The 55,673-nt window shown below is 72.6% G+C and carries 53 protein-coding genes and 4 pseudogenes (2 of these 57 running past the window's edge); 28 read left to right on the top strand and 29 right to left on the bottom strand.

The annotated features are described in order from the left end of the window. On the top strand, positions 1-1,638 hold the 3' portion of the coding sequence (locus SXIM_RS02805) for an ABC transporter permease (protein ID WP_030727689.1). Its footprint begins 72 nt before the window's first position; the window shows 1,638 of its 1,710 coding nt (coding positions 73-1,710); its start codon lies beyond the left edge, outside the window; its stop codon occupies positions 1,636-1,638. Beyond that, complete coding sequence (locus tag SXIM_RS02800) at positions 1,635-2,750, top strand: ABC transporter substrate-binding protein (protein WP_030727686.1); 1,116 nt, start codon at positions 1,635-1,637, stop codon at positions 2,748-2,750. The genes SXIM_RS02805 and SXIM_RS02800 overlap by 4 nt, the downstream gene beginning before the upstream one ends. Before the next feature lie 50 nt (positions 2,751-2,800). Here SXIM_RS02800 and SXIM_RS02795 read toward each other — a convergent pair whose 3' ends face one another. The 5 genes from SXIM_RS02795 to SXIM_RS02775 form a co-directional block, all read right to left on the bottom strand. Further along, a complete protein-coding gene (locus SXIM_RS02795) occupies positions 2,801-3,667 on the bottom strand; it encodes a hypothetical protein (protein ID WP_078635162.1) in 867 nt (288 codons plus the stop codon). Next, positions 3,667-4,935, bottom strand: a complete 1,269-nt coding sequence (locus SXIM_RS02790; RefSeq protein WP_046722852.1) for a glycosyltransferase family 4 protein — start codon at positions 4,933-4,935, stop codon at positions 3,667-3,669. The genes SXIM_RS02795 and SXIM_RS02790 overlap by 1 nt, the downstream gene beginning before the upstream one ends. Before the next feature lie 82 nt (positions 4,936-5,017). Next, positions 5,018-5,374, bottom strand: a complete 357-nt coding sequence (locus SXIM_RS27230; protein ID WP_078846816.1) for a hypothetical protein — start codon at positions 5,372-5,374, stop codon at positions 5,018-5,020. Then, on the bottom strand, positions 5,368-5,988 hold the full coding sequence (locus SXIM_RS02780; protein WP_043176925.1) for a hypothetical protein: 621 nt from the start codon (positions 5,986-5,988) through the stop codon (positions 5,368-5,370). The genes SXIM_RS27230 and SXIM_RS02780 overlap by 7 nt, the downstream gene beginning before the upstream one ends. Further along, positions 5,979-6,539, bottom strand: a complete 561-nt coding sequence (locus SXIM_RS02775; protein WP_030727671.1) for an RNA polymerase sigma factor — start codon at positions 6,537-6,539, stop codon at positions 5,979-5,981. Before SXIM_RS02775 ends, SXIM_RS02780 begins: the two co-directional genes overlap by 10 nt. Before the next feature lie 108 nt (positions 6,540-6,647). Here SXIM_RS02775 and SXIM_RS02770 point away from each other — a divergent pair, with 108 nt between their 5' ends. Together SXIM_RS02770 and SXIM_RS02765 are read left to right on the top strand one after the other, a co-directional pair. Then, positions 6,648-7,154 (top strand): Asp23/Gls24 family envelope stress response protein, encoded by a 507-nt coding sequence (locus SXIM_RS02770; RefSeq protein WP_046722851.1) that lies wholly within the window; start codon positions 6,648-6,650, stop codon positions 7,152-7,154. A 235-nt stretch (positions 7,155-7,389) separates the two neighbouring features. After that, the gene (locus tag SXIM_RS02765) at positions 7,390-8,574 is read left to right on the top strand and encodes a YihY/virulence factor BrkB family protein (RefSeq protein ID WP_078846815.1); all 1,185 of its coding nucleotides are present in this window, start codon (positions 7,390-7,392) and stop codon (positions 8,572-8,574) included. Positions 8,575-8,606: 32 nt separating this feature from the next. Here SXIM_RS02765 and SXIM_RS02760 read toward each other — a convergent pair whose 3' ends face one another. Beyond that, a complete protein-coding gene (locus SXIM_RS02760) occupies positions 8,607-9,623 on the bottom strand; it encodes an alpha/beta hydrolase (RefSeq protein ID WP_046722849.1) in 1,017 nt (338 codons plus the stop codon). Positions 9,624-10,012: 389 nt separating this feature from the next. Between SXIM_RS02760 and SXIM_RS02755 the strand changes: the two genes are divergently transcribed. The 3 genes and pseudogenes from SXIM_RS02755 to SXIM_RS02745 all read left to right on the top strand — a co-directional run. Next, positions 10,013-10,621: a sporulation delaying protein family toxin gene (locus SXIM_RS02755; protein ID WP_030727655.1), complete on the top strand. Its 609-nt coding sequence runs from the start codon at positions 10,013-10,015 to the stop codon at positions 10,619-10,621. Positions 10,622-10,718: 97 nt separating this feature from the next. Next, entirely contained in the window at positions 10,719-11,324 is a 606-nt protein-coding gene (locus SXIM_RS02750) for an SdpA family antimicrobial peptide system protein (protein WP_053116069.1), read from the top strand. Continuing rightward, a pseudogene (locus SXIM_RS02745) lies at positions 11,318-12,136 on the top strand (sporulation-delaying protein SdpB family protein); the annotation flags it as partial. The gene SXIM_RS02750 and the pseudogene SXIM_RS02745, both read left to right, overlap by 7 nt. 32 nt (positions 12,137-12,168) lie before the next feature. On the opposite strand, the gene SXIM_RS02740 reads toward SXIM_RS02745, so the two are convergent. Together SXIM_RS02740 and SXIM_RS02735 are read right to left on the bottom strand one after the other, a co-directional pair. Further along, complete coding sequence (locus SXIM_RS02740) at positions 12,169-12,570, bottom strand: GntR family transcriptional regulator (protein WP_030727647.1); 402 nt, start codon at positions 12,568-12,570, stop codon at positions 12,169-12,171. A gap of 2 nt (positions 12,571-12,572) precedes the next feature. Continuing rightward, on the bottom strand, positions 12,573-13,553 hold the full coding sequence (locus tag SXIM_RS02735; RefSeq protein ID WP_052385051.1) for a hypothetical protein: 981 nt from the start codon (positions 13,551-13,553) through the stop codon (positions 12,573-12,575). Between the two features lie 188 nt (positions 13,554-13,741). On the opposite strand from SXIM_RS02735, the gene SXIM_RS02730 reads away from it, so the two are divergent. After that, the gene (locus SXIM_RS02730) at positions 13,742-14,002 is read left to right on the top strand and encodes a response regulator transcription factor (RefSeq protein ID WP_030727640.1); all 261 of its coding nucleotides are present in this window, start codon (positions 13,742-13,744) and stop codon (positions 14,000-14,002) included. Positions 14,003-14,021: 19 nt separating this feature from the next. On the opposite strand, the gene SXIM_RS02725 is transcribed toward SXIM_RS02730, so the two are convergent. From SXIM_RS02725 to SXIM_RS02700, 6 genes and pseudogenes are all read right to left on the bottom strand, one after another. Beyond that, entirely contained in the window at positions 14,022-15,536 is a 1,515-nt protein-coding gene (locus SXIM_RS02725; protein ID WP_046722848.1) for an MFS transporter, read from the bottom strand. Positions 15,537-15,590: 54 nt separating this feature from the next. Further along, positions 15,591-16,220 carry an MBL fold metallo-hydrolase gene (locus SXIM_RS02720; protein ID WP_046722846.1) on the bottom strand — a complete coding sequence of 210 codons (630 nt, stop codon included), beginning with the start codon at positions 16,218-16,220 and terminating at the stop codon, positions 15,591-15,593. Beyond that, the gene (locus SXIM_RS02715; protein WP_046722845.1) at positions 16,220-17,305 is read right to left on the bottom strand and encodes an S-(hydroxymethyl)mycothiol dehydrogenase; all 1,086 of its coding nucleotides are present in this window, start codon (positions 17,303-17,305) and stop codon (positions 16,220-16,222) included. Before SXIM_RS02715 ends, SXIM_RS02720 begins: the two co-directional genes overlap by 1 nt. Before the next feature lie 256 nt (positions 17,306-17,561). Next, on the bottom strand, positions 17,562-18,560 hold the full coding sequence (locus SXIM_RS02710) for an asparaginase (protein ID WP_046722844.1): 999 nt from the start codon (positions 18,558-18,560) through the stop codon (positions 17,562-17,564). Beyond that, positions 18,557-20,032 carry an amino acid permease gene (locus SXIM_RS02705; protein WP_046722843.1) on the bottom strand — a complete coding sequence of 492 codons (1,476 nt, stop codon included), beginning with the start codon at positions 20,030-20,032 and terminating at the stop codon, positions 18,557-18,559. The genes SXIM_RS02710 and SXIM_RS02705 overlap by 4 nt, the downstream gene beginning before the upstream one ends. 25 nt (positions 20,033-20,057) lie before the next feature. Beyond that, positions 20,058-20,750 (bottom strand): annotated as a pseudogene (locus SXIM_RS02700) (FadR/GntR family transcriptional regulator); the annotation flags it as partial. A gap of 203 nt (positions 20,751-20,953) precedes the next feature. Here SXIM_RS02700 and SXIM_RS02695 point away from each other — a divergent pair. Both SXIM_RS02695 and SXIM_RS02690 read left to right on the top strand, forming a co-directional pair. Further along, positions 20,954-22,792, top strand: coding sequence for a hypothetical protein (locus SXIM_RS02695; RefSeq protein WP_148236059.1), 1,839 nt, complete (start codon positions 20,954-20,956; stop codon positions 22,790-22,792). A gap of 96 nt (positions 22,793-22,888) precedes the next feature. Then, on the top strand, positions 22,889-23,371 hold the full coding sequence (locus tag SXIM_RS02690; protein WP_030727616.1) for a VOC family protein: 483 nt from the start codon (positions 22,889-22,891) through the stop codon (positions 23,369-23,371). Between the two features lie 54 nt (positions 23,372-23,425). Here SXIM_RS02690 and SXIM_RS02685 read toward each other — a convergent pair. Next, a pseudogene (locus SXIM_RS02685) lies at positions 23,426-24,469 on the bottom strand (glycoside hydrolase family 43 protein); the annotation flags it as partial. 260 nt (positions 24,470-24,729) lie between these two features. On the opposite strand from SXIM_RS02685, the gene SXIM_RS02680 reads away from it, so the two are divergent. The 4 genes from SXIM_RS02680 to SXIM_RS02665 all read left to right on the top strand — a co-directional run bounded on the left by SXIM_RS02680 (position 24,730) and on the right by SXIM_RS02665 (position 29,359). Beyond that, positions 24,730-26,163, top strand: coding sequence for a PepSY-associated TM helix domain-containing protein (locus SXIM_RS02680; RefSeq protein ID WP_046722835.1), 1,434 nt, complete (start codon positions 24,730-24,732; stop codon positions 26,161-26,163). Between the two features lie 476 nt (positions 26,164-26,639). Continuing rightward, positions 26,640-27,218 (top strand): alpha/beta hydrolase fold domain-containing protein, encoded by a 579-nt coding sequence (locus SXIM_RS02675; RefSeq protein WP_281289026.1) that lies wholly within the window; start codon positions 26,640-26,642, stop codon positions 27,216-27,218. A 141-nt stretch (positions 27,219-27,359) separates the two neighbouring features. Continuing rightward, positions 27,360-28,034, top strand: a complete 675-nt coding sequence (locus SXIM_RS02670) for a TetR/AcrR family transcriptional regulator (protein WP_030727604.1) — start codon at positions 27,360-27,362, stop codon at positions 28,032-28,034. A gap of 77 nt (positions 28,035-28,111) precedes the next feature. After that, positions 28,112-29,359 carry a cytochrome P450 gene (locus SXIM_RS02665; RefSeq protein ID WP_046722833.1) on the top strand — a complete coding sequence of 416 codons (1,248 nt, stop codon included), beginning with the start codon at positions 28,112-28,114 and terminating at the stop codon, positions 29,357-29,359. 29 nt (positions 29,360-29,388) lie between these two features. On the opposite strand, the gene SXIM_RS02660 is transcribed toward SXIM_RS02665, so the two are convergent. Beyond that, positions 29,389-29,937 (bottom strand): TetR/AcrR family transcriptional regulator, encoded by a 549-nt coding sequence (locus SXIM_RS02660; protein WP_030727599.1) that lies wholly within the window; start codon positions 29,935-29,937, stop codon positions 29,389-29,391. Positions 29,938-29,954: 17 nt separating this feature from the next. After that, positions 29,955-30,536 carry a sugar O-acetyltransferase gene (locus SXIM_RS02655; protein ID WP_030727596.1) on the bottom strand — a complete coding sequence of 194 codons (582 nt, stop codon included), beginning with the start codon at positions 30,534-30,536 and terminating at the stop codon, positions 29,955-29,957. A gap of 107 nt (positions 30,537-30,643) precedes the next feature. Here SXIM_RS02655 and SXIM_RS02650 point away from each other — a divergent pair, with 107 nt between their 5' ends. Next, positions 30,644-31,306 (top strand): TetR/AcrR family transcriptional regulator, encoded by a 663-nt coding sequence (locus SXIM_RS02650; RefSeq protein ID WP_078846814.1) that lies wholly within the window; start codon positions 30,644-30,646, stop codon positions 31,304-31,306. On the opposite strand, the gene SXIM_RS02645 is transcribed toward SXIM_RS02650, so the two are convergent. Both SXIM_RS02645 and SXIM_RS02640 read right to left on the bottom strand, forming a co-directional pair. After that, on the bottom strand, positions 31,218-32,585 hold the full coding sequence (locus tag SXIM_RS02645) for an MATE family efflux transporter (protein ID WP_046722831.1): 1,368 nt from the start codon (positions 32,583-32,585) through the stop codon (positions 31,218-31,220). The genes SXIM_RS02650 and SXIM_RS02645 overlap by 89 nt on opposite strands. Further along, positions 32,582-33,568: a phosphotransferase family protein gene (locus SXIM_RS02640; RefSeq protein ID WP_046722829.1), complete on the bottom strand. Its 987-nt coding sequence runs from the start codon at positions 33,566-33,568 to the stop codon at positions 32,582-32,584. The genes SXIM_RS02645 and SXIM_RS02640 overlap by 4 nt, the downstream gene beginning before the upstream one ends. Positions 33,569-33,764: 196 nt before the next feature. Here SXIM_RS02640 and SXIM_RS02635 point away from each other — a divergent pair, with 196 nt between their 5' ends. Beyond that, positions 33,765-35,069, top strand: coding sequence for an enolase C-terminal domain-like protein (locus tag SXIM_RS02635; protein WP_107073891.1), 1,305 nt, complete (start codon positions 33,765-33,767; stop codon positions 35,067-35,069). Between the two features lie 31 nt (positions 35,070-35,100). Here SXIM_RS02635 and SXIM_RS02630 read toward each other — a convergent pair whose 3' ends face one another. The 4 genes from SXIM_RS02630 to SXIM_RS02615 are packed head-to-tail and all read right to left on the bottom strand — an operon-like array spanning position 35,101 to position 38,693. Next, positions 35,101-36,144 (bottom strand): pyridoxal-phosphate dependent enzyme, encoded by a 1,044-nt coding sequence (locus SXIM_RS02630; protein WP_046722827.1) that lies wholly within the window; start codon positions 36,142-36,144, stop codon positions 35,101-35,103. Next, complete coding sequence (locus SXIM_RS02625) at positions 36,065-37,105, bottom strand: GHMP family kinase ATP-binding protein (RefSeq protein ID WP_078847061.1); 1,041 nt, start codon at positions 37,103-37,105, stop codon at positions 36,065-36,067. Before SXIM_RS02625 ends, SXIM_RS02630 begins: the two co-directional genes overlap by 80 nt. Beyond that, a complete protein-coding gene (locus tag SXIM_RS02620) occupies positions 37,102-37,941 on the bottom strand; it encodes a Rossmann-like domain-containing protein (protein ID WP_046722826.1) in 840 nt (279 codons plus the stop codon). Before SXIM_RS02620 ends, SXIM_RS02625 begins: the two co-directional genes overlap by 4 nt. Continuing rightward, positions 37,938-38,693, bottom strand: a complete 756-nt coding sequence (locus tag SXIM_RS02615) for a class I SAM-dependent methyltransferase (protein WP_043176923.1) — start codon at positions 38,691-38,693, stop codon at positions 37,938-37,940. Before SXIM_RS02615 ends, SXIM_RS02620 begins: the two co-directional genes overlap by 4 nt. Positions 38,694-38,940: 247 nt before the next feature. Between SXIM_RS02615 and SXIM_RS02610 the strand changes: the two genes are divergently transcribed. From SXIM_RS02610 to SXIM_RS02595, 4 genes are all read left to right on the top strand, one after another. Further along, positions 38,941-40,215, top strand: a complete 1,275-nt coding sequence (locus SXIM_RS02610) for an MFS transporter (protein WP_046722823.1) — start codon at positions 38,941-38,943, stop codon at positions 40,213-40,215. Between the two features lie 103 nt (positions 40,216-40,318). Further along, entirely contained in the window at positions 40,319-41,422 is a 1,104-nt protein-coding gene (locus SXIM_RS02605; protein WP_234306761.1) for a FecCD family ABC transporter permease, read from the top strand. Beyond that, positions 41,422-42,195: an ABC transporter ATP-binding protein gene (locus tag SXIM_RS02600; protein ID WP_030727567.1), complete on the top strand. Its 774-nt coding sequence runs from the start codon at positions 41,422-41,424 to the stop codon at positions 42,193-42,195. Before SXIM_RS02605 ends, SXIM_RS02600 begins: the two co-directional genes overlap by 1 nt. After that, entirely contained in the window at positions 42,192-43,193 is a 1,002-nt protein-coding gene (locus SXIM_RS02595) for an ABC transporter substrate-binding protein (RefSeq protein WP_046722820.1), read from the top strand. Before SXIM_RS02600 ends, SXIM_RS02595 begins: the two co-directional genes overlap by 4 nt. A gap of 121 nt (positions 43,194-43,314) precedes the next feature. Here SXIM_RS02595 and SXIM_RS02590 read toward each other — a convergent pair whose 3' ends face one another. From SXIM_RS02590 to SXIM_RS02575, 4 genes are all read right to left on the bottom strand, one after another. After that, complete coding sequence (locus SXIM_RS02590; RefSeq protein WP_030727561.1) at positions 43,315-44,013, bottom strand: GntR family transcriptional regulator; 699 nt, start codon at positions 44,011-44,013, stop codon at positions 43,315-43,317. 50 nt (positions 44,014-44,063) lie between these two features. Then, positions 44,064-44,567, bottom strand: a complete 504-nt coding sequence (locus tag SXIM_RS02585; protein ID WP_030727558.1) for a flavin reductase family protein — start codon at positions 44,565-44,567, stop codon at positions 44,064-44,066. Between the two features lie 86 nt (positions 44,568-44,653). Next, positions 44,654-45,079 carry an ester cyclase gene (locus tag SXIM_RS02580; RefSeq protein WP_030727555.1) on the bottom strand — a complete coding sequence of 142 codons (426 nt, stop codon included), beginning with the start codon at positions 45,077-45,079 and terminating at the stop codon, positions 44,654-44,656. After that, a complete protein-coding gene (locus SXIM_RS02575) occupies positions 45,066-46,661 on the bottom strand; it encodes a BCCT family transporter (protein WP_046722819.1) in 1,596 nt (531 codons plus the stop codon). The genes SXIM_RS02580 and SXIM_RS02575 overlap by 14 nt, the downstream gene beginning before the upstream one ends. Before the next feature lie 270 nt (positions 46,662-46,931). Here SXIM_RS02575 and SXIM_RS02570 point away from each other — a divergent pair, with 270 nt between their 5' ends. The 8 genes from SXIM_RS02570 (at position 46,932) to SXIM_RS02535 (ending at position 54,330) form a co-directional block, all read left to right on the top strand. Next, the gene (locus SXIM_RS02570) at positions 46,932-47,561 is read left to right on the top strand and encodes an amino acid synthesis family protein (protein ID WP_046722818.1); all 630 of its coding nucleotides are present in this window, start codon (positions 46,932-46,934) and stop codon (positions 47,559-47,561) included. Next, positions 47,558-48,109, top strand: coding sequence for an amino acid synthesis family protein (locus tag SXIM_RS02565; RefSeq protein WP_046722817.1), 552 nt, complete (start codon positions 47,558-47,560; stop codon positions 48,107-48,109). Before SXIM_RS02570 ends, SXIM_RS02565 begins: the two co-directional genes overlap by 4 nt. Positions 48,110-48,116: 7 nt before the next feature. Further along, complete coding sequence (locus SXIM_RS02560; protein WP_030727543.1) at positions 48,117-48,848, top strand: alpha/beta fold hydrolase; 732 nt, start codon at positions 48,117-48,119, stop codon at positions 48,846-48,848. Continuing rightward, a complete protein-coding gene (locus SXIM_RS02555; protein ID WP_030727540.1) occupies positions 48,841-50,328 on the top strand; it encodes an aldehyde dehydrogenase in 1,488 nt (495 codons plus the stop codon). Before SXIM_RS02560 ends, SXIM_RS02555 begins: the two co-directional genes overlap by 8 nt. 2 nt (positions 50,329-50,330) lie before the next feature. Next, entirely contained in the window at positions 50,331-50,561 is a 231-nt protein-coding gene (locus SXIM_RS02550) for a tautomerase family protein (protein WP_030727537.1), read from the top strand. Next, a complete protein-coding gene (locus tag SXIM_RS02545) occupies positions 50,561-51,604 on the top strand; it encodes an LLM class flavin-dependent oxidoreductase (RefSeq protein ID WP_046722816.1) in 1,044 nt (347 codons plus the stop codon). The genes SXIM_RS02550 and SXIM_RS02545 overlap by 1 nt, the downstream gene beginning before the upstream one ends. 304 nt (positions 51,605-51,908) lie before the next feature. Next, a complete protein-coding gene (gene xynC, locus SXIM_RS02540) occupies positions 51,909-53,222 on the top strand; it encodes a glucuronoarabinoxylan endo-1,4-beta-xylanase XynC (RefSeq protein WP_046722815.1) in 1,314 nt (437 codons plus the stop codon). 358 nt (positions 53,223-53,580) lie between these two features. Next, positions 53,581-54,330 (top strand): hypothetical protein, encoded by a 750-nt coding sequence (locus SXIM_RS02535; protein WP_246156826.1) that lies wholly within the window; start codon positions 53,581-53,583, stop codon positions 54,328-54,330. 58 nt (positions 54,331-54,388) lie between these two features. Here SXIM_RS02535 and SXIM_RS02530 read toward each other — a convergent pair. Next, a pseudogene (locus SXIM_RS02530) lies at positions 54,389-54,968 on the bottom strand (helix-turn-helix domain-containing protein); the annotation flags it as partial. Between the two features lie 56 nt (positions 54,969-55,024). Continuing rightward, positions 55,025-55,673, bottom strand: partial view of a 2Fe-2S iron-sulfur cluster-binding protein gene (locus SXIM_RS02525; protein ID WP_046722814.1) — the end only. It continues 1,535 nt past the right edge of the window; only the last 649 of its 2,184 coding nucleotides appear in the window; its start codon lies beyond the right edge, outside the window — the gene reads right to left on this strand; the stop codon is at positions 55,025-55,027.

The following is a 55,673-nucleotide window of genomic DNA, read 5'->3' as shown; positions in this document are numbered from 1 at the left end:
GTCATCGTCCCCATGCTGTTCATCGCGCTCGCCGCGTTCAGCTCCGAGATACCCAGGCCCGGCTCCATCGGCCTCAGCGGCCTGTCCTTCGACAACTTCGCGATCTTCGGCTCCAGCCAGGCACTCGGCGCCGTCGGCAACTCCCTGCTGATCGCCGGTTCCGCCTCCGTGCTGGCCCTCGCCATCGGCTGCGGCCTGGCCTTCCTCGCCGCCCGCACCGACGCCCCGGGCCGCCGCTTCATCTACTTCGCCGGCATCGCCCCGATGTTCCTGCCCTCCCTGGTGGGGGCGCTGGCCTGGTCCCTGCTCGGCAGCCCCGCCACCGGATTCCTGAACCTGCTGCTGCACGGCGCCGGACTCGACATCACCCTCAACATCTACAGCACGCCCGGCCTGGTGATGGTCCTGGCGCTGTACTACGCCCCGTACGCCTTCCTCCTGGTGCACGGCGCGCTCTCCCTCATGAACCCCGACCTGGAGGAAGCCGCCTTCGTGCACGGCGGCACCCGCCGCCGCACCCTGCGACGGGTCACCTTCCCCCTCGCCCTCCCCGCGATCCTGGGCTCCGGCATCCTCATCTTCGCCCTCACCATGGAGAACTTCCCCGTCGCCCAGGTGATCGGCAACCCCGCCCAGATCGACACCCTGCCCAGCTTCATCTACCGGCTGATGAACGCCTCGCCCTCCCGGGGCAACGAGGCCGCCGCCGTCGCCATCGTGCTCACCGGCGTCCTGCTCATCGTCACCGCGATCCAGCAGCGCGCCGTCCTGCGCCGCAAGTTCACCACCGTCACCGGCAAGGGCGTCAAGCCCAAGAAGGTGCCGCTGGGCCGCTGGCGGCTGCCCGCCCTCGCCGCCGCCGTCGCCTACTTCGTGCTCGCCGTGGTCCTGCCGCTGGGCGCGCTGCTCATCGCCTCGCTGCAGAACTCCCCGTACGTGGCCTCGCTCGGCCAGCTCACCGAACCCGGCGCGCTGTCCTTCTACGCGCTCGGCGAGATGATCACCTCGCCCGATTTCCTCCAGGCCGCCCGCAACAGCGTGCTCACCGCCGTGCTGGCCGGACTGATCGGCACCGCCCTCAGCTTCGCCCTCGCCTACACGGTCTACCGCACCGGCGCCGCCGGCCGCCGCGTACTGGAGTTCGCCGCCATGGCGCCGCTCGCCGTGCCCGCCATCGTGCTGGGCCTGGGTCTGCTGTGGACCTGGCTGGTCATGCCGCTGCCGGTGTACGGCACGGTCATCGTGCTGATCGTCGCCTTCCTCGCCGTCTTCCTGCCCCAGGGCTACCGCGGCGTGAGCGCCTCCATCCTCCAGGTGGACCGCGATCTGGAGGACAGCGCCGTGCTGCTCGGCGCCCACCGCGTCAAGGCCGTCACCAAGGTCACCCTGCCGCTGATGCGGGTCGGCATGGTCTCCACCCTGCTGCTCCTGCTGATGCTGTGCATGCGCGAACTGTCCGCCGCGCTCTTCCTGTTCACCTCCGACACCCGGCTGCTGTCCATCCTCATATTCGACAACTACGACAACGGCGCCATGCAGGGCGCCGCCTCGGTGAGCCTGCTGTACTGCGGCGTCATCGGGATCATCGCCCTGCTGGCCAAAACCCTGGGAGCACGGACCGTGGACGGTGCCCGATGAGAACGACCCCCCGGTACGCCCTGGCCGCGCTCGCCCTGCCCATCGCCCTGGCCGCCGCCTCGTGCGCGGCGCCCCCGTCCGTGAACGTGGTGGACGCCGGGTCCGCCACCGTGGACACCACCGACGGCCTGGTGGTGGACGGCGAACACATCGCGGACGCCGAGCTGTTCGAGGCGGCCCGCGCCGAGGGCTCGCTCTCCCTGTACAGCGGCTATGTCGAGAACTCCGAGAAGCAGGTCATCGCGGCCTTCGAACGGGACACCGGCATCGAGGTCAACCTGGTGCGGCTGGTGCCCAACCGGCTGTCCGAACGCGTCCTGAGCGAACAGGGCGCGGGCCGGCTCGGCGCCGACGTGGTGCGCACCTCCGACTACGACATCGCCATGCGCATGTACGACGCCGGGGTGTTCACCCGCCACGAGGTGCCCGGCTACGACACCCTGGACGACACCGTCAACTACCAGGACGGCGCGTTCTACCGGGTCTTCAACCCGCTGTACACCTTCGCCTACAACACCGTGCTGGTCGACCCGGAGGAAGCCCCCACCTCGTGGGACGAGCTGACCCAGGACACCTGGAAGGGCCGCCTCGGCATCACCCAGGTCGGTGCGGGCGGCTCCTCGCTCACCCTCACCCGGTTCCAGGAGGAGCGGCTGGGCCCCGACTTCCTGCCCGCCCTGGCCGACCAGCAGCCGCGCATCTTCGACTCCTCGAGCGCCGCGCTGGAATCCCTGGCCAGGGGCGAGGTCGCGGTGGCCACCGCCGTGGTGAGCAGCGTCAACATCGCCGCCGCCAAGAACGCCCCGGTCGACTTCGTCATCCCCGAGGAAGGCATGGCCGCCTACGACTACTTCGTCGGCAAGACCTCATCGGCCCGCCACGAGGCCGCCGCCGAGCTGTTCCTCGACTGGAACCTGTCCCAGCGCGGCCAGGACGTGTTCCGCCAGATCGGCGAGTTCCCCGCGCGCACCGACGTCAGCCCACCGGAAATCCTGGGCCACCAACTGCCCGAGGCGGACTCCGGGCTGATCGTCCGGATCCCGCCACTGGACCTCATTGCCGCCGCCGAGGGCGATCAGCGGCGCTGGCTCTCCCTGTTCGGCTATCTGTGACAGCGCCGGCCGGGGGTGACGGGTACGCCCCCGGCCGGCCCCCGGAGGGATCATCCCGCCGGGGCGTTCACCTCGATCGACAGGTCGTTGTCCACCGTGTAGTAGGGAAACACCCGGTGCCCGGCCACCCGGGTGTGCGGATAGACGAAGACCCGCTTGCGCTCGGCCACATCGTCCAGCAGCCGGGAGATCCGGATCCTGGGCGCGGTGGGGGAGGGGAGCCAGAACAGGTCCCAGTAGGCGGCGCGCGGCGGCTCCTCCTCCAGCAGCGCGGCGAGCTCCACCGTGAACACGATGCCGCCGTCGGCATCCGTGCGCGGCTCCACCACATGCTGCGGTCCGCCCTTGCCGCGGCGCCGCAGCAGCACCCGCGCACCGGGCTCCGGCGCCACCCCCACCAGCCGGGCCCGCACCGTCAGCGCCCCGTCGGCCAGCCGCAGCCCGCCGGCCTCCACATGCCCCTCGCGCCGCCACACCCGCAGCATCAGCCGGTCCTCCTGGCCGGCGTACGGCACCCGTACCGCCAGCGGCCCGGCGCTCACGGGCGGCGTGCGGTCCACCAGGGCGCGCAGATCCCGTATCCCGGCCGCCACCGGCAGCGCCACGCCGCCACCGCTGAGACGGACCTCCCAGTGCCCCTCGGCCAGCACCGGCTCGACCGGCAGCAGGGCCCGTACCCGGCCGGGCCGTCCGGGCACCGGGGTCGTCTCCAGGGTCACGTCCGTGGCCTGTTCGCCCGTGCGGGGGCGCGACCGCAGCAGCACCCGCGCCGTGCCGTCCTCGATCCCGCCGGGCAGGTCGAGTTCCACGGTGAAGACCCCGGCCGCGTCCACCGCGCAGTCGGCCACCAAAGGGCCGGTCTCCGTCGCCCCGCTCACGGCCGCGGTGGCCTCCTCGTCCGTCCCGTTCACACCCATCACCGCTCCCTCCGCACCGTCTTCAGAGTGGCGGCTCCCGCCGCCAGCGTCAGATCCCGCACCGCGTGGCCGCGGCTGACCAGCGCCGCGCCGATGCCGCGCCGGGCGCCGCCCGCCCGGCGCGGCGCACCGCCGCGCCGGGCCGCGACCAGGTCCTCGAACATCGCCTCGGCCCGGTCCACCACCGGCACCGGATCGAACCGGGCGGCGTTCCCCAGGGCCTGCCGCCCCATGTGCTGCCGCAGGGCCTCGTCCGCCATCAGCCGCTCCAGCCCCGCCGCCAGCGCGCGCGGATCGCCGACCGGCACCAGCAGGCCGTCCACCCCGTCCTCGATGATCTCGCGCGGGCCGTTGGGGCAGTCGGTGGAGACCACGGGGAGCCCGCAGCGCATCGCCTCCACGATGGTCATGCCGAACGACTCGAACTCCGAGGTCATCACGGCGATGGAGCCCTTGACCCACTCCGCCTCCAGCGGGGTGGCCGGCCCCATCAGGAACACCTGGTCATTCAGCGCCATCTCGTCGATCCGCTGCCGCAGCCGCTCCCGCTCCGGGCCGTGCCCGTAGATCCGCAGCTGCCAGTCGGGGAACCGCTCCGCGAGCAGCGCCCAGGACTCGATCAGCCGGTCGTAGCGCTTGACCCTGTGCAGCCGCCCGGCGGCGATCACCACCCGGGCGCGGCCGTCGGCCGGCGGCAGCACGGGCTGGGGCACGGAGTTCGGCAGCGCCTCGACGCGGACCCGGGGCAGCCGCATCTTGCGGCGGTAGGAGGCGGCGTCGGCCTCGGTGACCGTGGTGATCCCGTCCAGCCGGTGGTAGACGCGGCGCATGGCGGTACGCATCCGGGAGGGGTGACTGTCGAGCGTCAGATGCTCCTGGGCCACCTTCACCACCCGGTCCGGGGCCTGCCGCGCCAGGTGGATGTTGAGCCCGGCCCGGGTGCCGATGACGACATCGGCGTCGACGGTGCCGAGCGCGGCGGCGATCCGTTCGTCGGTCAGCTCGCTGTACTGCGCGCGCCGCGTGTCCCCGGAGGGGAAGACGCGGGAGGGCCGGCCGTGCCGGGGGTCGTCCTGCTCGGTGAGCAGATCGACGAGGGCGCGCATCCGCACCCGGGGGTCGAGGGTGAGGTGCGGCCGCTCCCGGTGCCGCAACACGGAGACGATCTCGACGTCGTGCCGTCCGGCCAGCGCCCCCGCGAGGTTGAACGTGGTTCTGATGGTTCCTCCGATTCCATAGCCGTTATGGAGGAGGAAAGAGATCTTCATATCTTCAAAGACAGCCCGGGGATCCGGGAGCGTTGCAGACTTGACCAAAACATGGTGCAAATGGAGCGAATGAACCGCCCGGTCAGGCGATATCGCTCACCGTGACGGACACCGCGACCCGCTCCGTCGCGGCGCCGCCGGCCCCGGCACCGCCCGGCGCCAGCACCTCGGCGACCGCCCCGGTCACCGCCGCCCGTACCGCCCGCGTCACCTCCACCGCCCGGTGGCCGCGCTCCGCCGCCAGCTCGACCCGGATCTCCCAGCTCCCCGCGGTCCGGCCCGGCCGCACCCGGACCCCGGCCGGCCCGCGCCGCGCCCCCGACCCCGTGGGACGCAGCAGATCCGCCAGGCCCGGCCGCAGGAACGCCACCCCCTCCACGCCGCGCGCCGCCGCGAAGGCCGCCCGTCGCACCCGCTCGGCGAGTTCACCGTTCACCATGCGCCACGCCCCCGCTCCCCGTCCGCTTCCTGAAGATCGACGACCACCACGTCCACCGCGTGCACCCGCAGCCCCAGCCGCTCGTCCGCCGCCCGGGCCACCTCGTCCCGCACCGTCGCCGCGAGCGCCGGAATCGTCCAGGACAGGTCCGCCACCACCTCCAGCCGCACCCGCACCGGGCCGCGCGCCACCGAGCCCCGGCCGCCCGCGCCCAGCGGCGCGATCCGGCAGCTCCCGGCCGTCACCCCCGTCAGCGCGTCCACCGTCCTGCGGAACACCTTGGCGGCGGCCGCCTCCACGATCCACGCGTCCTCGTCCGGCTCGCCCAGCGGAAGCGTCCGTCCGGGCCGCAGCTCCATCCGCACGATGTCCATCACCCGGGTCACCGACAGCTCGCGGTGCGGTGCCGCCTCCTGTTCGGCGCGCGAACGCGAGACGACGCCCTCCAGCGCGTGCAACTCCTCCAGCGCCCGGGCGCAGTGCGGGCAGCCGCCGGGATGCCCCGCCAGCGTCGTGGACCCGCTCTCGGCGTCCTCCCACAGCTCCATCAGGGACCGCCCGCAGGGCAGCAGCTCGTCCTCGGTCTCCTCTGGGGGCCCGTCGTTCAGCGCCATGCCGCCATCGCCTCCGTCAGAGCGCGCCTGGCCCGGAATATCCGGCCGCGCACCGCCTGCTGACTGATCCCGACCGTCTTCGCGATGTCCTCGTACGACAGATCGTGGAACTCCCGCAACACCCAGCATGCCCGCTGTTCGGGGGAGAGGCCCGACAGCGCCTCGTGCAGCGCGTGCACCGCCGCCCCCGTCACGGCCGCCCGCTCGGGCGAGGCGGTGCTCTCCGGCGCGGCCGGTTCCGCCACCGCCTCCAGCGGAGTGAGGGGACGCCGGGCCCGCAGCACGTTCAGGCAGCGATTGGTGACGATGCGGTACATCCAGCTGCCGAACGCCGCCTCCCGCCGGAACTCGGGCAGCCGGCGCCAGGCGCTCACCAGCGCCTCCTGGACCGCGTCCTCCGCCTCGGCCGCACTGCCGAGCAGTTGTTCCGCGAGCCGCAGGAGGACCGGTCCGTGCCGCCGTACCAGCACCTCAAAGGCATCCTCGTCACCTTCTCCCGCCCGCACCGCGAGCAGCGCGTCGTCGTGACCGGCCGACCCGTTCCCTGACACGCACCGCCCCCTTCCGAAAAAAATCCGCCGTGACCGCGTGACGATCCGCCGTGCGCCGTGTCCAACCGGATGTCAGCACGACAACACCGCATGACGGGAAGGTACGCCATGGCAGCCAAGACAGTTTCCCCCACCGCTGTTCCGGCCCCCGCGACCGAGCAGCAGGCGGCGGAGCCCTCGGACGGCACCACCAGCCTCAGCGAGGGCCGCAGCGGGACGCAGGAACCGGCCGCCGAGCGGGGGCAGACCTCCATCGCCGGTGGCGTGGTGGAGAAGATCGCCGGCCTCGCCGCCCGTGAGGTGCCCGGGGTGGCCGCGCTGGGCGGTTCGCTCAGCCGCACGCTCGGCGCCGTACGCGACCGGGTGCCCGGCGGGCGCTCCGGGGTCACCCGCGGGGTGAAGGTGGAGGTCGGCCAGAAGCAGACCGCCGTCGACCTCGACGTGGTCGTCGAGTACGGGGTGCCGATCACCGATGTCGCGCACGAGGTGCGGGAGAACGTCATCGCGGCGGTCGAGCGGATGACCGGCCTCGAGGTCGTCGAGGTCAACCTCTCCATCGTCGATGTACGGCTGCCCGACGAGGAGGACCCGGACGACGAGGCACGGGTGCGGTGAGCCACGCCAAAAGCCACTGGACGCAACGGACTTCACCGGCCGTGGGCGTCATCGTGGCCGGGCTCGTCGTCTGGACCCTGCACATGGTCCAGGCGGCGGCTCGCCCGGCGGCGCCGGCAGAACACTCAAGCGGAGGGGTAACCGGCAGCGTCAGTACCGCTGAGCTGGTCCTATCCTGCGTACAGTGGGCGTTCGGCGCCCTGATCGAGGCCGTACGACAGGCAGGGTGAACGCGATGCGGGGAGCACGGATCAGGCGGCTCATCCACCGGCGTCCGCCCACGTACTGGCGCAAGGCGCTGCGGCGCACGCCGGTGTCGCTGTGGCGCGACGACATCGATCACTGGGCGGCGGCCCTCACGTACTACACGGTGCTCGCGCTCTTTCCCGGGCTGCTGGTCGCGCTGTCGGTGATGAGCCTCACCTGGCCCGGCGCCGCGCCCGAACTGATCGGCCACGTCACGGCGCTGGTGCCGGCCAACTCGCGGGCGGACGTGCACGACGCGCTGCGCGACCTGGCCGACCAGCGCGGGGCGGCCTCCGTACTGATCGTGGTGGCCACGGTCAGCGCCGTCGTTTCGGCGTACAACTATCTGAGCGTCTTCCGGCGGGTGCAGCACGCCATGCACGGCGTGCGGGACAACCGGCCCGCCTGGCGGCACATCCACCGCACGCTGCTCACCGCGCTCGGCCTGCTGGGACTGCTGGTGGTCTCCGCCACCGCGCTGATCCTCACCGGCGGGGCGGTGCGCACCATAGGGCGGGCGCTGGGCACCGGCGAGGCGGTCGCGGCCGGCTGGAGCGCCCTGAAGTGGCCGCTGCTGATGCTGCTGGTGGCCGGCCTCGTGATGATCCTCTTCCATACCGGGCCACCGGCCGGGCGCGCGCCGGGGCGCGGCGTGGCGGGCGGGGTGCTGGCGATGCTGCTGTGGCTGGTGGCCTCGGCCGGCTTCGCGCTGTACGCCTCGCACGTGAGCACCTACAACCGGCTGTACGGACCGCTGGCCGGGGTGATCGTCTTCCTCGTGTGGCTGTGGCTGACCAATCTGTCGTTGCTGGCGGGAGCCCAGTTCAACGCCGAACTGGCCCGGCTGCGCCTACCGCCGGACGGCGAGCCCGGGCTGCCATCGGCGCCGGCGCGGCAGCCGGGGGACCCGGTGACGGGCTCGCCGCCGCCCGCCGCGCACCGGGGCGCGGAGCCGTCCTCGGAGATCACCATGGAACTGCCCAGGCCCCCGGTGAACGGCGCGGCCGGGCGCGAGGGCGACGTGCCCGCGCCGCCCCGGGGACCGGCGGCGGGCCCGCCGCCCCCGGCCGGCCACCCGGTGAGGCCCACTCCGGGGCCCCGGTCCGGCGGCACCGCGCGCAGCGACCCCCGGGACGGCACTCCGATACCCCACGGCCGGCCGCCCGCCCGCTGACCCCGTGGGGGCCGCGCCGACCGCGGTGCGGACTACAGGGCGCCCAGCAGCACCGGCAGGGCCCGGCGCAGTTCGCCCGGCCCGTAGCCGCCGGTGTGCGTGCCCGGGTGGAAGTGGGCTTCGACCTGGACGCCCACCGAGATGAGCCGGTCGGTCAGGGCGCGGGCCTCCCTGCTGATGATGGCCTCGGTCACGGACACCACGTTGTCCGGGAGGCGTTCGATCCACTCCTCGGTGCCGGGGATGAAGATCTCCTCCTCCCAGTCCGGGCCCTCCCGTTCGCCCCGGGTGCCGTCGCCCGACGACAGATACACCGGCGTCCCCAGCAGCCCCCGCACGTGGTAGTACGGGTCGCGCGCGATCCAGTTGCGGCGCTGGGCGACGGGGTCGCCCCAGATCGCGAGCGGGTCCACGCCCACCAGCCGGGCTCCCGCCAGCCACACCTCCGGGTGGGCCAGCGGATGGACGGGGCCGCTGAACGCCGCCACCGCGCCGAACATCCCGGGGTTGCGGGACGCGTACGACAGCGCGCCGTACCCGCCCTGCGACTCACCGGCCACCGCGCGGACCGGGGCCGCCCCGTACTCCCGCTCCATCAGCGGGATCACCTCGCGCAGATGGAAGCTCTCGACGGCCGGCGGGCCGCCGGCGCCGTGGTTCCACCAGTCGGTGCAGAAGCCGAACAGCGGCATCGCGGGCATCACCACCAGCACATCGGCCAGCTCGGGGATGTCCTGGACGGCGAACTCCGCGGTCCATACGTGGTGATCCCCGTCTCCGCCCGGCAGCAGATAGAGGGTCGGCCAGCGGTCGCCGGGGCGGCGCCGGTCCCAGCCGCGCGGGGTGAGCAGCGCGATCTCCCCCGGACCACCCAGGGCGGGGGAGTCGACGCTCACCTCCACCACCCGGCCGCCCCGGCGCCTGCCCCCGGTGACCTCGGCGCGGGGTGCTCCGGCGCGGGGTGCTCCGGCGGCGCCCAGCAGGGCGGGGGCGGCGGCCACCGCCGCCGTGCCGGCCAGCAGACCGCGGCGGCTCACAGCAGGGGACATGACGGGCTCCTCGGGGGTCGGTGAGACGGGCGTCGTCAGGGTTATCGGCCGTGCGTGGTGTGCGCCTGAGCGCACGCACTCCCCGGTCCGCCACTCTTCCGCTCGACAGCGCATCAGGGGGCGCATGGCGTAAGCCAGTCGCGCGGGTGAATCCTTCGGTGCCTGCGGACGCTGCCCACTTGGGCAATGCCCGCCCCGGCGATGCCCGATCGGGCAATGGTGGAGATCGGCTCCGCGCCGCACAATGGTCCGGCGATCGCACCGTGGCCGGACAAAGCGGGCGGTCGTGCCGTACAACCGGTTGCCCGAAAGGGAAAAGGCCTTTCCCGTGACATACCGGCCGCGCTCCACGCGTCCGGCCCCACATCACACCGAGAAAGGTGTTCTCCGTGAGAAAGCGCTTCATCGCCGCTGCCGCGGCCGCCGCGATCGTCGCCGGTGGCATCGGCGTGGCCTCCGCCTCCGCGACCCCGTCCCCCACCCCCCTGGTGGCCGTCGCGCAGGACGCCGCCACCGATGGTCAGGACCTGTTCACCGGCCTGTTCTTCGGGATCGGCCCGGTGGCGGACGATCTCGTGGCCGGCGGCCTGTTCGCCGGTGACGACACCGGCGAGTTCGCCCACAACGCGACCGCCGAGGGCCGCGCCGCGATCGCGGAGATCGTCGCCCTGGTCGAGGAGGCGTCCCCGGAGTTCTTCGCGGGCTTCGCCTCCGATGTCCGCAGCGGAGACCCGCGCCTGGTGGAACAGGCCGTCGCCGACGCCGCCGAGGAACTGACCGCGGTCGTCGAGGTCGAGCGGAGCGAGGACTTCGGCTCCGGCGCGCTGTGCGTCGTGAACGTCGCCGCCGCCGCGAACGTCGCGGTGGCCCTGAACGTGGCCAGCGTCGCCAATGTCCTCACCCAGGTCAACTTCTGGATCGAGGCCCCGCCGGCCGACGGCGCCGGCCTCTCCCAGGAGGAGGCCGTCGCGCTGCTCACCGCGCAGCTCGCGGCCTGACCTCCGCAGACCGAGCGGGGCACCCCCGGCAGCCACCCGGGGGTGCCCCGCACCCTTCAGATTCCCCCCACCGGCTTCCCCAGGATGAGAGTTGGCGATGCGACGCACCCCCGACGCGTGGAAGCGACGGCTGCCTCTCGGTGTCGACGGGCCGCTGACCACCCGCGTTCCCCGGCAGCGGCTGTGGGCGGTGGCCACCGCGTGGGCGCTGGCCGTCCTGTACGTGGCGCAGGCCCACCTTCCCGGCAACGTCATCACCCTGCCGGGCCAGCACACCGTGACCCCCGCCGTCCGCTCGATCGCACCGCAGGGCTGGGGCTTCTTCACCAAGTCACCGCGCGAGATCGAGCTCCAGCCGTACGTCCTGCGCGACGGCGCGTGGGTCAACGCCTCCCTGGCCCCGCACGGCGAGCCACGCCACTGGCTCGGCTTCGACCGGCGCTCCCGCTCCCAGGGCATCGAGATGGCCCTGCTCATCAACGAGGCACCGGGCCTGACCTGGAGCGACTGCGAGCGCGGCGCCCTGGCCGCGTGCCTGGCCTCGGCGCCCCCGCCCGGCCCCGCCGTCAACCGCACCCCCGGCCCCACCCTGTGCGGCACGGTCGCCGTCATCCAGCAGAAGCCCGTCCCGTTCGCCTGGCGGGACCTTCTCGCGGGGTCCCACACCCCGGACCGACTCACCGTCCTGGACGTCACATGCTGAGCCGCGTACCCGTTCCCTGGACCAATCTGTACGGTCTCGCCCGTACCCTCATCGCCGCCGGGATGGCGGGCACCCTGCTCTTCTCCGGCACCGACACCCTGTTCCGGCCGGTGGTCGGCACCGGCGACCACCCCGTGTGCCAAGGGGTCTCCGCGGCGGGGGCGTTCTGCCTGGTGCCGCGCGAGCAGCTCGGCTGGGTCCAGTGGGCCGCCGTGGCCGTCCTGCTGGTGGTGGCCTGCGGCTGGCGGCCCCGGTTCACCGGACTGCCGCACGCCTACGTCGCCTTCAGCGTGTACACCGGCATCGCGATCGGCGACGGCGGGGACCAGATCGCCTCCGTCCTGGCGCTGCTGCTGGTGCTGCCCACCCTGGGCGATCGCCGCCGCTGGCACTGGCAGCCGCCGGTGGAGGGGGACGCGGAGCGCACCGGCTGGGTACTGGCCGGCGCCGGCGCCCTGGTGATGGTCCGCCTCCAGATGTCCTTCCTCTACTTCCAGGCGGCGGTGGCCAAACTCCCGCACACCGAGTGGGCCGACGGGTCCGCGATGTACTACTGGGGCCACAGCCTCAACTTCGGCGCCCCCGGCTGGCTCCAGCCGCTCGTGCACCCGCTGGTCTCCTCCCCGCTGGGAACGGCGCTGCTCACCTGGGTGCCGCTGGCGATCGAGATCACGCTCGCGGTGGCGCTGCTGCTCCCGCAGCGGGTGCGCTGGGGACTGCTGGCCGCCGGCCTCGGCTTCCACGCCTCCATCGCCGTGCTGATGGGCCTGTGGAGCTTCGCCCTGGCGATGTGGGGCGGGGTGCTGCTGCTCTGCGCCCCGCTCGGGGCGCGGCTGTACCGCCGTCAGGTGGGCCCGGTGGAGCCGGTGGAGGAGGGCGGAGGGGACACCGCCGGTGCCAGGCACTCGCGCACCAGCTCCAGCGTCTCCTCGTCCGACATCCCCGACTCGCGGGCCAGCGCGACCAGGTGATGCCCGGCCTCCAGCAGCCGGGCCCGGGACCGGGGGGCGGCGACGGTCACCACGGCGCCGCGTCCCGGCCGCAGATCGATCAGCCCCTCGGCCTTCAGGTCCTGGTAGCCCTTGAGCACCGTGTGCATGTTGATGCCCAGCGAGCGGGCCACGTCCCGGGCCGCCGGGAGCCGGTCACCGGTGCGCAGTTCACCGGCGGTCAGAGCCCGCCGAACCGAGGCCGCGATCTGCGCGGACAGCGGCCGGGAGGACGCCGGATCGATGCGGATCAACATGGTCAGCCCTTGCGTCCGGCGCGTTGGGCGAGCAGGTCGCCGAGCAGCGCCGCGGCGGTGTGCGCGTCGTCCACCACCACGACGAACCACGTGTCGTTGGTCTGCCGCACCCACAGCGCCTCGCCGGAGCGCACCGCGAAGCCGCGGCGTCCGGCCGAGATCCGGTAACCCCAGCCGCCCAGGTCCTTGAGCGGGCTGGTGTGCCGTACCTCCACGGACCGGATGCGCTCCAGCGGAACGCCCAGCCGCGGAACGCCGAGCAGCGCGGGCCGGATGAAGAGGCCGGTCGCGCCGGCGCTCACCCGCACCCGGGTCATCAGGGACAGGAGCACCGCGGTGGCCAGCAGGGCGCCCCACGCCCCGGGACCCGAGCCGCTGACCGCGGTGAACACGGCGGAGACCACCAGCGCCGCCTGCAGGCCGGTCAGCGGCCAGGAGTGCACGGTGCGCTGCCACACCACGCGCTCGCCGGGGCGCAGTCCCAGGGTGCTGGTACGCGGCGAGGTGTCGGAGCCGGGACCGCCGGGGGCCGGCTCCCGGCTGGGGAGCACCGGTCCCAGCGCGGCGGCCAGGAGCGCGCCGCCCGCCGCGACGGCCAGGTGCCACAGCGGGAACCGTACGTCGGCGGCCCGGTCGGCCGCGGCGTTGGCCAGCAGCAGCGCGGTGAACAGATAGCCGAGCGCGACGGTGGAGGACAGCGAGGCCGCGTACAGGGCACGGGCGGAGAAGGTGGCGGTGCGGGCGAGCCAGGCGCTGACCCCCGCCCAGATGGCCGGCACCGCTATCGCCACGCCGACCAGGACGGCGGGGTGGGCGAAGCCGTCCGGCTCGCCGCCGCTGAGGCGGGTCGCGACCCGTTCTGGCAGCCGGGACCACACGGCGGCGGACACCGCGGCGATCACCACGGCCGCGAGGAACGGCGGTCCGGCGGCGAGCAGCGGGTAGCCGCGCCGGCCGTGGCCGGGAGGGGCCGCGGATGTCATCGCGCTCATGGTGCCTCCAGTGCGGAACAGGGGCGAACAATTTGTTCGCATCATGCTAGAACAAGTCGGCCCGGGCGGGGAAGGGACGTGATGTGCGTCACGGGGAGAGGCGACCTGGAACAGGGGAGATGAACAGGTGTTTGGATACGGTGCACCGCACCGGCCCACGAATTCCAAGAGGAGAGCACGTGTACCCACCATCCGCGGGGGACCTTCAGGAGAGCGGCAGCCGACAACCCGACTTCGCCTTACTGACGAAGCGTGAGGCCGAGGTCATGGCCCTGCTCGCCAGCGGTCAGCCCAACCGCGCCCTGGCCAGACAACTCGGCATCTCGGAACGCACCGTACGGGCCCACATCACCAGCCTCACCCGGAAACTCGGCATCCCGACCCGGATCGAGGCCGCGCTGCTCGCCTTCCAGTACCAGGACACCCTGACCGCCCACTGACCCGGGCGGCCGGGACGCTTCACGCCGGCGCAGACGGCCGTCGTCCCCGGTGGCGGCCGTCTCCCGGCTCCAGCGGCGGCGAGGTGATCGCGCAGTGCATGGTGCACTCGGGGCGGCGCACCGGAGCGCCGCCGGGCAGCGCCTCAAGCGTGGCCGGCATCAGCAGCCAGGACACCACGCCACCCACCGCCATCAGCCCCGCGCAGATCCACGCCGCCCTGCCGAACGCGCTGTTCACATCGGTGGCCGACCGGTACTCATCGGTGGACAGACCGATCGCCAGCGGCAGCGCCGCCACCGCCAGCAACTGCGCCACCCGCGCCGCCGCGTTGTTCACCCCGCTGGCGATACCCGCCCGCCGCACCTCCAGCGAGGCCAGCACGGTCGCGGTCAGCGGCGCCACGAACAGGCTCATCCCCAGGCCCTGCACCAGCACGGCCGGAAACACGGCGTGCCAGTAGCCGCTGCCCGGCTCCACCCGGTGCAGCAACAGCAGCCCCACCGCCGCCACCAGCGGCCCCACCGTCAGCGGCAGCCGCGGCCCGATCCGCTGCGCCAGCGCCCCGGCCGGCCCCGACAGCGCCGTCATCAGCAGCGTGATGGGCAAGGTGGCGATCCCCGCCGCGAACGCGTCGTAGCCGAGCCCGTTCTGCAACTGCACCGGCAACAGGAAGAACACCCCGCCGATCGCCCCGTACAGACACAGCGTCACCCCGTTGGTGCCGGTGAACAGCCGGGAGCGGAAGATCCCCAGCGGCAGCATCGGACGCGCCGCGCGCCGCTCCCGCACCACGAACGCCACCCCCACCAGCACCCCGCCGGCGGCCACCGCCAGCGCCGTGGCCGCCCCCGCCGACGGCGCGGCGATCAGCGCGTAGGTCACCGCCCCCAGCGCCACCGCCGCCAGTCCCGCGCCGAGCACGTCGAAGCGCCCCGCCGCCTCCCAGTCCCGGCTCTCCGGGACGCGCTTGGCGAGCACCAGTACCACCAGCGCGAGCGGCAGATTGATCAGGAAGATCCACCGCCACCCCGGGCCGTCCACCAGCCAGCCGCCCAGGAACGGACCGAACGCGATCGCCACCCCGCCCAGACCCGACCACAGCCCCACCGCCTTCGCCCGCTCCTCGGGCCGGAAGGAGGACTGGATCAGCGCCAGCGAACCCGGCGTCAGCAGCGCCCCACCCACCCCCTGCAACCCCCGCGCCAGCACCAGCGAGCCCCCGTTGGGCGCGATCCCGCACAGCAGCGAGGCCACCGTGAACCACACCACCCCCCACACGAACACCCGGCGCCGCCCGTAGCGGTCCCCGAGCCCGCCGCCCAGCAGGATCAGCCCGGCCAGGGTGAGCATGTACGCGTTCAGCGTCCACTGGAGCGTGGCCAGCGGGGCGCCGAGCCCTTCACCGATCCGGGGCAGCGCCACCGCGACGATGGTGCCGTCCAGCATCGCCATCCCGGACCCGAGCACGGCGGCGGCCAGCACCCGGCGCCCGCCCGGGCTCGACGTGCTCAGGCCCTCCGCAGGTGCGTTCATGGCGGAAGGCTCGCACGGCCGGCACCGGTACGGGCGCAGGCGCGGGTGGTGCGCTCAGTGTCCCCGGGCGATCCACTCCGCCAGTTGGGGGGCCTCGGCGCCGATGGTGGTCCCGTCCCCGTGGCCGGTGCGCACCGCCGTCCCGGCCGGCAGGGTCAGCAGCTGGTCCCGGATCGAGTCGATGATCGTCGGGAAGTGCGAGAACGACCGTCCGGTGGCGCCGGGACCGCCCGCGAAGAGCGTGTCACCGGTGAAGACGGTGCCCAGCTCCGGCGCGTACAGACACACCGCGCCCGGCGCGTGCCCCGGCGTGTGCAGCACCGTCAGCTCCGTGCCGGCCACCGCGATCCGCTCGCCGTCCGCCAGCTCGCCGTCCGGCAGCCGGTCGGGGTGGGTCTGCTTCCACAGCGGCAGATCCTCCGGATGCAGCAGGATCGGCGCTCCGGTGGCGGCGGCCAGGGCCGGTGCCGCGTCGATGTGGTCGTTGTGCGCGTGGGTGCACACGATGGCGCGCAGCGCACGGTCGCCCAGCGCCGCCCGGATCGCGTCCGCGTCATGGGCGGCGTCGATGACGACCGCCTCGTGGTCGTCGCCCACGATCCACACGTTGTTGTCGACGTCCCAGGTGCCGCCGTCCAGCGAGAACGTGCCCGAGGTGACGAGGTGGTCGATCCGCGCCGCCATCACAGCACCACCACGGAACGCAGCACGTCGCCCGCGTGCATCCGGTCGAACGCCGCCTCGACCTGGTCCAGCGCGATGGTCTCGGTGACGAACGCGTCCAGCGGCAGCCGGCCCTGCAGATGCAGATCGACGAGCATCGGGAAGTCCCGCGAGGGCAGACAGTCGCCGTACCAGGAGGACTTCAGCGCGCCCCCGCGCCCGAAGACGTCCAGCAGCGGCAGCTCCAGCTTCATCTCCGGAGTGGGCACCCCGACCAGCACCACCGTGCCGGCCAGATCGCGGGCGTAGAACGCCTGCCGGTACGTCTCGGGGTGGCCCACCGCCTCGATCACCACATCGGCGCCGTGCCCGCCGGTCAGCTCGCGGATGGCCTCCACCGGATCGGTCTCGCGGGAGTTCACGGTGTGGGTGGCGCCCAGCGTACGGGCGGTCTCCAGCTTGCGGTCGTCGATGTCCACCGCGATGATCCTCGCCGCACCGGCCAGCAGGGAACCGGCGACGGCCGCGTCCCCCACCCCGCCGCAGCCGATGACGGCCACGCTGTCCCCCCGGCCCACCTGGCCGGTGTTGATGGCGGCGCCGATGCCGGCCATCACCCCGCAGCCCAGCAGCCCGGCCACCGCGGGGGAGACGGCCGGATCCACCTTGGTGCACTGCCCGGCGGCCACCAGCGTCTTCTCGGCGAACGCACCGATGCCCAGCGCCGGCGACAGCTCGGTGCCGTCGGTCAGGGTCATCTTCTGCTTGGCGTTGTGGGTGTTGAAGCAGTACCAGGGCCGCCCGCGCTCACACGCCCGGCACTGGCCGCACACCGCTCGCCAGTTCAGCACGACGAAGTCACCGGGGGCGACCTCGCTCACCCCCTCGCCGACCGACTCCACGACACCCGCCGCCTCGTGCCCCAGCAGGAAGGGGAACTCGTCGTTGATGCCGCCCTGCTTGTAGTGCAGGTCGGTGTGACACACCCCGCACGCCTGCACCCGCACCACGGCCTCACCCGGGCCGGGGTCGGGGATCACGATGGTCTCGACCCGCACCGGCTGGTCCTTGCCCGGTGCGATGACACCGCGTACTTCCTGCGCCATGAATGCAGACCTCTCGTCGGCGGGCTCGTTGATGATGATGCGGGTGCAGCGTAGGCCAAACCGGGCGGCTTCGTGTCGTTGCCCGGCGCCCACCGGGGCCCGGTCCGCACGGTCACGGTGGCAGCGGCAGGGCCCCTCGTCAGCACGTCGTGGACGGCGCGGGCCCGGTGGCACGGCAGCCGTCCCGGCCCCCGGCGGGCGTCGGCCGGGACCTCGCGGTCACCCCCGCGGATCACGCCCGGTACGGGGGCGGTACTCAGGACAGCTGTTCTTCACCGGTCGCCGCCCGCAGCCGTCCGACCACGTGCGTGCCCCCGTACACCGGTGCCTCGGCGAACGGTTCCAGCACCGCGGAATCGATTCCGCAGCGCAGCAGGGCGGCGGCCGTCGCCGGCATCCTGGCCCGGTCCGTACCGGCGGCGATCTTCACCGCCACCGCGTGGCCGTCGGGCAGCGCCGCGATCTGCACCCCCTCGAACCCGTCCTTGGCCAGCAGCCCGGGCACCGCCTCCATCAGCGCCGTGACATCGCGCCCGGCCCCGGCGACCATCCCCGGATGCGCGCGCATCGCGTCCGCCACCCGCCGCCCGGGTGTGCCCGGCGCCGCGGTGACCAGTGCGGCGGCGGCCCGGGCCAGACCGCGCAGCGAGGTGGCGAACAGCGGCGCGCCGCAGCCGTCCGCCGTCACCGCCGCCACCGGCATCCCGGTGAGCCGCTCCACCTCCGCGGCCAGCGCCCGCTGCAGGGGATGCTCCGGGTCCGGATAGTCATCGGTGGACCAGCCGCGCCCGCGGGCGGTCAGCAGCATGGCGGCGTGCTTGCCCGAGCAGTTCTGGGCGATCCGGGACGGCCCGTGGCCCTCCCGCAGCAGGCGCTCCCGCGCGTCCTGCCCGTACGGCAGATCGGGCACGTTGCGCAGCGCGTCCTCGCCGAACCCGCCCAGCTCCAGGATCCGGCGCGCCCCGGCCAGATGCCGCGGCTCACCGGAATGGCTGGAGGCGGCGAGCGCCAGCGACTCGCCCTCCAGCGGCAGCCCGGCCCGCACCATGCCCGCCGCCTGCACCGGCTTGAGCGCGGAGCGCGGATATATCGCCGCGTCGATGTCCCCGGCGGCGTGCACGACATCCCCGGCCGGGTCGAGTACCACCACCGAGCCGTGGTGGACACCCTCGATGATCCCGGCCCGCTCCAGCAGCACCAGCGGCACATGCGCCGGGAGCCGGACCGGGGGAGTGGTGGTGTGCCCTGTCCTCATGCCTGACCTTCCTGTCCCGCGGTGTCCGGCACCGCGCCCGTCCGTACGCCGGTGACCCGGCCCCTTACCCCGTACCAGCCCGCCACCAGTGCCACGGCGATCAGCGGCAGGCACAGCACGGTGGTCCGCCCGGGCCCCTCGCCGTCGGCGGCCATCAGCACCGGTACCGCGGCCAGGAAGGCGAGCGTGACCAACTGGGTGAACGGGGCGCCGGGCAGCCGGTAACCGGGCCGGGTCAGTTCGCCGCGCCGTGTCTTCCGCCAGAACCGCAGATGACAGACCATGATCAGCCCCCAGGTGGCCAGGATGCCGATGGCGGCGAAGTTCAGCACGATCTCGAAGGCGTCCTCGGGCACGACCGCGTTCAGCCCCACCCCGAGCACGCACACGCCCGAGGTCAGCAGGATGCCGCCGTAGGGCACCTGGTTGCGGTTCATCACCCCGGTGAAGCGGGGCGCCGAGGCGGACTTCGCCATCGAGCGCAGGATGCGGCCGGTTGAGTAGAGACCGGAGTTCAGCGAGGACAGGGCGGCGGTGAGCACCACGAGGTTCATCACGCCGCCCGCCGCCGGGATGCCGACGTGGGACAGCACCGTGACGAACGGACTCTCCCCGGCCGTGTACGCGTCCCAGGGCAGCAGCATGGCCAGCAGCAGCACCGAACCGACGTAGAACAGCGCGATCCGCCACATGATGGAGTTGATCGCGCGCGGCACGACCTTGTGCGGGTCCTTGGTCTCCCCGGCGGTGATGCCGACCATCTCCACCGAGGCGTACGCGAAGACCACGCCCTGGACGATCAGCAGCATCGGCAGCAGACCGGCCGGGAGGACCCCGCCGTTGTCCGTGATGAGCCCGGGCCCGCCGGTGTGGCCGTCCACCGCGTGCCCGGTGGTCAGCAAGAAGACGCCGATCGCCATGAAGGCGACCAAAGCACCGACCTTGACGATCGCGAACCAGAACTCCAGCTCGCCGAAGATCCGCACCGAGATGAGATTGACGGACAGCACCACCAGCAGCGCGATCAGCGCCAGCGCCCACTGCGGGACATCGGTGAACATGCCCCAGTAGTGCGTGTACAGGGCGACCGCCGTGATGTCGACGACGCCGGTGGTGGCCCAGTTCAGGAAGTACATCCAGCCCGCGACGAAGGCGCCCTTCTCGCCGAGGAACTCCCGCGCGTAGGACACGAAGGCCCCGGAGGAGGGCCGGTACAGCACCAGCTCGCCCAGCGCCCGCACCACCATGAACGCGAACATGCCGCACACCGCGTAGACGAGGGCCAGCGAGGGCCCGGCATCGGCGAGCCGGCCCCCCGCGCCCAGGAACAGGCCGGTGCCGATCGCGCCGCCGATGGCGATCATGTTCACGTGCCGGGGCGCCAGCGCCTTGCTGTACCCCTCGTCGCCCGCGTCGGTGACCTGACCGGCGGCGGGCTCCGTACGGAGGCCCAGCTCGGGGTTCTCGCTCACGGCCGGCGCTCGCCTTCGGGGGCCCGGGGCGCACGAGGGAAACCAGGGAGGCCTCGACCCGGTCGAGATGGTGCGCCATGGCGGCGACGGCGTCGTCGTGGGAACCGTCGATCAGGGCCCGGACGATCGCCCGGTGTTCCCGGTTGGAGTGCTCGCGGCGGCCGGCCGGCTCGGTGAGGAACGCGGACTGCCGGGCCAGGGCGTCCCGGATCTCCTCGATCACCTTCCGGAACACCGGATTGCGCGCGGCCTGCGCCACCCCGAGATGGAACAGGGTGTCCATCGCCACCCAGGCGGTGGTGTCCGACTCCCGCTCCATGCGCTCCAGCAGCCGGCTCAGGTGGTCGAGATCCTCGGCGGTCCGCCGCTGGGCGGCGTACCCGGCCATCGGCAGCTCGACGTGCCGCCGCACCTCCAGCAGATCGCCGGCCGTGTAGTCCCCGAAGGTGGCGTCCTCCACCGGCCCCCTGGAGATCACGAAGGTCCCCTTGCCGGTACGGGAGGCGGTCAGCCCCATCACCTGGAGCGCCCGCAACGCCTCCCGCAGCACCGACCGGCTGACCTCCAGCCGCCGGCACAGCTCGGCCTCCGAGGGCAGCTTGTCGCCGACCGCGTACGCGCCCCCCTCTATGGCGCCCCGCAGGTGGGTGAGCACGGCCTCCATGGCCCCGACCCGGCGCGGCACGGCGGCGCCCGCCGGGCTGTCTGACAGGTTCACGTGAAGGATCCTGTCAGACAGCCGGACAGCACTGTCAAGCGGCAGCGCCCGGTCATATGCCCATAACCCGGCAAAGAAGCCCCCTCGCCGTCGCTCCCCGTCCTTCGCCGATCTCCCAACGGGCCACGGTCGCCGCGTGGTCGACGCGCTGGAGCCCATCCGCGCCGAACGGACGACCCCGGCCCAGGGCACATAATGCAGCGGTGAGGAATGACGGTCCGATACCGCTGTCGGCGGGGGACATACCCGAGGGAACGCGGGAGTGGCGTGCGCGGGACGCGGAACGCTGGCTCGCCGTCCGGGCCGCGCGGTGGGCATGGCCGGTGTGGGCGGTACTCGCGCTGGTCGTCACCGCGGTGTGGGCAACCGCCTCCGTGCCGGAACCGGCCTGCACCGACGCCGCACCCTGCGGGCCCCAGTGGTGGGGCTTCGGGCTCTTCGGGGCGGGACTGCTGACGCTCTACGCCCTGTGCCTGCATCCCGCCCTCGCCCTCGTCACACTGGGCCCGGTGCTCGCCCTGGTCCTGCTGGAGCCTGCGGCGCTCGGCGATGCGGGTGACCTGCCGCGCCTGGGGGTGGCGGCCGCCGGTCTGTTCGGGTACGCCGGGCTGCACCACCGCCGCGACGTACGGCGGCGGCAGGGTGCGGTGGCGGCCGAGGCGTCCGCCGGGATACGGCACCGGGCGCCGCTGGGCCCCGTACCGCTGGGCGGCGGCCGGATCGCCCTGGTCGTGGGCGTTCTGCTGCTCACACTCGCCGCGGGCGCGCTGTGGCAGGCACTGCGCGGCATCGACCGGGACGCGAGCCGGGCCGCCGCCGCCACCGCCGTGTCGGCCGAGGTCACCGACCGGGGCGCGGACACCATCACCGTCACCCTGCCCGGCGGTGACAGCCGTACCCTGGCCGTCACCTATCCCGAGGACTACGCCGAGGGCGCCACCATCGGCGTGCTCGTCGACGGCGACTGGGCGCGCACCGTCGCCGAACCGTACGACCCCTTCGGCTGGCAACTGCTGCTGCTCGGCGCCGCCCTGCCCGGCAGCATCGCGCTGCTGCACCGCGCCGCCGCCCGCCGCCGTACCGCCGCCCTGATGAGCGGACCGCAGCCGGTGCTGCGGGTGCTTGCCGCCGAGGGCAAGGACGACAGCCGCACCTACGTCCACGCGGCCGACGACCACGCCGGTTCCCAGCCGCTGTTCAGCTTCTACGGCTGGCCCGAGCCGGCCCCGGAGGACACCGACCCGCAGGTCATCGCCGAGGAGGTGAGGGGCGCCCTGCGCGGCAGTGAGGCGGGCGTGCTGCGCGAGGCCGTGCTGTACGGGACGCCGCACGCGGGCGCCGGGGTGGCCGTGGTCATGGCGGGTGAGCACAGCGTCACCGTCGAACGCTCCGTCACCGGCGCCCGCCCCGAAGCAGCCCCGGCCACGGCCGGCCCGCGCTCCACCGCGCGCCGCCCCGCGCCACGCCGCCCGGTGCGGCGCACCCCCTCGGCGGCCGAGACCGCCGCCGGCATGACCCCCGGCGGCGCACCGCTCGCCTGGCGGGCCGGCGCCGTCTCCCGCGCGGTCGGACTGTTCCTGCTGCTGTTCAACGGCGGCTGCCTGTGGCTGGTGCTGCACGACGGCATCGGCTGGAACTGGCTGCTGCTGTTCGGCCTGCCCAGCTCCGTCAACATGACGGTGTGCGCCCTCAACTGGCGCATCACCGCCGACCGCGACGGCCTGTGGGTCACCGGCCCCTGGCGCGTGCACCGGATCCCCTGGGAGCAGTTGGCGTCGGTGCGCTCCGAAGGGGACGGCCTGCGCTTCCGGGTCGGCGGCCGCCGCGAGATCTCCCTGCCCGTCACCGGCCTGCGTCCCCTGGAACACCGGCTGCACGGCACCTCCCGCGCCGAGACGGCCCGGAACGAGATCAGGGCCCTGGACACCCATCCCGCCCTGCGCCCGGACCGGGAGGCCTCCGCCGGGGAACAGGGCTTCCCCCTCGGCCCGGTGATCGCCGTCCTGATCGCCGCCTGGTCGGCGCTGGTCTATCTGCTCTGAACCACGACGGATTCCGCGCGTCGCGATGAGTTCCGGGGCCGGGGGTGGTCAACCCTGTGAGGGTTCATCACCGCACCGGCAAGGAAGGCGTGAGTCATGGCGGAGCAGAAGATCACCGCGTGTCTGTGGTTCGAGCGCGACGCGGAGGAGGCCGTACAGCACTACCTCGCCGTCTTCGGCGGCGACGCCCGCGTGGTGGCGGAGCAGCGGTACACCGAGGCCGGGCCGGGCGAGCCGGGGTCCATGCTCACCCAGACGTTCGAGCTGGCCGGGCAGCGGTTCATGGCGCTCAACGGCGGGCCGCACGACACCTTCAACGACGCGATCTCGCTGTCCGTGGACTGCGCCGACCAGGCCGAGGTCGACCGGCTGTGGGCCGCGCTGTCCGAGGGCGGGGAGGAACGGGACTGCGGCTGGGTCAAGGACCGCTACGGGGTCTCCTGGCAGATCGTGCCCCGGGACCTGCCCGAGCTGATCGCCGACCCCGACCCCGTCAAGGCCGACCGGGTGATGCGGGCGATGTTCACCATGAAGAAGCTCGACATCCAGGCGCTGCGCGACGCCCACGCCGGGGCCTGAGCGGGCATCGGCATCCTCGACCCCGGCCGGGCGATCCGCGCGTCAGCGGGACGCGAGCCGGTCGTACTCGGCCTGGGTGAGCGGCAGTACGGTTCCGTGGCGCGGCGAGGCGGGCAACTGGTGGCCGGTGGACGGGACCCACTGCCCCGAGGCGAGATCGGTGGTCTCGAACGGCACATAGCCGCGGCCACCGAACTCGTCGATGAACAGGTACCACTTCTCCTCGGTGTTGGACTTGAACACGGTGGGGCCCTCGCCCCGGGCGATCGACCGGCTGCCGATGCACTCGGCGATGAACTCCCACGAGGTGGAGCGCAGTTCACGGGTGCGCTCGGCCACGATGAACTTTCCGCACGGGTTGGCGGCGCTGGTGTCCCGCTCGTCCTTCGTGAAGCGGTAGTAGTGGCCGTCGTGCGCGATGACGGTGGAGTCGATCACCGAGTGCCCCGGATCGCTCCACACCCGCGGCTCGCTGAAGGTGACGAAGTCCCGGGTCGTGGCGTACATCATGCGGTGGTGGGTGTTCCCGGTGTGGTCCGGGTCGTCCCGCGCGTACAGCTTTGACGCCCAGAACACCACGAACTCACCGCGCTGCTCGTCCCAGTACGCCTCGGGCGCCCAGGTGTTGCCCGCGGTGGCCGGGGCCACCCGCACCGCGCGCTGCGCCGACCAGTTCACCAGGTCGGTGGACTCCCACACCATGATGTCCAGGCTGCCGTGCCGCTGTGCGCGGTCCCAGTCACCGTTGCCGTGGATGCGCAGGTCGGTGGCGATCAGATAGAAGCGGTCGCCCTCCGGCGCCCGGATGATGAACGGATCGCGGACCCCGCGCTCGCCGAGCGACGACGTGAGAACGGGGTGCCCGCCGTTCAGCTCCCGCCAGTGCAGCGGGTCGTTGCCCTGGCTGAGCGCCATCCGCACCTGCTCGCCGTCGGCGCTGTCCTCGCCCGTGAAGTAGACGAACAGATAGCCCGCGTACTCCAGCTGTGCCCGCTCCCGCTCGCCGTCCCCCGCCCGTTCCGTGCTTCCGGCCGGTCCCGTGAACACCCCTGCCAGCAACGCCATCACTCCGATCAGTACGCCCGCCGTCCGCCGCATGCGCCCACCTCTCCGTTGAGATGTTTACGTAAACGCCAGCCGCTGAGCAGTATGACGCCCCCGGCCGTGCGGTCAATCCCGTCCGTACGCCGCACAGCGATGACCACGTGCCGCGACCGGGCCGGGGCGACCGGGCCCGTGGAGGGGCGACGGCGGGCCCCGTACGCCTCTGATGTGCCACGCGTCACACGCGAGACCCGGAACTCCGCGCCACCGGCACCCGACTCGTTGATCGTCCGCCCCGCACCGAGGAGTCCTGGATGTCCGCAGAACCCGAGACCGTGGCCGCGCCCCCGCCGCCCGCCGGTCCCCGCCGCGGCTGGCCGGCCCTGCGCCCGCTGCTGCTGCGACTGCACTTCTACGCCGGGGTGTTCGTCGCCCCCTTCCTCCTGGTGGCCGCGTTCTCCGGGCTGTTGTACGCCGGTTCGTTCCAGGCGGAGCGGATCGTCTACGCCGAGCAGCTGCGCGTACCGGCGGGGGAGGCCGAACTCCCCCTCACCGAGCAGATAGCCGCCGCCCGCGCCGCCCACCCGGAGGGCGAACTGAACGCGGTACGCCCCTCCCCGGAGTCCGGCGCCACCACCCGGGTGCTGCTGTCCGGGGTGGACGGCATCGCCGCCGACCACACCCTGGCCGTGTTCGTCGACCCGTACACCGGGGAGGTGCGCGGTGCGCTCGAACAGTACGGTTCCACCGGGGCGTTGCCGCTGCGCACCTGGATCGACAAGTTCCACCGCGATCTGCACCTGGGGGAGACCGGCCGGCTGTACGGCGAACTCGCCGCCAGCTGGCTGGGGGTGATCGCGGTCGCCGGCCTGGCGCTGTGGTTCACCCGCCGCCGCTCCGCGCGCACGGTGCGCGGCACCACCGGCCGGCGCCGGGTGCTGGGGGTGCACGGCACGGTCGGCGCGTGGTGCGCGGTCGGCCTGATCTTCCTGTCCGCGACCGGCCTGACCTGGTCGACCTACGCCGGACAGAACATCACCGAACTGCGCACCTCGCTGGGTCAGGAGACCCCGGTGGTCGATGCCGGGGCGGCCGGCGGCGGTGGCGAGCACGCGGAGCACGGGCAGGGACAGGGGGATGGCGGACACCAGCACGACCACGGCGCGGACGGGGCGACGCCCGGCGGCGTGAACCTGGACATCGTGCTCGCCGCCGCCCGGTCCCAGGGGCTGACGAACCCGGTGGAGATCCTCCCGCCGGCCGACGCCGAATCCGCCTATGTGGTCCGGCAGATCCAGCGCAGCTGGCCGGAGAAACAGGACGCGGTCGCCGTCGACCCGTCCACCGGCGCCGTCACCGACGTGGTGCGGTTCGCCGACTTCCCGGTGCTGGCCAAGCTGTCGCGCTGGGGCATCGATCTGCACACCGGAGTCCTGTTCGGCCTGCCAAACCAGATCCTGCTGGCCGCGCTCGCCCTGTCGGTCATCGTCCTGATCGTGTGGGGCTACCGGATGTGGTGGCTGCGCGGCCGGGGCACCGCGTTCGGCCGTCCGCTACCGCGCGGCGCCTGGCGTCAGGTGCCGCCCGCCATCGGCGTTCCGCTGATCGCGGTGACCGTCCTCGTGGGCTGGTTCGTCCCGCTGCTGGGCATCTCGCTGCTGGCGTTCCTGGTCATCGACATCGCGCTCGGTGCCCTCCGGCGCCACCGTTCCGGGCGCCGGGCGACGGTGAGCGCGGACCCCGGCTGAGGGCCGGTGAGGGCCGTACGCGGCGGCCTCCGGTAGCCACCCGCGGCGCCGTTCTGACATCGTTCCGCCCGGTCGCGGCCGTCCACGGGCGGAGGCCGCGCGGAACCCAAGGAGCGATGTGCCACTCGACCCCTTCCTCGCCGCGAAGCTGCACCTCATCGACGGTCTGCGCCGGTACGACCCGGCGGACCCCGAGGCCGGGCGGCGGTTCGAGGCGTTCTTCCGCGACCCGGCGCCCTGGCCGGAACCCGAGGCCGACACCGAGGAGCACATAGTGCCCGGGCCGCACGGCCCGATCCCGGTACGCGTCTACCGGCCGCGCGGCCGCGCGGCCGGCGGCCGGGCCCCGGGCTGCTGTGGCTGCACGGCGGCGGGTTCCGGGCCGGCGATCTGGACATGCCCGAGGCCCACCTGGTCTCCGCCGAACTCGCCGCCCGCGCGGGCGCGCTGGTGGTCTCCGTGGCTACCGGCTCGCCGTGGACGGCGTCCGCCACCCGGTCCCGGTCGACGACGTCCGCGCCGCCTGGCGGTGGCTGACCGGGCCCGAAGCGCCCACGTACACGGGGCCGCCGGCCCTCGGTGGCGCCAGCGCGGGCGCCGCCCTCGCGCTGTCGGCCGCGATCGGGCTGCGCGACGCCGGGTCGGCACCGCCCGCCGCGCTGCTGCTCGCGTACCCCTTCGCGCACTTCCCGGTCCCCGTGCTGGACGACGACACGGCGGCGCTGATGCGCGAACTGCCCCCGATCCTGCGGTTCGGCACCGAGTCGATCGAGGACATGGTGCGGAACTACGTGGGCCGGATCACCGAACTGCCTCCGGCCGCGATGCCCGGCGCGGCCCGCCTGACCGGGCTGCCGCCCACGGGCATCGTCCTGTCCGAACTGGATGACCTGCGGCCCTCGGGCGAACTGCTCGCCCGTCAGCTGACCGAGTCCGGCGTTCCCACCCGCACCTGTCTGGCGGCCGGCATGCTGCACGGCCATCTCAACCGCACCCCGTCGCTGGCCGAGGTCGACCGTTCCCTCACCTTCTTCGCGACCCTCCTGACCGGCTGACCCGTCCGGCGTGTGCCGCCGCGCGGCCCGCTTGCGTAAGCTGCCCTCCTCCGGCCCGGCCGACCGGGCCCGGACGGCGCGAGGCGTACGGGGACCGGCCTTCGCGGCACGGCGGGCGCGCGGTCCCGGGCGGTGATGAGGATGGCGGGCGGAACGAGACGGGCCGAACAGGTCAGCGCGACCCGGGACGCGCTGCTGACCGCGGCGGAACGGCTGTTCGCCGAGCGCGGGGTGCACGCGGTCGCGCACCGGCAGATCAGCGAGGCCGCCGGGCAGGGCAACAACGCGGCCGTCAGCTACCACTTCGGCACCAAGGACGAGTTGATCCGCGCGCTCGCGCGCCGGCACGCGGAGCGGATGGAACGCATCCGGGTCCGGCTGATGGCCGGCCTGGACGATTCCGCCGGGCTGCGGGAGTGGGTCACCTGCTTCGTGCGCACGCTCACCGACCACCTGGAGTCGATGGGCGGCGGCCCCACCTGGTACGCCCGCTTCATCGCCCAGGTCACCGCGGATCCCGCGCTGTACGCGCTGGTGGCGGAGGAGACCCTGGCCGTCTCGCCCTCGCTGACCCGCCTCCACGCGGGCATGAACGGCGCGCTGCCCGAACTGGCCGCCGGGGTGCGCGCCGAACGCGCCGCCATGACCCGCCATCTGATCGTCCAGATGGCCGTCGAGCGAGAACGCGCCCTCGCCACGAACGCCCCCACGGCACACGCCTCCTGGCCGGACATGGCGACGGGCCTGATCGACGTGATCGTCGCGCTGTGGCAGGCGCCCGTCACCCGGATGGATGAAATTAAAGCGAACGCTTGATGAGTGATCCGGGCGGGTGCTTCGCTGGGTGAGCGGGGACAGCGACTCACCGGCTCACAGGCTCACAGGAGAGCGATATGACCTCAGCAGGCCGCGCGACCCAGCCACCGCTCATCGAGGACCACCACAGCCCCGAGGACTTTCCGATGGCCAGGGCGGCCCGCTGCCCGTTCGACCCGCCCCCGGCCCTGGCCGCCATGCAGCGGCGTGCCCGGTTCGAGCGAGTCAGGCTGTGGGACGGCAGCACCCCGTGGCTCGTCACCCGCTACGCGGACCAGCGCGCCCTGCTGCTCGACCGGCGGGTCAGCGCCAACCCGTTCAGCCCCGGCTATCCGCTGCCGACACCGCTGACCGGCCGGTCCTCCTTCAGCTTCATCCTGCGCGATGACCCCGAACACGCCCGGCTGCGACGGATGGTGCAGGCCCCCTTCACCATCAAACGTGTCGAGGCGATGCGGCCCGCCGTCCAGCGGATCGTCGACGACCGGATCGACGAGCTGCTCGCCGGGCCCCGCCCCGTCGATCTGGTCCGGGCCTTCGCGCTGCCGGTGCCCTCCCTGGTGATCTGCGAACTGCTCGGCGTGCCGTACACGGACCACGCGTTCTTCCAGGAGCACAGCGCCGTCCTCCTCAGGAGGGACGTGGACCCGGCGCTGCGTACGGCCGCCCACGTGGAACTGACCCGCTACCTGGACGATCTGATGGGCCGCAAGGCGGCGGCCCCGGCCGATGACCTGCTGTCCGGCCTGGTCTGCCGGGTGGAATCGGGTGAACTGACCCGCCAGGAGGCCGCTCAGATGGGTGTGCTGCTGCTGGTGGCCGGCCACGAGACGACCGCCAACATGATCGCGCTCGGCACCGCCGCGCTGCTCGAACACCCGGAGCAGCTCGCCCTGTTGCGCGAGAGCGACGATCCGGTCCTGATCACCTCCGCGGTGGAGGAACTGCTGCGCTATCTCGACATCACCCACACCGGGCGGCGCCGGGCGGTGCTGGAGGACATCGAGATCGCCGGCGTGACCCTGCGCGCCGGTGAGGGCATCATCTGCTCCAACGACATCGCCAACCGCGACCCGGACGCCTTCACCGACCCCGACCGCCTGGACCTGGCCCGCGGCGACGCGCGCCGGCACGTCGCCTTCGGCTTCGGGGTGCACCAGTGCCTGGGCCAGCCCCTGGCCCGCCTGGAACTCCAGGTGGTCTGCGGCACGCTGTACCGCAGGATCCCCACCCTCCGGCTCGCCGGGGACGGCGGCGTCGGCGATCTCGCGTTCAAGCACGACGGTGCCGTGTACGGCGTGTACGAGCTGCCCGTGACCTGGTGAGCGTCCCGGCGGCGGCCGGTGAACCGGAGCTAGCCGGCCGCCGCCGTGATGCGGGCGATCGCCTCGACGGTCAGGGCACGGTCGTGCGGCTCCCTGGCCAGCGCGCGGTGCAGGGTCAGCCCCTCGATCAGCGCGTCGAGCTGCCGGGCCGTCGCCGGGTCGAAGTGCTTCTCCAGATGGACCCGGCTGCGCCGCATCCACTCATGGGTGAGTTCCCGGTAGGCGGGCCGGCGGGTGGCGAGGGTGTACAGCTCCTGGGTGAGGACGAGATCCCGGGGACCGTCCTCCGACATGGTGTGCACCAGGTCGGCGATCGCCGCTCGCGCCGCGTCCCGGTCGGCGCAGCCGCCGAGATGGGCGTCGAAGAGCGTGACCATCCGGTCGGTGAACCGTCCGAACGCCTCCCGCAGCAGCTGGTCGATACCCGTGAAGTGGTACGTCATCGACCCCAGCGGGACCCCGGCGCGGGCGGCGATCCTGCGGTGCGAGACGCCCGCGACGCCGTCCTCGGCGATCAGGTCGAGCGTCGCCGCGATGATCCGCTCGCGCCGCAGCGGGTCCGTGTGTCCGGTGGCCATGGTGGTGGTCGGCCGGCTCAGAGGTTCCGGACCGGGCGGGCCGGGTTGCCGACCGCGACGACGTTCGCCGGCACGTCTTTCGTCACGACCGCGCCGGCGCCGATGACCGCGTTGTCCCCGATGGTCACCCCGGGCAGGACGATCGCGCCGCCGCCCAGCCACACGTTGTCGCCGATGGTGATCGGGCGGGCGGCCTCCAGCTTGTCGCGCCGGGGCTGTGGCTCCAGCGGGTGGGTGGGGGTGAGCAGTTGGACGTTCGGCCCGATCTGGCAGTCCGCCCCGATGGTGATCGCCGCGACGTCCAGGGCGGTGAGGTTGAAATTGGCGAACGTGCGCGGGCCGATGGTGATGTTGCTGCCGTAGTCGACGTACAGCGGCGGTGTCAGGTGGGCCTCCTCGCCCAGGGAGCCCAGCAGTTCCTCCAGGATCGGCCGGGCGGCGGCCACGTCCTCGACGTAGGCGGCCTGGTAGCGGGCGGCCAGCCGTACGGCCCGCTGGTGCCGGCGGGCGATCTCCGGGTCGTCGGCGATGTAGAGGTCACCCGCCTCCATGCGTTCGAGGTTGCTGCGGGGGTCCTGGGCGAAGTGGTCCGTGGCCATGCGGACGATCGTACGCTCCCGAGCGTACGGCCGTACACTCCCGCCGTGTGAGAACGTAGCCCCGACGGGATACCCGCCGACCCCGGAGGACGGCTGTGTCAGGAGCGGTGCCGCGAACGGCGGCCTCCTCAGGGGGCTATGCCAAGGGCCGGGCCCGCCGCGAGCAGATCGTGGCGGCCGCCGCGGAGGCGTACACCGAGACCGGCTACCACGGCGCCTCGCTGCGCGAGATCGCCAAACGGGCCGGCATCAGCCACGCCGGACTGCTCTACCACTTCCCCCAGCGCGAGGCCCTGCTGGCGGCGGTGCTGGAACGGCGCGACGCCCAGGACGCACAGCTGGTCGGAACGCCCGTGCCCGCCCCGATGGACATGGTGCGGCATCTCCTCGACCTGGCTCATCACAACGCACGCCACCCGCCGATCGTCGAGCTCTATGTCCGCCTGGCGGCCGAGGCGTTCGCCCCCGACCACCCGGCGCACGACTACTTCACGCGGCACTACGCCCAGGTGCGCGCGTTCGCCAGGACCGCGCTGGAGGAACTGGGCGCCGCCGGGCAGTTGCGGGAAGGCGTCGACCCCGCCACCGCGGCGGTCGGCCTGGTGGCCCTCATGGACGGCCTCCAGGTGCAGTGGCTGACCAGCCCCGGCGAGATCGACATGGCCGGCACCCTGCGGTTCTTCATCGAGCGGCTGCTGCGGGCACCCGAGGGCCCGCCCGGGCCGCCGGACGCGAGCGGAGCAGCACCGCCAGCGCCGCCGCCGCGGTGATCACCTCACCGGCCGCCAGCGCGATCCACACCCCCAGGGTGCCGGTTCCCCCGAGAACCACCACCAGCGGCACCTTGACCAGCACCAGGGCGCCGACGGACAGCAGATAGGCGGGTCGTGGCCGGCCCAGGGCCTGGAAGTACCCGGCGGCCAGCGGGGCGACCCCGGCCACGGCCTGGCCGATGCCGATGACGCGCAGCCCGTCCCGCGCGACCGCCGCGGTCGCCGGATCGTTCAGGAACAGCCCCACCAGCGGTTCCGCCGCGACCACCAGCACCGTCGCGGTGACCACGCCGTACAGCAGTGAGCCGCGCAGCGCCAAAGTACGGGCCCGGACCACCCGTTCCGCCAGGCCGCGCCCCGCGTTGTAGCCGACGATGGGTTGCAGACCCTGGCTGATGCCGGTGTGCGGCATCATCGCGAACGTCTGGAGGCGGGCGCACACGGCGTACGCGGCCAGCGCGGTGGCCGCCCCCGCCGCGGCCAGCGTGGTGTTGACCAGCACCGCCAGCAGCGTCACCCCGGCACCCGCGAGGAACGACGGCAGCCCCAGGCCCAGCAGCCCGCGCAGGGTGCCGGCGTGCGGGCGCAGCGCCGAAACCCCCACCCGGTAAGGGCGGTCGCGGCGGCCGAAGAAGAACCACAGGCTCATCGCGGCGGACACCGCCTGGCCGCCGACGGTGCCCAGCGCCGCGCCCCGCACCCCCATGCCCAGCCCGAAGATCAGCAGCGGGTCGAGGGTGATCTGCACGGCCACCGGCACCACCCACAGCAGCGTCGAGAAGCCGATCCGGCCCTCGGCGCGCACCAGTCCGGAGAAGCCGGTGGAGACCACCGCCCCGCACAGCAGGATCACCGCGTACGCGTGGGCGTCCTCGCGCAGTGGCCCCCGCGCGCCGAGCAGGGTCAGCAGCGGGTCCAGGAAGACCAGTCCGAGGACGGTGGTGGCCAGGGCCACGGACCAGAAGAGGGTGAAGGCGTTGCCGGCGGCCCGGGCGGCGGCCCGGGGGTCGCCCGCGCCCAGCGCGCGGGAGATGAGGGAGGCGCCGCCGGCCCCGACGGTGGTGGACACGGCGCCCAGCAGGAGCAGCAGCGGCGCGACCAGGTTCACCGCGGCCATCGCCTGGTCGCCCACCCCACGGCCCACGAACCAGGCGTTGCTCAGGGCGTAGACCCCGTAGACGCCGACCGAGGCGGTGGTCTGGGTGCAGGGGTGCCACAGCAGCCGGCCCACCGGCCGCTCGGCCAGCCGGGCCGCCGCGTCGGTCTGTCCCCTCACGGTCCGGTGCGGCCGAACAGGGCCATGACCTCGGTCAGTCGCTCGCGCGCCCAGTCGTACTGGCGGGTGTCGGTGTGGCCGCGGTAGTCGGTCTCGATCACCATGACGAGCACCAGGTACAGGCAGTACAGCCGGCGCCGCCAGGTCTCGTTCTCCGTGAGCGCGCCGTGTCCGTAGCCGCGCAGGAAGGCCGAGGAGTCGCCGAAGGCGGCCAGTTGCGTACCGGTGAAGCCGGCCTCGATCAACGGGTCGCCCCAGAACGCCCGTTCGTGGTCGATGACGCACACGATCCGGCCCTCGCGCACCATGACGTTGCCGGCCCACAGGTCCCACTCGACCAGGCGCGGCTCGACCACCGCGTCCAGGGCCGGGGCGTACTCGGTGAGCACCGCGCGGACGGTCGCGTACGGCCGTCCGAGGTCCACCGCCCGCCGCTCCCCGTCGGCGAGGACGTCCTCGAACATGCCGGTGAACACCCGTCGCCAGCTGGAGTCGCCGGGGCCGGCCAGCGGGCCGAAGGCGGTGCCCCGTACGGAGTTCAGCTCGCGGTTGGCGGCGCCCAGCCGCTCGTGGTAGGCGTCGCGTTCGGCGGCGGGCAGGCGGTCCTCGATGACGTCGAGGTTGTCGGCGTCGATGAACGGCATGAAGAAGTAGTCCGCGTCGCACAGTTCGTGGCCGCGGTCGGCGAAGTCCACGGCGGGGACCGGGACCCCGGTGTGCTTGCGGATGAGTTCCAGCGCGGCGAGTTCGGTGCCCATCGCGCCGCGCTCGTAGGTCAGTACCTCCACCCCTGGCGGTGGGGCGATCTTCAGGACGACCTCGGCGCCGTCCCGCAGGCGGATCCGGTAGGCGACGTTGAACCAGCCGTGTCCCAGCTCCCGGGCCCATCCCTCGCCGTGCGGGACGCGCTCGGGGCCGTAGGCGCGCTCGATCATGGCCCGCAGGACGGCGGGCGGCTGGCGGTTCTTCGTGATGCTCTCCACGGCGAGATTTCTACCAGGTGGTTGGAATTGCCACCAGGTCCCGTAGGGGCGCGATCTCCCGCCCCGCTCAGCGACGTTGCGGCAGCCGGGCCGCCCCCCCGGGCGCACCGCGCGCCGACCCTTGACCCGGACCACGGCCCTCCCTACTCTCCGCCTTCATGGGTGAACAGCGTCCACGTATGGAGACAACCGTCTGATGAGCAGGCTCACCATCACCGCCGTACGGCTGACCCCGATCCTCGTGTCCGACCCCCCGCTGCTCAACACCCAGGGCGTCCACCAGCCGTACACCCCCCGCCTGGTCGTCGAGGTGGAGACCGCGGACGGGGTCACCGGCCTCGGCGAGACCTACGGGGACACCACCTACCTCCGGCTCGCCCGCCCGCTCGCCGACGCCCTGCCGGGGCACCGCGTCAGCGACCTCAACGCCCTCTTCGCCCTCGCCGAACGCGTCTGCGGCGACGCGCCGCCCGCCACCGGCGCCGCCACCCTGGACGTCGGCGGCCAGCGTGGCGTGCTGACCGCCGACAAGCTGCGGCTCTCCGTCGTCTCCGCCTTCGAAGTGGCCTGCCTGGACGCCCTCGGCCGCACCCTCGGGCTCCCCGTGCACGCCCTGCTGGGCGGCAAGGTCCGCGACAGCGTCGACTACAGCGCCTACCTCTTCCACCGCTGGGCCCGCCACCCCGACGGCGTCCCCTGCGAACCCGACGACTGGGGCGCCGCGCTCGACCCCGCGGGCATCGTCACCCAGGCCCGCCGCTTCGCCCGCGAGCACGGCTTCACCTCCTTCAAGCTCAAGGGCGGGGTCTTCGAACCCGACCGGGAGATCGCCGCCGTGCTCGCCCTCGCCGAGGCGTTCCCCGGCATGCCGCTGCGCCTGGACCCCAACGGCGCCTGGTCCGTGGAGACCTCCCTGTACGTCGCCGGCCGGCTGCGCGGCGTCCTGCAGTACCTGGAGGACCCGGCCACCGGCACCGACGCGATGGCCCGCGTCTCCGCCGGCACGGACGTCCCGCTCGCCACCAACATGTGCGTCACCACCGTCCCGGAGATCCGTGACGCGTTCACCCGGGACGCCGTCCAGATCGTGCTCTCCGACCACCACTACTGGGGCGGACTCCACCGCACCAGGGAACTGGCCGCCGTCTGCCGCGCCTTCGGCGTCGGCCTGTCCATGCACTCCAACACCCACCTGGGCATCAGCCTCGCCGCGATGACCCAGGTCGCCGCCACCGTCCCCCACCTCGACTACGCCTGCGACAGCCACTACCCCTGGCAGCGCGAGGACGTGATCACCACCCGGACGCGCTTCCGCGACGGCCGCGTCACCGTCTCCGACACCCCGGGCCTGGGCGTCGAACTCGACCACGAGCGGCTGGCCGTACTGCACGGCCGCTGGCTGGACGAGAGTACGTACGGCCACTACCGGGACCGGGACGACGCCGCCGCGATGCGGGCCGCCGACCCCGGTTGGCAGGCTCCCTCCGTACCGCGCTGGTGAGCTGCCACGCCGCACACCAGCACGGCCCCCGTCAGCCGTGCGGCGCGCCGGTGACCGGCACCGCCATCCGCCGATCCTCCCCGAACCCCCGCTCGCCGGACCACTCCATCCGGCACCAGGGGAGGGCGAGTTCGGCGGGGGTGGTGACCGTCCGGGGGGCGAGGCGCTCAAGCGGGACGGCCTCGCGGTGCCGGCCGAAGACCGTGTCGACGTACCGGTGGCCGGTGTCCGCGGCGATGAAGACCACGGTGCGTTCCGGGTCGTGGCGGTGCTCCCAGCGGGCGGCCAGATACGCGGCGCCGGTGGACAGGCCGGCGAAGACCGCGTGCCGGCGCAGCAGATCGACGCTGCCGGCCAGGGCGGCGTCGAAGGCGGTCCAGTGCACGGTGTCGTAGCTGGTGTGGGAGACATTGCCCATCGGGATGGAGGAGCCGATCCCGGCGATGATGATCTCCGGGTCGGTCACCCGCTCGCTGCCGAAGGTGACACTGCCGAACGGCTGCACGCCGACCAGGCAGAGGTCGGTGCCGCCTTCGCGGAGGTACCGGGCCAGCGCCCCGGTGGAGGCGCCGGACCCGACGCCGCCGACCAGGGTGAGCGCCTGCCCCGGTGTTTCCTCGGCCACCGACGCGGCGACGGCCCGGTATCCGAGGTAGTGGATGTCGTCGTGGTACTGGCGCATCCAGTGGTAGGCGGGGTGTTCGGCGAGGATCTCGCGGACGCGCCGCACCCGCCGCCTCTGGTCGAGTTTGAGGTCGTCGCTTGGCGGCATCTGCTCCAGACGGGCGCCGAGGACGGCGAGTTGGGTGCGCAGCACCTCGTCGATGGTGGTGGAGCCCACGATGTGACAGCGCAGGCCGTGGCGGTGGCAGGCGAGGGCGAGCGCGTAGGCGTAGATGCCGCTGGAGCTGTCCAGCAGGGTGTCGCCCGGCCGTACGGTGCCGCGCTCAAGCAGCTGCCGCACGGCGGCGAGGGCGGAGACGACCTTCATGGTCTCAAAGCGCAGGCAGATCAGTCCGGGTTCGAGGCGTATCAGGTCGGGGGCGCCGATCGCGTCGGACACGTGGTCGTGCATGCGTGCTCACCTTCTCGTTCTCTGTGTCCGGCGTGCTCGCGGACGTCGTGAAGATCCGGGTGGTGGGGATGCCCGTGCGCTCCAGCCGGTGGAGGCAGCGGCGTATCCGTGGTCGCAGGCGGGGGAGAGCGGGGTCGAAGAGCACTCCGGCGACATTGCCGCTGTGCGCGATCTGTACGCCCGCCGCGCCGGTCTCGGCCGCGATGGCCTCCAGCAGCGGGAGTTCCTCCTTGGTGAGCAGTCGCTGGTGGAGGCGGGCGCTCGCGGTGCAGACCCGGCCGAGCAGTGCGGTGTCGGCGGTGGTGACGGCGCGACGCAGCAGGCCGCGCAGACTCTCGTACGTGGTCACGTCCTCGTCGCGGTAGGCGTCGGTGGGCAGGGCCAGGGTGTCGACCGGTGCGCCGCCGCTGGTGGCGCAGCCGACGACCACGGCCGGCGGCAGCGCCGTGCCGAGCACTTCGAGGACGCGTCCCTCGCGCTGGGCGAACAGGACGGGGGCCCGCCCGTCGTCGAGCATGAGGGGGTCGCAGGCGTGCTCGGCGGCCACCGCCAGCCGGGCCACCTCGGGTGCGGTCAGCGCGACGTGGTAGCCGGCGGCCACCGCCCGGATGGTGGCGATGATGTCGCTGGTGGACGAGCCCATCCCCAGGCCCACCGGGACGGCGCCGCGCAGCAGCAGCCGGCCGCCGCACGGCGTCCGTCCGCTCCGGCGGGCGCACTCCGCGATGGTCGAGGCCGCCGCGCGCAGCGCCTTGACCCGGTCCGGGGGGTGGACCGTGAGCCGGCCGGCGGGGGCCTTGGGGCACGGGGTGAACTCCGCGCGGCTGCCCAGCGAGTCCGTAGTGGGCAGCGAGAGGGTGACCAGGCCCAGCGAGGTCCGGCCGGTCCGGTCGCGGAAGGCGCCCTGCAGGATCTCGCCGTGGTGACAGGGGGCCTCCCCGGTGCCGGTGGAGGGGATCACGCGGTGGCCCGGTACCGGTACAGCACCGTGGGCTCGGCGCTGAACTGGGAGAAGGGGAAGGGCTCCGCGGACAGCGCGGTCACCCCGTTGCCGAGGAAGGCGCGGGCGACGGCGCTGCCGCTCTGCGCGTAGACCACCAGCGGGATGCCGCGCTCCCGGCAGCGGCCGAGGATGGTGTCGAAGGAGCCGTTGCCCAGGGTCATCCCGGTGGCGACCACCGCGTCGGCGCAGCCCAGGACCTCGTCCATGGAATCGGTGACGGGCTCCTCCCACTGGGTGGTGCGCAGGTTGAAGTCACAGGGCAGGCAGACCCCGCCCCGGTCGCGGATGGCGGCCACCAGCGGGTTGACGACGCCGATCAGGGCGACCTTGGCGCCCTCGGGGATGTCCAGCAGTCCGGCGATGGCCGTGTCCCGGGCGCGGGCGCGTTCCTCCGGCGTTCCCCGGGGCAGGCCGACCGGCTCGGCGGCCGGGTCCTCACGGTGCGGCGACGCCTCGGCGAGGAGGGCGTCGAGCGCCGCCAGCCGCAACGGGCGCGGGACGTCCTCGCCGAGCAGGGCGCGGAGCGGGGCGCCGGTGTACCGGCGGCACAGCGCCGGGTCGGTCTCGCCGTCCTCGACGGCGCAGGCCCCGAACGACCCGCCGCTGCGGACGAGCAGATACTGGTTGAGGTAGGTGGTGTCCCCGCCGGACAGCCGGGTGCCGTGGTGCAGCCAGAAGACAGCGGTCGCGGTGGGGGCGGCCGGGCCGGCGCCGGTCGCGTCCGCCAGCACGGCGCGGCGCAGTTCCTCGACAGTGGCGGGCGGCGCGGTGGGCCGGGCGGTGGGCCGGGTCATGCGGCGGGCTCCTGGCGGTCGGCAGCCGGGAGGGTGAGCCGGAAGAGATAGGTCAGTACCCCGTCCCGCCAGTCGTGGCGCAGAGTCACCTCCGGGTGGAAGCCGAGGGACTGGGCCTGCCCGATGATGGCGCGCAGGTCGGCGGTGTTGGAGGCGATGAGATGGACCTCGCCGCCGGCCGCGAGCAGGTCGCCCTCGGCGAGCCGGCTGAAGAAGGCGGCCAGCAGCGGGGCGCCGACGCACACGTTGCGCACCACGTCGGGGTCCTCGCTCACCCGTCTGCTGACGGCGGGCGGGTTGAAGGTGATGACATCCAGTCGGGTCCCGGGCGGCAGCGCGTCGAACAGGTCGGAGACGAGCGGGTGGAAGGTGGTCCCCGGACGGTCCCCGACGATCCGCTCGTAGTGCCGCCGTGTGGTGGCGACCGACTCCGGGTGGATGTCGAGCGCGTAGATCTCGCGGGCGCCGCGCTGCCCGGCCGCCACGGCCTCGACGCCGAGGCCCACGCCCATGGCGGCGTAGCGGCGGCCGGCCACCTCGATACGGCCGTCCAGGATCCGCTCGTGGATCATGCGGCTGGTTTCCCCCGGCTGGAAGACGCCGGGCGGCAGGTCGAACGTCCAGCCGTTCCAGGTGTGCTGACGGGTGGTGTGGAGGTCGGCCCTGGGCTGGTTGAGGGCGATGATCCGGTCCGCCGGCAGGGGCGGGGGAAGCTGATCGGCGAACGCCGGTCCTGGCGCCGGGTGATCCACGAGGTCTCCCTTGGTAGCGGAGTGGTCGCACTCCGATGACCGTGCGAGTATTACAAACGATTTTCATTTCTGTCTAGAGTTGCCCTTGGCCCCAACCGCCCCCCGTGGCACGGGAGTAGGCCCCCGGCGGGCGCCTGTGTCGCTGCCCGCCGACCGGTGGTCGCGGACGCACGGTGGGGCCGTGCACCCTCCGCCCCGCACGACTGACCGCACATCAGGCCGCTCCGACCCTCAAGGAGGCACCACCGTGGCCGGTCCCCCCGCGTCAACCCTGGAACCCGTCACCGCCGACCGCCCGCGGTCCGTACTGCGCGAGGTCTCCTTCCTGCGGCTGTGGGCGGGCTCGACCGCCTCCGGCCTGGCCACCTGGGCGATGCCCTTCATCCTCGGGCTCGCGGTGCTGCACAGCGCCATCACGCCCACCGCGCTCGGCCTCGTACTGGCCGTACGCACCGTCGGCTTCCTGATCGCGGTGCCCGTCGGCGGTGTCCTCGCCGACCGCTGGTCGCGCCGCTCCGTCGTGCTGTGGTCCTCGCTCGCCGCCGCCGTCGCCACCCCCGTACTGGCGATGTCCCTGGGGCGTTCGGTCGCCCTGATGGCGGTGGCCGGCGCGGTGATCGGTGCCGGGCAGGGCGCCTGCCGGCCGGCCTTCCAGGCCCTGACCGCCGAAGTCGTGCGGCCAGGGCGGCGCCAGCAGGCCAACGCCGCGATGACCCTGGCCGTCCGCGTCACCACGCTGGCGGGGCCCGCGCTGGCCGCACTGCTCGCCACCGTGCTGGATGTACCCACGCTGCTGCTGGGCAGCGGCGTGCTGTGGCTGGCCGCCGCCCTCCTGCCGCCCCGGGGGAAGCCCGCCCCCGCCCCCGCCCCGGACGGGGCCGAGCGGCCCGGATTCACCGCCGAGTTCGCCGACGGCGTGCGGGAAGCGCGCCGCCACCCCTGGTTCCTGGGCGGTCTCGTGGCGCTCGCCGCCGTCATCGCCACCGGATACTCGGCCACCGGAGTCGTTCTGCCGATGGTCAGCCGGGACCGCTACGGCACCGAGGCCGTCCTGGCCACCGCCGTCACCGCCTACACGGCGGGAGCCCTGTTCGGCGCGCTGCTCATCTCCCGCTGGCGCCCCCGCTTCCAGGGCTGGGCCGCGCTGGCGGCCCTGGCCTGCTACGGGTTCGCCCCGCTGAGCCTGTGGCTGCCGGGGCCGGTGGCCCTGGTGGTGGTCGCCTACGCGGTGGCGGGCGTCGGCATCGAACTGTTCAACGTCCCCTGGTTCACCGCCATCCAGCGCGAGGTGGAACCGCGACGGCTGGCCAGGGTCTCCTCGCTCGACTTCATGGTCTCCTACGGCCTGGCCCCCGTGGGCCTGGCCCTGATCGCCCCCGCCGTCGACGCCTTCGGGCCCGGCCCGGTGCTGGGCCTGTGCACCCTGGTGTGCTTCCTCGTCCCGGCGGGCGCGGCGCTGGTGCCCACCGCGCGCCACTTCTCGCGGGGCGGGGCACGGTCCACTCCGGAGGCGGTTGCCTAAGGGGGTGTGCACCGCGCGGGCCCCCGCTCCGCGGCTGCCCTGAAGGCCCCCTCGGCGGCGACCGTTTGACGAAACGGGCACAGCGCACAACACTGATACGACAATGATTTCCATTATCGACAGATTGCGTGAGCCCTCGGGGGACCTCACCGTCCGCCCGGACCCCGGGCCCACCGGCCGGGGCCTCGCCCTCCCCGTCCTCGCCCTGCTCGCCGTGCTGATCGTCTCCGTGGTCGTGGCCATCGGTCTCGGTCCGGCCGCCATCTCACCCGCGGACACGACCCGTTACCTGTGGGCCGCGCTCACCGGCGGCACCATCCCCGCCGAGAACCTGACCGGCTACCAGATCATCTGGGAGGTCCGCACCCCCCGCGTGCTGCTGGCCGTCGTCGTCGGCGCCGGCCTCAGCGTGGTCGGCGTCGCCGTACAGGCCCTGGTACGCAACGCGCTGGCCGACCCGTTCGTCCTGGGCGTCTCCTCCGGCGCCTCGGTCGGCGCGGTCGCCGTCATCGTCCTCGGCGGTTTCGGCGCCTTCGGCGTCCACGCCCTGTCGGCCGGCGCCTTCGCGGGTGCGCTGGCCGCCTCCGCCCTCGTCTACCTGGCCTCCTACAGCCGCACCGGACTCACCCCGCTGCGCCTGGTCCTGACGGGGATCGCCCTCGCCTACGGCTTCCAGGCCGTCATGAGCGTCATGGTCTACCTCGCCCCCGACGGCGAGGCCACCCACACCGTCCTGTTCTGGACGCTGGGCGGGCTCGGCGCCGCCACCTGGGGCTCGCTGCCCACCGTCGCGGTGATCGTCCTCGCCGGGGCCTTCGTCCTGCACCGCCACTCCCGGGCCCTGGACGCCATGGCACTGGGCGACGAGACGGCCGGCAGCCTCGGCGTGGACGCCACCGCCCTGCGGCGCGGCCTGTTCGTCATCACCTCCCTGATGACCGGCGCGATGGTCGCGGTCAGCGGGGCGATCGGCTTCGTCGGCCTCGTCATGCCGCACCTGGTCCGCATCCTCGTCGGCGCCCGCCACGCCCGGGTGCTCGTCCTCGCACCGCTCGTCGGCGCCGTCTTCATGGTCTGGGCCGACCTCGTCGCCCGCACCCTCGCCGCTCCGCGCGAACTTCCCCTCGGCGTCATCACGGCCCTGGTCGGCGTCCCGGTGTTCATCACCCTGATGCGCCGCAAGGGCTACGTCTTCGGGGGCCGCTGATGACGCTGCGACTCGACGCGCTGGGGGTCGTCAGGGACGGCCGCGCCCTGGTCCGCGACCTGTCCCTGGATGTGGGGAGCGGCCAGATCGTGGGCCTCGTCGGACCCAACGGCAGCGGCAAGTCCACCGCCCTGCGCTGCGTCTACCGGGCGCTCGCCCCCACCACCGGCACCGTATGGCTCCACGACCGCGAGCTGACCACCTACACCCGCCGTGACAGCGCCCGGCACATCGCCGCGCTCACCCAGGAGAGCGGATCCGAACTCGACTTCACCGTTGCGGAGATCGTCGCCCTCGGCCGCTCACCCCACCTGCGCGGCAACCAGGCACTGGGCCCCCGCGAGACCGAACTGTGCCACCGCGCCATGGCACAGCTCGACGTCCTCCACCTCGCCGACCGGGGCGTCCTCACCCTCTCCGGCGGCGAACGCCAACGCGTGCTCGCCGCACGCGCCCTGGTCCAGGAACCCGACGTCCTGGTGCTCGACGAACCCACCAACCACCTCGACATCCGGCACCAGATCGACCTGCTCACGCTGCTGCGCCGCTCGGGCCTCACAGTCGTGATCGTGCTCCACGACCTGAACCTCGCCGCCGCCGTGTGCGACCGCGTCGGCGTGCTGGCCGACGGCGCCCTGGTCGCGGCCGGCACACCGGGCGAGGTACTCACCCCCGCACTGGTGCGCACCGTCTTCGGCGTCGAGGCCACCGTCGTCCCCCACCCCCTGACCGGCCACCCGCAACTCCTCTACTCCCTGGGAGCCCCCGCATGACCCGACGCCTGCGCGCCGCCGCCCTCGCCGCGGCCGCCCTGCCCCTGGCCGCCTGCGGCGCCGATGTCGCGGCGGACGGCGCCTCAGGCGCCACGGCGGTGACCGTCCCGCGCTGCGGCGAGGACGTGACATACCAGCTCCCTGAGCGCGCCGTCGTCTACGAGGCCGGCAGCGCGGACAAGATGTTCGTCCTGGGCCTGACCGACCACGTGCGCGGCTACGTCATGCCGCCCGCCAACCCGCCCGTGGAGGAGTCCCCGTGGGCGTCCGAGTACGCGAAGGTGGAGATGCTCAGCGACGACCTGCTCAACCGGGAGCTGGTGGTGGACGCCGGGGCGGACTTCGTCGTCGCCGGCTGGCGCTCGGGCTTCAGCGACGAGCGCGGCATCACGCCCGAACTCCTGGACACCCTGGGCATCCAGAGCTTCATGCACAGCGAGACCTGCTACAACTACCCCGAATACCCGGTGGACTTCACCCCGATCGAAGGGTTGTACCGGGACCTGGAACTGCTGGGGCGGATCTTCGGCGCCGAAGACCGCGCCGAGGAGGTCGTCGCCGGGATGCGTGAACGCGTCGCGGCCGTCGAGGAGGCAGCCCCGGCCGGCCGCGCGCCCCGCGTCTTCGTCTACGACTCCGGCACCGACCAGCCGTTCACCTCCGGCAACCAGGCCCCGCCCCACGAGATCATCGAGACGGCCGGCGGCGAGAACGTCTTCGCCGATCTGACCGACCGGTGGACCACAGTGGGCTGGGAGGCTGTCGTCGACGCCGACCCCGAGGTCATCGTCATCCTCGACTACCAGGACCGCCCGGCCGAGGAGAAGATCGACTTCCTGCGCTCCTCCCCCGTGACCCGCAACCTCCCGGCCGTGCTGGCCGGCAACTTCTACATCCTCGACTACAACGAGGCCATCAGCGGCCCCCGGATCATCGACGGGGCCGAGGGCTTCGGCGCCTATCTCCGCGACCTGTACCCGACCGGCGCCGACAGCTGACCCACGCGCACGGAGCGGCCCGGGGCGCCACCGCCCCGGGCCTGGTGAGCACGACAACAACCCCGCCGGTCCGGCGCTCCCTTCCGTGGCCGTCGCGACACCGCCGTGGCGCAGGACGGGATCACGCGCCGGCCGTGCCGCCGGCGGGTGGCAGCCCGGCCAGCAGGGCGCGGCGCGAGGCGCGGACGTGCTCACGCATGACGTGTTCCGCGCTGTCGCCGTCCTTCTCCAGGATCAGTTCGAGGACGTGGTGGTGCTCGCGGTCGGACTGGCGGGCCCGGCCCGGCCGGCTGAGGGAGGTGGTCACCAGCCGGGAGTACGCCAGCTGGTTCATCAGCGTGCGGTAATGGGCCTCCAGTTTGCTGTTGTCCGCCCCGGCGATCAGCAGATCGTGGAACTCCTGGACGAGTTCGGCGTACCGTTCCCGGTTGTCGCGCTCCACCGCGTTGTCCGCCTCGCGCAGGTTGCGCTCCAGCAACTCGATCTCCGCGACCCGGCCGCGCTGGGCGAGCAGGCGTGCGGCGGCGCCCTCCAGCAGTTCCTTCATCTCGAAGAGTTCGGTGATCTCACGGCGGGACGGGGCGGTGACGAACGTGCCGACCCGGGGCCTGATCTCGACCAGGCCCTCGGTCTGAAGCTGTTTCAGGGCCTCGCGCACCGGTGTGCGGCTGACACCGAACTCCTCCGCGAGGGCCAGTTCGGCGAGCGGTGACCCGGGTCCGATGTCGCCCCTGATGATGCGATGGCGCATCTCGGCGACCACCCGGGCCTGTACCGACCCGTTCTTCGGTCCGCTCTGTCCGCGATTCACCGATCTCATCCCTGTCGTCTCCCGAACCGGCCGCCGGTCATCGGTCCATCGGTCACCGGTCATCCCAGCGGGGCGAGCGCGCCCCCGTCGAAGAACTTACCCGCGCTGTACACCATGGGCGGCCACTCGGCGACATCGGCGTGCACCACCCGGCAGATGAAGATGGTGTGGGTACTGGCCTGGAGCCGTTCGCGGATCTCGGCCTCGACCCTGGCGCTGCTCGCGGCGAGCAGCGGGCTGCCGAACGGACCGCTCTCCCAGTTCACCTGGCGGAACTTGTCGTCGGACTTGCCGGCGAAGACACCGACGACGTCCAGCTGCTCCGTGGAGAGGATGTTGATGGCGAGATGACCGGCACGGAACAGGCAGTCGTGGGTGGAGGAGGTCCGCTGAACGCACACCATCACGGTGGCCGGGTCGAGGGAGATGCTGGAGAACGCGTTGACCGCCAGACCCCGTGGAGTCTCGCCGTCCATGGTGGTCACGACCGTGACCCCGGTGACGAACTGCCGGTTGACCTGCTTCATCACATCGATGCCGGGGGCGGCGGCGAGTGCGGTCATGGCGGTGCTCCTTGTCCTGGTCCGTGCCGTGGTGGCCGTGCTGGTGGTCGTCGCGCGTGCGGGGGCAGAGGTCGTCATCGGGCGCGTCAGTCCTGCCCCACCGGGAAGACGCCGAGCGCCGTCAGCAGTGCGCGCGGGTCCCAGGTGACGTACTCCTCGGCGATCCGGTCGCCCTCGAAGCGGGCGAAGGTGGCGCCGGCGACACGGACGCGCCGCCCGGTGGCGGGGACGCCGAGGAAGGGGTTCTCGTGGCAGCCGGTGCTGTGCCAGCGGATCGCCGCCCGATTCCCGTCCAGCAGGATGTCGTCGATGGTGGTGGTCAGATCGGGGAAAGCGGCCCGGGTGCCGAGGATCGCCGACTTGAGGGCGTCCAGGTGCTGCGGCTGCGGGTCGCTGCCGTAACGGAGGTAGTCCGGCGCGAGGAGCGCGCCGAGGGCGTCCACTTCGCCACGGCCCCAGGCGGCGGCCCACGTCGTCTCGATCAGGTCGCGGCGGGCGTTACTGTCCGGCATCAGCCTTCTCCTTCTCTTCCTTCTTCATGTCCGCGCTCGGCGGGGCGTTGAGGTCCCCGCTCAGTTCCTTCCAGAAGGACACCGTCAGTGCGGCGATGACCACGAGGAAGGGCAGGGACGTGACGATGACGGTGTTCTGGAGGCCGTTCAGTCCGCCGGCGAGCAGCAGGGCGACGGCGGTGACCCCGGTGATGGCCCCCCACAGGATGAGGACGGAACGGCGCGGGGTGAGCGATCCGTCGGAGGTCATCATGCTCAGCACATAGGTGTTGGAGTCCGCGCTGGTGACGAAGAAGATCACCACCAGCAGGATGGCCACGGCCGAGGTGAGGCCGGCCAGCGGAAAGTGGTCGAGGGTGGCGAAGAACGCCGTGTTGAGGTCGGCGGCGGTCTGCCGCGCGATGTCGCCGCCCCGGTACAGGTCGACGTGGATGGCCGTGCCGCCGAAGACCGTGAACCAGGTGAAGAACGCCGCGCTCGGGACGACCAGGACACCCGAGATGAAACCCCGGATGGTGCGGCCCCGGGAGATGCGGGCGAGGAAGATCCCCACGAAGGCTCCCCAGGAGACCCACCAGGCCAGCATGAAGTAGGTCCACAACTGCATCCACTCCAGCCCGCCGAACGCGCTTCCCTGGAGGCTCATCCGGAAGAAGTCGCTGGCCCACAGGCCCAGGGACTCGGTGTAGAGGTTGGCGATGAAGGCGGCGGGCCCCACGATCAGCATGAAGGCGACGAACACGATCGCGAGCACCGTGCTGATCTGGCTCAGGTACTTGATGCCCTTGCTGATCCCCGTCACCGCCGAGATGGTGAACAGGGAGGTCAGGGCCGCCACGATGAGCACCTGGCTCACCGAGTTGACCGGGACGCCGAACAGGCTGCCGAGACCGTTGTTGAGCTGGAGGGCCCCCAGACCCAGGGAGGTCGTGGTACCGAACAGGGTGGAGAAGACCGCCAGGACGTCGATCGTCTTGCCGATCGGGCCGTTCACCCGGTCGCCGAGCAGCGGCACGAACAACTGGCTGACCAGGGCGCGGCGGCCCTTGCGGTGCGTGGCGTAGGCGATGGCGAGACCGAAGACGGCGAAGACCGCCCAGGCGTGCAGGCCCCAGTCGAAGTAGGAGTACTGGAGGGCGCGCGCCGCCGCGGCCGGGGTGTTCGGCTCGGCGAGGCCGTGCGGCGGGTCGGCGAAGTGCGAAATGGGTTCGGCGACTCCGTAGGAGATCAGTCCGATGCCCATGACGGCGGCCAGCAGCATGGCCAGCCAGGTGGCCGTCGAGAACTCCGGGCGGTCACTGTCCTCGCCGAGCCGGATCGAGCCGGCCCGGCTGAAGGCCAGGAACACCAGGAAGATCAGGATACCGAGCGTGACCACCAGATAGGTCCAGCCGAAGGTCTCCGTGACCCAGCCCAGCGAGGTCGAGGTGACCTTGTTCAGGTTCTCGGTGAACAGCACGGCCCAGGCGACGAACACCACCGAGATGCCGATGGAGGTCCAGAAGACGGACCCGAGCCGGGCGCGGCCACCGCGCTCCCGGTCGGCTCCGGCGTCGCTTCCCCGCGGTTTCACGGGTGTCATCTCCGCACCCGTTCGAAGGTGACTGGACATGAGGCTCCTTGAGTCCGCAGGGTCACCAGCTTCGCCGCTGGCATGCAAGCAGCAGTAATGCATGTCACCCATCACGGGTCAAGAGGTACGGCGAAATGAATCGGAAACAGTCCACCTGACCGGAGAAACCCCTGCTACAGACCGCAGGTGCGCTGAACGGAGCGAGCGCGCCCCTCCGTGGAATGCCGTCTTTGGCACGGCTCTTGACCGGGAGAAGACGTATGCCTATCGTCCTGTGGCATGCAAGAGCGCATCCCGGATCGCCCGGACCACTCCATCGGTCTCCGCAAGCTCGTGCTCTACCGCGACGTGGTCGTCACGGAGGCCGGCCACACCCCGGACCGGCCCGCCCGGCGGGCCAGCGTCGCCGCCGTCATCACCAACCCGTGGCTGCACGGCGGCCCCTGGGCCGACCTGTCCGAGGAACAGGCCCGCATCGCCCCGGTCCTCGCCACCCTGCTCACCGACCGGCTCGTCGCCGCGCTCGGCCCGGTGGAGGAGATCGAGGCGTTCGGCAAGGCCGCCGTGGTCGGTACCGGCGGCGAGATCGAGCACGCCGGCGCGCTCATCCACACGCCCTACTTCGGAAACCTGGTACGGGAGTTCCTGGCCGGTCAATCGATCATCTGCTTCGCCGACACCCGCGCCGAGGCGGGGGAGGCCCTGACCGTCCCCCTGTGGCACAAGACCCACGCGGCGACCCGCAGCCACTACCAGACCATCAGCGCCCGGGTACCCGACGCCCCGCGCGCCGACGAGATCGTCGTCATCGCCGCCGCGTCCACCGGACCCCGGCCGCACCCCCGCATCGGGGACCGCACCACCGACCGCACCGTCACCGCCGCAAGCCTGGAGGCCACACCGTCATGAACGTCCGCAAGATCGTGACCGTCGTCGAGGAGATCCGCACCGAGGGCGGCCGGGAGGTCGCCACCCCGGCCAAGGTCGCCGTCGTCGCCGCCGTCATCGCGAACCCGTGGGCCGGCCGGGGCTTCGTCGAGGACCTGGCCCCCGGCATCGACGCCCACGCCTCCGACCTCGGGGCCCTGCTGGCCCCGGCGGTGCTCGAAGCACTCGGCGCGCCCGCCGAGGCATACGGCAAGGCCGCCATCGTCGGCCTCGACGGCGAGATCGAACACGGCTCCGCCCTGATCCACACCCTCAAGTTCGGCGACCACTTCCGCAAGGCCGCCGACGCCACCACCCTGCTGCCGGCCGTCGAGAAGCGCGGACCCGCCGGCGTCCTCTTCGACATCCCGCTCAAGCACATCACCGACGCCACGATCCGCTCCCACCACCAGAGCGTCGAGGTCCGGATCTCCGACGCCCCCCACCCCGGCGAGATCGTCGTCGCCCTCGCCGCGGCCGCCCAGGGGCGACCCCAGCAGCGGCTGGCACCGCTGGCAACCGAACGATAGAGGCGACATGAGCAAGCCGACGCTGGTGCTGCTGCACGGCGTCGGGCTCGACCACACCATGTGGGAGCCCGCCGCCGTGCTCCTGAGCGACCGCTTCACCGTCCTCACCCCCGACCTGCCCGGCCACGGCACCCGCCCGCCGGTCCGGGACGGGATCACCCTCGCCGAACTGGCCGACGGCATCGCCGCCACCGTCCCCCCGGGCGCGCACCTCGTGGGATTCTCGCTCGGCGCACTGGTCGCCCAGCACCTGGCGCTCCACCACCCCGGCCGGGCCGCCACCCTCACCTCGGTCAGCTCGGTGTGCCGACGCACCCCGCAGGAACGGGCCGCCGTACTCGCCCGGCTGCGCACCGCCGAGACCGACGGGGCGGCGAGCGCCGCCGCCTCCCTGGAGCGCTGGTACGCGGGCACCGGCGTCGGCCCCGAACCGGTGGCCCGCACCGAGGCCGTGCTGCGGGCCAACGACCACGGGTCCTTCCTCGCCTGCTACCGGGTCTTCGCCACCGCCGACGCCGAACTCGCCCCGCGCCTGGGCGAGATCACCGTCCCGGCGCTGGCCGTCACCGGGGAGGACGACCCGGGGTCCACCCCCGCCATGACCCACCGGCTCGCCGCCGCGCTGCCCGACTGCCGCGCGGTCATCGTCCCCCGCGCCCGGCACATGCTGCCCGTCCAGCGTCCGCGGGCGTTCGCCGACGCCCTGACCCACTTCATCGGAGAGCGCGCCCATGTCTGAACTCACCACGCTCCAGCACCTCATCGGCGGGGAGCGCGTCGAACCCGCCTCGGGGGAGTCCTTCGAGAGCACCAACCCGGCCACCCGCCAACCCCTGTACCGGGCGGCGCGCGGCAACGCCACGGACATCGACCGCGCCGTGGCCTCCGCCACCGCAGCCTTCGAGGACCCGCGCTGGCGCGACCTCAGCCAGACCCGGCGCGGCCATCTGCTGCGACGGCTCGGCGACCTGATCGCCGAGCACGCCGAGGAACTGGCCCGGATGGAGACCCTGGACAACGGCAAGCTGCTGCGCGAGATGCGCGGCCAACTGGCCACCCTCCCGGAGTACTACCACTACTACGCCGGACTCGCCGACAAGATCCACGGCGACGTCATCCCCACCTCGGACCGGCGGGTGCTCAACTACACCACCCGCGAACCGCTGGGCGTCGTCGGAGCCATCACCCCGTGGAACTCGCCGCTCACCCTGACCAGCAGCAAACTGGCCCCGGCCCTGTGCGCCGGCAACACGGTGGTCATCAAGCCCTCCGAGTACACCTCCGCCACCGTCCTTCGGCTCGCCGAACTCGCCCTCGAAGCCGGGTTCCCGCCGGGCGCGGTCAACGTGGTCACCGGCTTCGGCGCCGAGGCCGGAGCGCCCCTGGTGGACCACCCGGGCCTGGCGAAGATCTCCTTCACCGGCAGCACCGCCACCGGATCGCGGATCGCCTCCGCAGCCGCCGGCCGGTTCATCGGCTCCACCCTCGAACTCGGCGGCAAATCCCCGAACATCGTCTTCGAGGACGCGAACATCCCCAATGCCGCCATGGGCGTGGTGGCCGGCATCTTCGCCGCCGCCGGACAGACCTGCATCGCCGGCAGCCGCGTCCTCGTCCACCGCGCGGTCCACGACGAACTGCTGGAACGCGTCACCGAACGCGCCCGGGCCATCCGCATCGGCGACCCGCTGGAGGAGACCACAGAACTGGGTCCGCTGGCCTTCGCCGAACAACGGGACAAGGTGGCCGGCTACGTGGAGCTGGGCCGCGAGGAAGGCGCCCGGGTGCTCACCGGCGGACGCGCCACCGACGGCGGCCTCGGCGGCTACTTCTACGAACCCACCATCCTCGTGGACGTCGACAACAGCATGCGGGTGGTGCGCGAGGAGATCTTCGGCCCCGTGCTCGCGGTCCTGCCCTTCGACACCGAGGAGGAGGCCGTCCGGATCGCCAACGACACCGAGTACGGGCTGGCCGCCGGAGTCTGGACCACCAGCCTCTCCCGCGCCCACCGGATGGCCGACCGCCTGGAGGCCGGCACGGTGTGGGTCAACACCTACCGGGCCATGTCGCCCATGTCCCCCCGGCAGGGCTTCAAGACCAGCGGCGTCGGTGTCGAGCACGGCACCGAGACCATCAAGGAGTACACCCGGCTCAAGAGCGTGTGGATCAACACCGGAGAAGAGCCGGTGGCCGACCCCTTCACCCTGCGGAGCTGACCGTGCCCCAGGTCACCGTCACCCTCGCCGAGGGCCGCACCCCCGAGCAACTCCGCGCCCTGATGCACGAGGTGCACGGCGCGGTCCTGCGCACCACCGGCACCCGACCCGAGTACGTCCGGGTCGTCGTGCACGAAGTCCCCCGTACGCACTGGGCCACCGGTGACGTCACCCTCACCGAGCTGGACGCCGCCGGACGGGACCCGGCCGACCCAGCGGAAAAGGAGCAGTGATGAGGTTCTCGTTGTTCGTCCACATGGAACGCCAGGACGAGGAGGTCAGCCACCGGCAGCAGTTCGAAAGCCTCGCGGAGCTGGCGCTGATGGCGGAGGCCGGCGGCTTCGGCACCGTGTGGATCGGGGAACACCACGCGATGGAGTACACCATCTCCCCGAGCCCGATGCCGCTCCTGGCCTACCTCGCGGCCAGGACCTCCACCATCCGACTGGGTGCCGGCACCCTTATCGCGCCCTTCTGGAACCCCATCCGGGCCGCCGGCGAGTGCGCGCTGCTCGATGTCATCAGCGACGGTCGCATGGAGGTCGGACTCGCCCGGGGCGCCTACCAGTTCGAGTTCGACCGGATGGCGGGCGGGCTCTCCGCCCGGGACGGGGGCAAGCACCTGCGCGAACTGGTGCCCGCCGTACGGGCCCTGTGGCGCGGCGACTACGCGCACGACGGCGAGATCTGGCAGTTCCCCACGGCGACGAGTGTGCCGAAGCCGGTGCAGCGGCCCAACCCGCCCATGTGGATCGCCGCCCGCGACCCCGACTCGCACGACTTCGCGGTGGCGCAGGGCTGCAACGTCATGGTCACCCCACTGATGAAGGGCGATGAGGAAGTCGCCGCTCTCAAGGGGAAGTTCGACACGGCGGTGGCCAACCACCCCGAGGTGCCCCGCCCCGAACTGATGGTGCTGCGGCACACCCACGTGCACGCCGCCGAGGACACGGACGGCTGGCGCCCGGCGGCCGAGGCGATCAATCGCTTCTACCGGACCTTCGACGCCTGGTTCGGCAACAGCGCCACCCCCGAGAACGGTTTCCTGGCACCCAGCCCCGAGGCCAAGTTCGCGGAGCGGCCCGAGTTCGCCCCCGAGGCGCTGCACCGGACGGCGATGATCGGCACCCCGGCCGAGGTCATCGAGCGGCTGCGGAGCTACGAGGAGCTGGGGGTGGACGAGTACAGCTTCTGGATCGACACCGGGCTGTCCCACGAGGAGAAGCGCGCCTCACTGGAACTGTTCATCAAGGAGGTCGTCCCGGCCTTCCGGTGAGCCGGCACGGGGCCGGGGCCACGGATCCGTGGCCCCGGCCCCGTGCGCGTCCCTCGCCCTGGCCGGCGCCGGGCGCGCGGCTGCTTGACGGCGGCGCACCGGGTCATTAGCTTCACCGGCGGTTCGGTGCCGCGCACCTTGTCCTGCGCACCGAACGTCCGGTGCGGGCCGGCGCGCCCGCGCGTCATCACTTCCGTCGTTCGGAACGGTGGAGCCCGCACAGGTTTGGGAGCGCTCCCAAAACTGGCCGGTCCGGACGGCCGTACGCCGCACCGGTCCACACCGACGCCGAGGAGAGAGAAACATGGCGTTACGTCCGAACGAGCCGGGAAACACAGGCCAGGGGTCACCGAGCAGGAGGGCCGTGCTGGCCGCGCTCGGGGCCTCCCTGCCGCTCGCCGCCGCCACACCAGCCGTAGCGGCGGCCAGGGACACAGGTCCGGTGTCCGCCGCCGATGCCGTGGTCTCGCCCGCTGCGGAGCGGCAGATCATCAAGGGCTTCGGCGGCATGAACCACACCGTGTGGATCAGTGATCTGACGCCCGAGCAGCGGAACACCGCCTTCGGCAACGGGGAGGGGCAGCTGGGCTTCTCCGTGCTGCGCATCCCCGTGCACGAGGACCGGGCCAACTGGAGCCGCGAGGTGGCCACCGCCCGGCGCGCGATCGAACACGGGGCGACCGTCATCGCCTCCCCGTGGAATCCGCCGCTCCACATGACGGAGACGTTCGTGCGAGGCGGCCAGACCAACGCCAGGCGGCTCCGGTACGACATGTACGGCTCCTACGCCCAGCACCTGAACGACTTCCACCAGTTCATGAGAGGCAACGGCGTCGAGCTGTACGCCATCTCGGTGCAGAACGAACCCGACTACGCGCACGACTGGACGTGGTGGACCGCCGCCGAGCTGGTCCGCTTCCTGCGGGAGAACGCCGGCTCGATCGGCACACGGATCATCGCGCCGGAGTCCTTCCAGTACGTGAAGAGCATCTCGGACCCGATTCTCAACGACCCGCAGGCCCTGTCCAACCTGGACATCCTCGGGGCACACCTGTACGGCACGCAGTCCCAGAACTTCCCCTACCCCCTCTTCAAGCAGCGGGGCGCGGGCAAGGAACTGTGGATGACGGAGGTGTACCACCCCAACAGCAGTGATTCGGCGGACCTGTGGCCGCAGGCGCTGGATGTCGGCGAGCACATGCACCGGGCGCTGGTGGACGCGGAGTTCCAGGCGTACGTGTGGTGGTACATCCGGCGCGGCTACGGGCCCATGCGGGAGAACGGGACGATCAGCAAGCGCGGCGCGAACATGGCCCACTTCTCGAAGTGGATCCGCCCCGGCCACCGGCGGATCGAGGCGACCTCCCAGCCCGCGCCGAACGTCTACGTCTCGGCCTACAAGGCCCCCGACTCCCGGATCACCGTCGTCGCCGTCAACAAGGGCGGCGCGCCGGTGAGCCAGCGGTTCGTGCTGGAGAACACCGCCCGCTCCAGCGTGCTGTCCTGGGTGACGGACGGGGGCCGTACCCTCGCCGCCCAGGGCGGCACGGGGCTGTCGAACGGCTCCTTCACGGCCACGCTCCCGGCCGCGAGTATCACGACGTATGTGACCCAGTAACGGGCCCCGGCCCGAGACCCCTCCCCTTCGCGGCCTGACACCGCGGCGCCCCACGACCCTCGGCCGGGTCGTGGGGCGGCCGGAGGAACGCGGCCCGGGGGCCGGTCACGGCCCGCTTCCCGCGCGCGGTCCTGTCTCCGGTGGCTGCGCGGGCGCGACACTGCCTTCGGCCGGTGGCGCGTCGTGGAAGGTGCCCCGGCGATCGGCGTCCCGCCCGTTCTGATGGCCGCGGCGGTGGCCCGGTTCGTCCCCCCTGCGCATCTTCCTGCCGGCGATCCTGGGCATCGGCATCGCCGTGGGCAGCGAACCGGGCGCTCAGCGGCGGCCCGGCTTCCACCGGGCTCCGATCCCCGGGAGAATGATCGGGCTGATCATCACGGGGGAGGCGGATCCGATGGAGTCGGTGCTGCTCAACATCGCGATCGGGCTGGTCACCAGCCTGCTCGGCGGCGGCTTCGTCTGGCTGTGGGAGCGGGCCAGACGGATGCGCGCCGTGAACCGGCGGGCAGAATTCTTCGGCGTGCGCCCCGGCCAGGAATGCCTCATCGTGCTGGGCCGCAAGTACGACGCACCCGGCACCGCCCACTTCCGGGACGTCCGGACTGCCGTTGAACTGGCCCTTTTGGCGGGCGAGTTGGATTGCCGACTCGACGTACAACCCGGCGATTTCCGGGGAAGCAACGGCGACCGCACCGAGTTCTGCGTCGGCGGCCCGGCAGGGGACTCCAACATCCGTACGGGGGGCCACCTCGCCGCGTACCTGCCCGGCGTGGTGATCCACCCCTACGACGTGACCCGCCCGGACTCCCTGGCCTTCGAAGTCGGCGGCGAGACCTACCTGTTCGACAAGGGACGCCAGGAATTCGCCCTGGTCGCGAAGTTCACCCCGTCCGAATCCAGCCGCCCGGTGGTGGTGATATGCGGTCAGAGCCCCATGGCCAACCTGGCGGCCATCCACTTCCTGCGCCGGCGGTACGCCGAGCTGGCCGGGGAGCTGCCCTCGACCGAGCGCTTCTGCCTGCTGATCAGGATCTCCGACATCGCCACCTATGAATTCCATCGGGCGGAACTGGAACGGGAGGTCTCGGCCACGGCCTTCGCACCCTAGATGTTTCGACCCGGAGCCTTGTTCACACGGCTGATGGGTGGCCGGCCTCCAAACGCCGTACGGCATCGACGGTGGTGCCGTGCTCGGTGGCAAAGGTGTTCGCTCGCCGCCGGAATGCGGCGGCCGTCTCCTTGTGCTCGTTGGTCAGGACTTCGCTTGGGCGAGCCGGGGGTAGTCGTCGGTGGCGGAGTGGACGAAGCTGTAGCCGATCACGGGACTGCCGCCTTTACGCGTGTCGGTAGTGGCCTGTCGGTTGGCTGGGGCCTGCCGGCGCGGCATGATCCGATGGCCGCCGCCGTCGGGGATGTTGCCGGGCTTCTTGATGTCGACATGGACGAGTTCGCCGGGGCTCGCTCGTTCGTAGCGACGTGTGACCTGGCCGGTGGGCCGGTCCAGCCGGCGCAGGCGGTTCAAGCCGTGGCGGGTCAGAACGCGGTGCACCGTGGAGGCGGGTACTCCCAGGATCGGGCCGATCCGTGCGGGGCCGATCTTCCGCTCCGCCGCAGGGCACAGATCATGACTTCGATTTCTGCCGGGGGTGCGGTGAGGGGTGGTTCGTGGCCTGCTCGCACGGTCGTACAGCCCTGCGTCGCCCTCGACGCGCCGCGGCGCACCCACTTGTGAGCCGTGGCGCGTGAGCGGGGACCGAAGTACGTGGGGTGTGACTGTGATGCCCGGCGGGTGCTGGAGAGTCTCAGTGAGGGTCGGGAGGCGTCGGGTCGGCAATATCAAGGGTCACCCCGGACAGCGGGCAACTGACGCATGTCAGTACCTGCCCGTCCGCCTTCTGCTTGAGGGTGAGGCCGGTGTGTTCGGGTTGCGTGACCTCTCCGCTGCGCACACGCACCATGCATTCGCCGCAGCTGCCGACCGTGCAGGAGTACGGCAGGGGCAGCCCTGCGGCGAGACCGGCATCGAGCAGTGACTGGCCGGGTTCGACCACGGCCACTCCGAGGAGGCTCCCGTCTTTCTCGACTCGCATCTCCTGGGGCGCCTGCGTGGTCAGGGCGGTGGCGCCACCGCTGAAGCGCTCTTGGTGCATATGTTCGTCCGGTATGCCGAGTTGTTGCAGTACGCCCTGCGCGGTGTCCATGAGTGCTTCGGGTCCGCAGACGAAGTGATGTGCGCTGTCCGTCAGCGGCAGGGCGGTCACCCATCGGCGGATGCTTTCGCCGTCGAGTCGGCCGTGGCGGCTGGTGAGGACGTGGGTGACCGTCAGCCGGTCTGGATGGTCCTTTTCCATACGGGTCAACCCGGCGCTGAAGATGATCTCTTCGGGGCTTCGGCTGCTGTACAGCAGATCGATCCTGCCGGCCGACGCAGGGTCGGACAGGCGTGCGCGG

Origin of the sequence: Streptomyces xiamenensis (genome assembly GCF_000993785.3) — a bacterium.
In the GTDB taxonomy this organism is placed as follows: Bacteria; Actinomycetota; Actinomycetes; order Streptomycetales; family Streptomycetaceae; genus Streptomyces; species Streptomyces xiamenensis.
The sequence above is the reverse complement of the archived record's forward strand: the minus strand, read 5'-3'. Positions and strand labels throughout refer to the sequence as shown.

Excerpts from the sequence above, each read along its gene's own strand:
- SXIM_RS02770 (WP_046722851.1), top strand. The coding sequence starts at position 6,648 with ATGGCAGCCAAGACAGTTTCCCCCACCGCTGTTCCGGCCCCCGCGACC.
- SXIM_RS27230 (WP_078846816.1), bottom strand. The coding sequence starts at position 5,374 with ATGGTGAACGGTGAACTCGCCGAGCGGGTGCGACGGGCGGCCTTCGCG.
- SXIM_RS02600 (WP_030727567.1), top strand. The coding sequence starts at position 41,422 with ATGACGCTGCGACTCGACGCGCTGGGGGTCGTCAGGGACGGCCGCGCC.
- SXIM_RS02765 (WP_078846815.1), top strand. The coding sequence starts at position 7,390 with ATGCGGGGAGCACGGATCAGGCGGCTCATCCACCGGCGTCCGCCCACG.
- SXIM_RS02790 (WP_046722852.1), bottom strand. The coding sequence starts at position 4,935 with ATGAAGATCTCTTTCCTCCTCCATAACGGCTATGGAATCGGAGGAACC.
- SXIM_RS02795 (WP_078635162.1), bottom strand. The coding sequence starts at position 3,667 with ATGGGTGTGAACGGGACGGACGAGGAGGCCACCGCGGCCGTGAGCGGG.
- SXIM_RS02570 (WP_046722818.1), top strand. The coding sequence starts at position 46,932 with ATGCAAGAGCGCATCCCGGATCGCCCGGACCACTCCATCGGTCTCCGC.
- SXIM_RS02720 (WP_046722846.1), bottom strand. The coding sequence starts at position 16,220 with ATGGCGGCGCGGATCGACCACCTCGTCACCTCGGGCACGTTCTCGCTG.
- SXIM_RS02545 (WP_046722816.1), top strand. The coding sequence starts at position 50,561 with ATGAGGTTCTCGTTGTTCGTCCACATGGAACGCCAGGACGAGGAGGTC.
- SXIM_RS02740 (WP_030727647.1), bottom strand. The coding sequence starts at position 12,570 with ATGTTGATCCGCATCGATCCGGCGTCCTCCCGGCCGCTGTCCGCGCAG.
- SXIM_RS02760 (WP_046722849.1), bottom strand. The coding sequence starts at position 9,623 with ATGTCCCCTGCTGTGAGCCGCCGCGGTCTGCTGGCCGGCACGGCGGCG.
- SXIM_RS02690 (WP_030727616.1), top strand. The coding sequence starts at position 22,889 with ATGGCGGAGCAGAAGATCACCGCGTGTCTGTGGTTCGAGCGCGACGCG.
- SXIM_RS02665 (WP_046722833.1), top strand. The coding sequence starts at position 28,112 with ATGACCTCAGCAGGCCGCGCGACCCAGCCACCGCTCATCGAGGACCAC.
- SXIM_RS02585 (WP_030727558.1), bottom strand. The coding sequence starts at position 44,567 with ATGACCGCACTCGCCGCCGCCCCCGGCATCGATGTGATGAAGCAGGTC.
- SXIM_RS02580 (WP_030727555.1), bottom strand. The coding sequence starts at position 45,079 with ATGCCGGACAGTAACGCCCGCCGCGACCTGATCGAGACGACGTGGGCC.
- SXIM_RS02780 (WP_043176925.1), bottom strand. The coding sequence starts at position 5,988 with ATGGCGCTGAACGACGGGCCCCCAGAGGAGACCGAGGACGAGCTGCTG.
- SXIM_RS02590 (WP_030727561.1), bottom strand. The coding sequence starts at position 44,013 with ATGAGATCGGTGAATCGCGGACAGAGCGGACCGAAGAACGGGTCGGTA.
- SXIM_RS02620 (WP_046722826.1), bottom strand. The coding sequence starts at position 37,941 with ATGACCCGGCCCACCGCCCGGCCCACCGCGCCGCCCGCCACTGTCGAG.
- SXIM_RS02670 (WP_030727604.1), top strand. The coding sequence starts at position 27,360 with ATGGCGGGCGGAACGAGACGGGCCGAACAGGTCAGCGCGACCCGGGAC.
- SXIM_RS02595 (WP_046722820.1), top strand. The coding sequence starts at position 42,192 with ATGACCCGACGCCTGCGCGCCGCCGCCCTCGCCGCGGCCGCCCTGCCC.
- SXIM_RS02800 (WP_030727686.1), top strand. The coding sequence starts at position 1,635 with ATGAGAACGACCCCCCGGTACGCCCTGGCCGCGCTCGCCCTGCCCATC.
- SXIM_RS02750 (WP_053116069.1), top strand. The coding sequence starts at position 10,719 with ATGCGACGCACCCCCGACGCGTGGAAGCGACGGCTGCCTCTCGGTGTC.
- SXIM_RS02560 (WP_030727543.1), top strand. The coding sequence starts at position 48,117 with ATGAGCAAGCCGACGCTGGTGCTGCTGCACGGCGTCGGGCTCGACCAC.
- SXIM_RS02565 (WP_046722817.1), top strand. The coding sequence starts at position 47,558 with ATGAACGTCCGCAAGATCGTGACCGTCGTCGAGGAGATCCGCACCGAG.
- SXIM_RS02710 (WP_046722844.1), bottom strand. The coding sequence starts at position 18,560 with ATGAGGACAGGGCACACCACCACTCCCCCGGTCCGGCTCCCGGCGCAT.
- SXIM_RS02715 (WP_046722845.1), bottom strand. The coding sequence starts at position 17,305 with ATGGCGCAGGAAGTACGCGGTGTCATCGCACCGGGCAAGGACCAGCCG.
- SXIM_RS02635 (WP_107073891.1), top strand. The coding sequence starts at position 33,765 with ATGAGCAGGCTCACCATCACCGCCGTACGGCTGACCCCGATCCTCGTG.
- SXIM_RS02605 (WP_234306761.1), top strand. The coding sequence starts at position 40,319 with ATGATTTCCATTATCGACAGATTGCGTGAGCCCTCGGGGGACCTCACC.
- SXIM_RS02660 (WP_030727599.1), bottom strand. The coding sequence starts at position 29,937 with ATGGCCACCGGACACACGGACCCGCTGCGGCGCGAGCGGATCATCGCG.
- SXIM_RS02575 (WP_046722819.1), bottom strand. The coding sequence starts at position 46,661 with ATGACACCCGTGAAACCGCGGGGAAGCGACGCCGGAGCCGACCGGGAG.
- xynC (WP_046722815.1), top strand. The coding sequence starts at position 51,909 with ATGGCGTTACGTCCGAACGAGCCGGGAAACACAGGCCAGGGGTCACCG.
- SXIM_RS02630 (WP_046722827.1), bottom strand. The coding sequence starts at position 36,144 with ATGCACGACCACGTGTCCGACGCGATCGGCGCCCCCGACCTGATACGC.
- SXIM_RS02535 (WP_246156826.1), top strand. The coding sequence starts at position 53,581 with ATGATCGGGCTGATCATCACGGGGGAGGCGGATCCGATGGAGTCGGTG.
- SXIM_RS02655 (WP_030727596.1), bottom strand. The coding sequence starts at position 30,536 with ATGGCCACGGACCACTTCGCCCAGGACCCCCGCAGCAACCTCGAACGC.
- SXIM_RS02725 (WP_046722848.1), bottom strand. The coding sequence starts at position 15,536 with ATGAACGCACCTGCGGAGGGCCTGAGCACGTCGAGCCCGGGCGGGCGC.
- SXIM_RS02735 (WP_052385051.1), bottom strand. The coding sequence starts at position 13,553 with ATGACATCCGCGGCCCCTCCCGGCCACGGCCGGCGCGGCTACCCGCTG.
- SXIM_RS02555 (WP_030727540.1), top strand. The coding sequence starts at position 48,841 with ATGTCTGAACTCACCACGCTCCAGCACCTCATCGGCGGGGAGCGCGTC.
- SXIM_RS02680 (WP_046722835.1), top strand. The coding sequence starts at position 24,730 with ATGTCCGCAGAACCCGAGACCGTGGCCGCGCCCCCGCCGCCCGCCGGT.